This is a genomic window from Glycomyces luteolus (assembly GCF_027622875.1).
Lineage (GTDB): Bacteria > Actinomycetota > Actinomycetes > Mycobacteriales > Micromonosporaceae > Glycomyces > Glycomyces luteolus.
Genome location: NZ_JAPZVP010000018.1, coordinates 55,164 through 112,834, shown reverse-complemented (window position 1 = coordinate 112,834; position 57,671 = coordinate 55,164). Strand labels below are relative to the sequence as shown.

At 69.1% G+C, this 57,671-nt stretch carries 43 protein-coding genes, 2 tRNA genes, 1 other RNA gene, 1 pseudogene and 1 riboswitch (2 of these 48 cut by a window edge); of the genes and pseudogenes, 28 read left to right on the top strand and 19 right to left on the bottom strand.

The window, feature by feature from the left end:
* Nucleotides 1–1,538 carry the 3' portion of a pectate lyase family protein gene (locus O1R50_RS20555; RefSeq protein ID WP_270112057.1) on the top strand. Its footprint begins 19 nt before the window's first position, so the window shows 1,538 of its 1,557 coding nt (coding positions 20–1,557); the start codon falls outside the window, past its left edge; its stop codon occupies nt 1,536–1,538.
* A 146-nt stretch (nt 1,539–1,684) separates the two neighbouring features.
* On the top strand, nt 1,685–2,926 hold the full coding sequence (locus O1R50_RS20550) for a DUF2786 domain-containing protein (protein ID WP_270112056.1): 1,242 nt from the start codon (nt 1,685–1,687) through the stop codon (nt 2,924–2,926).
* A gap of 151 nt (nt 2,927–3,077) precedes the next feature.
* Here O1R50_RS20550 and O1R50_RS20545 read toward each other — a convergent pair whose 3' ends face one another.
* From O1R50_RS20545 to O1R50_RS20525, 5 genes are all read right to left on the bottom strand, one after another.
* Entirely contained in the window at nt 3,078–3,452 is a 375-nt protein-coding gene (locus O1R50_RS20545) for an Rv3235 family protein (protein ID WP_270112055.1), read from the bottom strand.
* Between the two features lie 319 nt (nt 3,453–3,771).
* Nucleotides 3,772–4,665, bottom strand: coding sequence for a carbohydrate ABC transporter permease (locus O1R50_RS20540; RefSeq protein WP_270112054.1), 894 nt, complete (start codon nt 4,663–4,665; stop codon nt 3,772–3,774).
* Nucleotides 4,665–5,648 carry an ABC transporter permease gene (locus O1R50_RS20535; RefSeq protein ID WP_270112053.1) on the bottom strand — a complete coding sequence of 328 codons (984 nt, stop codon included), beginning with the start codon at nt 5,646–5,648 and terminating at the stop codon, nt 4,665–4,667. Before O1R50_RS20535 ends, O1R50_RS20540 begins: the two co-directional genes overlap by 1 nt.
* On the bottom strand, nt 5,645–7,312 hold the full coding sequence (locus O1R50_RS20530; RefSeq protein WP_270112052.1) for an extracellular solute-binding protein: 1,668 nt from the start codon (nt 7,310–7,312) through the stop codon (nt 5,645–5,647). The genes O1R50_RS20535 and O1R50_RS20530 overlap by 4 nt, the downstream gene beginning before the upstream one ends.
* 305 nt (nt 7,313–7,617) lie before the next feature.
* Nucleotides 7,618–8,595, bottom strand: coding sequence for a hydroxyacid dehydrogenase (locus O1R50_RS20525; protein WP_408612766.1), 978 nt, complete (start codon nt 8,593–8,595; stop codon nt 7,618–7,620).
* A gap of 334 nt (nt 8,596–8,929) precedes the next feature.
* Between O1R50_RS20525 and O1R50_RS20520 the strand changes: the two genes are divergently transcribed.
* The 3 genes from O1R50_RS20520 to O1R50_RS20510 all read left to right on the top strand — a co-directional run bounded on the left by O1R50_RS20520 (nt 8,930) and on the right by O1R50_RS20510 (nt 15,437).
* A complete protein-coding gene (locus O1R50_RS20520; RefSeq protein WP_270112050.1) occupies nt 8,930–13,198 on the top strand; it encodes a putative Ig domain-containing protein in 4,269 nt (1,422 codons plus the stop codon).
* Nucleotides 13,199–14,034: 836 nt separating this feature from the next.
* Nucleotides 14,035–14,286 carry a hypothetical protein gene (locus O1R50_RS20515; RefSeq protein WP_270112049.1) on the top strand — a complete coding sequence of 84 codons (252 nt, stop codon included), beginning with the start codon at nt 14,035–14,037 and terminating at the stop codon, nt 14,284–14,286.
* Entirely contained in the window at nt 14,283–15,437 is a 1,155-nt protein-coding gene (locus tag O1R50_RS20510) for a low temperature requirement protein A (RefSeq protein WP_270112048.1), read from the top strand. Before O1R50_RS20515 ends, O1R50_RS20510 begins: the two co-directional genes overlap by 4 nt.
* On the opposite strand, the gene O1R50_RS20505 is transcribed toward O1R50_RS20510, so the two are convergent.
* Both O1R50_RS20505 and O1R50_RS20500 read right to left on the bottom strand, forming a co-directional pair.
* Nucleotides 15,438–15,629, bottom strand: a complete 192-nt coding sequence (locus O1R50_RS20505; protein WP_270112046.1) for a GNAT family N-acetyltransferase — start codon at nt 15,627–15,629, stop codon at nt 15,438–15,440.
* 9 nt (nt 15,630–15,638) lie between these two features.
* A complete protein-coding gene (locus O1R50_RS20500) occupies nt 15,639–15,920 on the bottom strand; it encodes a hypothetical protein (RefSeq protein ID WP_270112045.1) in 282 nt (93 codons plus the stop codon).
* An 86-nt stretch (nt 15,921–16,006) separates the two neighbouring features.
* Between O1R50_RS20500 and O1R50_RS20495 the strand changes: the two genes are divergently transcribed.
* Nucleotides 16,007–17,773, top strand: a complete 1,767-nt coding sequence (locus O1R50_RS20495; RefSeq protein ID WP_270112044.1) for a metallophosphoesterase — start codon at nt 16,007–16,009, stop codon at nt 17,771–17,773.
* Here O1R50_RS20495 and O1R50_RS20490 read toward each other — a convergent pair.
* Nucleotides 17,770–19,338 (bottom strand): peptide MFS transporter, encoded by a 1,569-nt coding sequence (locus O1R50_RS20490; RefSeq protein ID WP_270112043.1) that lies wholly within the window; start codon nt 19,336–19,338, stop codon nt 17,770–17,772. The two genes, O1R50_RS20495 and O1R50_RS20490, sit on opposite strands and share 4 nt — an antisense overlap.
* Nucleotides 19,339–19,505: 167 nt before the next feature.
* Here O1R50_RS20490 and O1R50_RS20485 point away from each other — a divergent pair, with 167 nt between their 5' ends.
* The 6 genes from O1R50_RS20485 to O1R50_RS20460 all read left to right on the top strand — a co-directional run bounded on the left by O1R50_RS20485 (nt 19,506) and on the right by O1R50_RS20460 (nt 28,541).
* Entirely contained in the window at nt 19,506–20,480 is a 975-nt protein-coding gene (locus O1R50_RS20485) for a hypothetical protein (RefSeq protein WP_270112042.1), read from the top strand.
* Nucleotides 20,481–20,734: 254 nt separating this feature from the next.
* Complete coding sequence (gene groL, locus O1R50_RS20480; protein ID WP_205326103.1) at nt 20,735–22,360, top strand: chaperonin GroEL; 1,626 nt, start codon at nt 20,735–20,737, stop codon at nt 22,358–22,360.
* A 270-nt stretch (nt 22,361–22,630) separates the two neighbouring features.
* Entirely contained in the window at nt 22,631–24,520 is a 1,890-nt protein-coding gene (locus O1R50_RS20475) for a right-handed parallel beta-helix repeat-containing protein (RefSeq protein ID WP_270112041.1), read from the top strand.
* Between the two features lie 65 nt (nt 24,521–24,585).
* Complete coding sequence (locus O1R50_RS20470; RefSeq protein ID WP_270112040.1) at nt 24,586–24,786, top strand: hypothetical protein; 201 nt, start codon at nt 24,586–24,588, stop codon at nt 24,784–24,786.
* A gap of 102 nt (nt 24,787–24,888) precedes the next feature.
* A complete protein-coding gene (locus tag O1R50_RS20465; protein WP_270112039.1) occupies nt 24,889–27,183 on the top strand; it encodes an AAA family ATPase in 2,295 nt (764 codons plus the stop codon).
* A 194-nt stretch (nt 27,184–27,377) separates the two neighbouring features.
* Nucleotides 27,378–28,541 (top strand): glycosyltransferase, encoded by a 1,164-nt coding sequence (locus tag O1R50_RS20460; protein ID WP_270112038.1) that lies wholly within the window; start codon nt 27,378–27,380, stop codon nt 28,539–28,541.
* Here O1R50_RS20460 and O1R50_RS20455 read toward each other — a convergent pair.
* The 7 genes from O1R50_RS20455 to O1R50_RS20425 all read right to left on the bottom strand — a co-directional run bounded on the left by O1R50_RS20455 (nt 28,531) and on the right by O1R50_RS20425 (nt 36,902).
* A complete protein-coding gene (locus O1R50_RS20455; RefSeq protein WP_270112037.1) occupies nt 28,531–29,559 on the bottom strand; it encodes a GNAT family N-acetyltransferase in 1,029 nt (342 codons plus the stop codon). The genes O1R50_RS20460 and O1R50_RS20455 overlap by 11 nt on opposite strands.
* Nucleotides 29,560–29,947: 388 nt before the next feature.
* Nucleotides 29,948–31,234: a threonine synthase gene (thrC, locus tag O1R50_RS20450; protein WP_270112036.1), complete on the bottom strand. Its 1,287-nt coding sequence runs from the start codon at nt 31,232–31,234 to the stop codon at nt 29,948–29,950.
* A 14-nt stretch (nt 31,235–31,248) separates the two neighbouring features.
* Nucleotides 31,249–31,350: riboswitch (SAM riboswitch) on the bottom strand.
* Nucleotides 31,351–31,511: 161 nt separating this feature from the next.
* Nucleotides 31,512–32,309: a dihydropteroate synthase gene (folP, locus tag O1R50_RS20445; protein ID WP_408612765.1), complete on the bottom strand. Its 798-nt coding sequence runs from the start codon at nt 32,307–32,309 to the stop codon at nt 31,512–31,514.
* A gap of 98 nt (nt 32,310–32,407) precedes the next feature.
* Entirely contained in the window at nt 32,408–33,502 is a 1,095-nt protein-coding gene (locus O1R50_RS20440) for a hypothetical protein (protein WP_270112034.1), read from the bottom strand.
* Between the two features lie 38 nt (nt 33,503–33,540).
* Nucleotides 33,541–34,431, bottom strand: a complete 891-nt coding sequence (locus O1R50_RS20435) for an HAD family hydrolase (RefSeq protein WP_270112033.1) — start codon at nt 34,429–34,431, stop codon at nt 33,541–33,543.
* A gap of 190 nt (nt 34,432–34,621) precedes the next feature.
* On the bottom strand, nt 34,622–35,794 hold the full coding sequence (locus tag O1R50_RS20430) for a DUF5667 domain-containing protein (protein ID WP_270112032.1): 1,173 nt from the start codon (nt 35,792–35,794) through the stop codon (nt 34,622–34,624).
* 313 nt (nt 35,795–36,107) lie between these two features.
* Complete coding sequence (locus O1R50_RS20425; RefSeq protein WP_270112031.1) at nt 36,108–36,902, bottom strand: ECF subfamily RNA polymerase sigma factor, BldN family; 795 nt, start codon at nt 36,900–36,902, stop codon at nt 36,108–36,110.
* 394 nt (nt 36,903–37,296) lie between these two features.
* On the opposite strand from O1R50_RS20425, the gene O1R50_RS20420 reads away from it, so the two are divergent.
* The 6 genes from O1R50_RS20420 (at nt 37,297) to hemB (ending at nt 43,646) form a co-directional block, all read left to right on the top strand.
* The gene (locus O1R50_RS20420) at nt 37,297–37,563 is read left to right on the top strand and encodes a glutaredoxin family protein (RefSeq protein ID WP_408612764.1); all 267 of its coding nucleotides are present in this window, start codon (nt 37,297–37,299) and stop codon (nt 37,561–37,563) included.
* Between the two features lie 298 nt (nt 37,564–37,861).
* A complete protein-coding gene (locus O1R50_RS20415) occupies nt 37,862–38,572 on the top strand; it encodes a redox-sensing transcriptional repressor Rex (protein ID WP_270112029.1) in 711 nt (236 codons plus the stop codon).
* Between the two features lie 82 nt (nt 38,573–38,654).
* Nucleotides 38,655–40,058 carry a glutamyl-tRNA reductase gene (locus O1R50_RS20410; protein ID WP_270112028.1) on the top strand — a complete coding sequence of 468 codons (1,404 nt, stop codon included), beginning with the start codon at nt 38,655–38,657 and terminating at the stop codon, nt 40,056–40,058.
* Between the two features lie 15 nt (nt 40,059–40,073).
* A complete protein-coding gene (gene hemC / locus O1R50_RS20405) occupies nt 40,074–41,054 on the top strand; it encodes a hydroxymethylbilane synthase (RefSeq protein ID WP_270112027.1) in 981 nt (326 codons plus the stop codon).
* Entirely contained in the window at nt 41,051–42,631 is a 1,581-nt protein-coding gene (locus O1R50_RS20400) for a bifunctional uroporphyrinogen-III C-methyltransferase/uroporphyrinogen-III synthase (protein ID WP_270112026.1), read from the top strand. Before hemC ends, O1R50_RS20400 begins: the two co-directional genes overlap by 4 nt.
* Nucleotides 42,632–42,659: 28 nt before the next feature.
* The gene (gene hemB, locus O1R50_RS20395; RefSeq protein WP_270112025.1) at nt 42,660–43,646 is read left to right on the top strand and encodes a porphobilinogen synthase; all 987 of its coding nucleotides are present in this window, start codon (nt 42,660–42,662) and stop codon (nt 43,644–43,646) included.
* A gap of 270 nt (nt 43,647–43,916) precedes the next feature.
* Here hemB and O1R50_RS20390 read toward each other — a convergent pair whose 3' ends face one another.
* A complete protein-coding gene (locus O1R50_RS20390) occupies nt 43,917–44,978 on the bottom strand; it encodes a UDP-N-acetylmuramate dehydrogenase (RefSeq protein WP_270112024.1) in 1,062 nt (353 codons plus the stop codon).
* A 47-nt stretch (nt 44,979–45,025) separates the two neighbouring features.
* Here O1R50_RS20390 and O1R50_RS20385 point away from each other — a divergent pair, with 47 nt between their 5' ends.
* From O1R50_RS20385 to O1R50_RS20355, 7 genes and pseudogenes are all read left to right on the top strand, one after another.
* On the top strand, nt 45,026–45,772 hold the full coding sequence (locus tag O1R50_RS20385) for a hypothetical protein (protein ID WP_270112023.1): 747 nt from the start codon (nt 45,026–45,028) through the stop codon (nt 45,770–45,772).
* A gap of 231 nt (nt 45,773–46,003) precedes the next feature.
* On the top strand, nt 46,004–47,098 hold the full coding sequence (locus tag O1R50_RS20380) for an ABC transporter ATP-binding protein (protein ID WP_270112022.1): 1,095 nt from the start codon (nt 46,004–46,006) through the stop codon (nt 47,096–47,098).
* Between the two features lie 140 nt (nt 47,099–47,238).
* Nucleotides 47,239–48,423, top strand: coding sequence for an AmmeMemoRadiSam system radical SAM enzyme (gene amrS, locus O1R50_RS20375; protein ID WP_270112021.1), 1,185 nt, complete (start codon nt 47,239–47,241; stop codon nt 48,421–48,423).
* Between the two features lie 23 nt (nt 48,424–48,446).
* Nucleotides 48,447–49,253 (top strand): AmmeMemoRadiSam system protein B, encoded by an 807-nt coding sequence (amrB, locus tag O1R50_RS20370; protein ID WP_270112020.1) that lies wholly within the window; start codon nt 48,447–48,449, stop codon nt 49,251–49,253.
* 278 nt (nt 49,254–49,531) lie between these two features.
* Nucleotides 49,532–50,986 (top strand): lysine--tRNA ligase, encoded by a 1,455-nt coding sequence (gene lysS / locus O1R50_RS20365; RefSeq protein ID WP_408612763.1) that lies wholly within the window; start codon nt 49,532–49,534, stop codon nt 50,984–50,986.
* Between the two features lie 248 nt (nt 50,987–51,234).
* Nucleotides 51,235–51,591, top strand: coding sequence for a histone-like nucleoid-structuring protein Lsr2 (locus O1R50_RS20360; RefSeq protein ID WP_208498769.1), 357 nt, complete (start codon nt 51,235–51,237; stop codon nt 51,589–51,591).
* A 356-nt stretch (nt 51,592–51,947) separates the two neighbouring features.
* A pseudogene (locus O1R50_RS20355) lies at nt 51,948–54,458 on the top strand (ATP-dependent Clp protease ATP-binding subunit); the annotation flags it as partial.
* 281 nt (nt 54,459–54,739) lie between these two features.
* Here O1R50_RS20355 and O1R50_RS20350 read toward each other — a convergent pair.
* A tRNA-Ser gene (locus O1R50_RS20350) sits at nt 54,740–54,827 on the bottom strand.
* 248 nt (nt 54,828–55,075) lie between these two features.
* Here O1R50_RS20350 and ffs point away from each other — a divergent pair.
* Nucleotides 55,076–55,169: signal recognition particle sRNA small type (gene ffs, locus O1R50_RS20345), an RNA gene on the top strand.
* Nucleotides 55,167–55,242 (top strand) — tRNA-Thr (locus tag O1R50_RS20340). The genes ffs and O1R50_RS20340 overlap by 3 nt, the downstream gene beginning before the upstream one ends.
* A 43-nt stretch (nt 55,243–55,285) precedes the next feature.
* On the opposite strand, the gene O1R50_RS20335 is transcribed toward O1R50_RS20340, so the two are convergent.
* Together O1R50_RS20335 and O1R50_RS20330 are read right to left on the bottom strand one after the other, a co-directional pair.
* Nucleotides 55,286–56,458, bottom strand: coding sequence for a sensor histidine kinase (locus O1R50_RS20335; RefSeq protein WP_270112018.1), 1,173 nt, complete (start codon nt 56,456–56,458; stop codon nt 55,286–55,288).
* A complete protein-coding gene (locus O1R50_RS20330) occupies nt 56,455–57,111 on the bottom strand; it encodes a response regulator transcription factor (RefSeq protein ID WP_270112017.1) in 657 nt (218 codons plus the stop codon). Before O1R50_RS20330 ends, O1R50_RS20335 begins: the two co-directional genes overlap by 4 nt.
* Before the next feature lie 331 nt (nt 57,112–57,442).
* Here O1R50_RS20330 and O1R50_RS20325 point away from each other — a divergent pair, with 331 nt between their 5' ends.
* On the top strand, nt 57,443–57,671 hold the beginning of the coding sequence (locus O1R50_RS20325; protein WP_270112016.1) for a hypothetical protein. 335 nt of this gene lie beyond the right edge of the window; the window shows 229 of its 564 coding nt (coding positions 1–229); its start codon is at nt 57,443–57,445; the stop codon falls past the right edge of the window.

Here is a 57,671-nt window from a genome sequence, read left to right as displayed (position 1 = left end):
GAAGACTCGCCGCAGTGCTGGCCACCACGGCCGTCGTCGCCGCCGGGGTCGCCATGTCGATCACCAACGCGTCCGCGGCAACCGGCGGCGTGACCGGATACGCCACCCAGAACGGCGGCACCACCGGCGGCGCGGGCGGCGCCACCGTCAGGGCCACCACCGGCACGCAGATCAACCAAGCCCTGTGCAACCGCGCCAGCGACAGCACCCCGATCATCATCCAGGTCGAGGGCACCATCAACCACGGCAACACCACCGACGTCTCCGGCTCCAGCTGCGACGTCGGCTCCACCCTGATCGACCTCAAGGGCGTCAGCAACGTGACGATCGTCGGCGTCGGCGCAGGCGCGACCTTCGACCAGATCGGCATCCACATCCGCGAGTCCAGCAACATCATCCTGCAGAACCTCACCGTCAAGAACGTCAAGAAGTCCGGCTCGCCCCTCTCCAACGGCGGCGACGCCATCGGCATGGAATCCGGCGTGCGCAACGTCTGGGCCGACCACCTCACCCTCGAAGCCTCGGGCGGCGAAGCCGAAGGCTACGACGGACTCTTCGACATGAAGAACGACACCAAGTACGTCACCCTCTCGTACAGCATCATGCGCAACTCCGAGCGCGGCGGCCTGGTCGGCTCCAGCGAGACCGACCTGACCAACAGCTTCATCACCTACCACCACAACCTGTACCAGAACCTCAACTCGCGGGTTCCGCTGCTGCGCGGCGGCACCGCCCACGTCTACAACAACCACTACGTCGGCATCGTCGAATCGGGCATCAACTCCCGCGCCGGCGCCAAGGCCAAAGTGGACAACAACTACTTCGAAGACTCGAAGGACGTGCTCGGCACCTTCTACACCGACGAGCGCGGCACCTGGCAGACCAGCGGCAACATCCTCGACAACGTGACCTGGTCCGCCCAGGGCAGCGAGAACTACCCCGCCGGACCCAGCATGCCGTCCACCACCACCGTGAGCATCCCCTACAGCTACGCCCTCGACAACGCCTCCTGCGTGCCGAGCATCGTGGCCAAGACGGCCGGCGCCAACAAGGGCAACCAGGTCTCCGACGGCAGCTGCAACGCGCAGTCCCCGTCCCAGAGCCCGAGCAACCCCACCACCAGCCCGACCACCGGCCCGACTGACCCCGGCACCAGCCCGACCAACCCGCCCGGCGGCACCAACCTCAGCCTCGGCGCGGGCGCCGACGGCTCCAGCAAGGCCGACGGGACCAGCTACGGCAACGTCATCGACGGCAACATGAGCACCTACTGGTCGCCCAGCGGCACCACCGGCACGGTCTCCGTCAAATGGAGCTCGGCGAAGACGATCGACACCGTCAACATCCGCGAAGCCTCCGGCACCGCGGGCAACATCGACAACTGGCAGCTCGTGAACCACGCCACGGGCGCCGTCCTCGCCTCCGGCACCGGCGCGGGGGTGATCTCCTTCACCGCCGTCTCCACGACCAAGGTCAGCTTCGTGATCACGAGCGCGAGCGGCACGCCCCGAGTCGCCGAATTCGAGGTCTACGCCTGACCGGACGGCACCCCGCGTGCCCTCGCCGCGCGGGGTGTCTCCACTCACCCCCGACCCGAACTCCAGCGCTGGCCCCGTGACCTGCGAGATTGATACAGTCGCAGGAGTGACCGCAGGGCTTTCGCGTTCGCGGAATCGGGGGAACGGTGCAACAGGACGAGCTGAACGGGCTGCCGCTCGAAGGGCGCGCCCGCTACGCGGTGCTCGGCGTCCTCCAGCGGGCCCAGAGCGCACGCCTCGACTGGGTCGACGCCGCCTCCGACCTCGAAGGCTCCTCCGCCGAAGCGGGCTGGCCCGCCGCACTCGCCGGCGTCTTCGACGAACTCGGCGGCGACGCGGCCCTCCGTGCCTGGGAATGGGGCTGGATGCCCCGGGAAGCCTTGAGCGCCTTGCGCAAGTCCCTCAGCCCCGAGGCGGTCCGCGCCGGAGCGGTCGTGATGCGCGGCCAGCTCGCGCGCTACAGCGACATGCAGCTCAGCGACAGGTGGACCGTGCAGCGCGAGGAGCTCGCGACCGCGGTCCCGTTCGCGGGCGTGGCCAAAGCGAGCGCGGGCCTCGGCCGCTGGGACCGGATCGTCCTGTGGGCCGCGGTGCTCGAGGCGCTCGACTTCCTCAGTGGACTTCCGAAGATCCCGAAGGTCGAGCCGCTCCCCGGCGACGTCCTCATCACGCACGGCCTCGGCGTCGCCGAATCCTCCCGCGTCTACGAGAAGATCCGGGCCCTGCTCGCCAAGGCCGAATCGACCGACTCCGACGCGGAGGCCGAGGCCTTCACCGCCAAGGCGCAGCAGCTGATCGCCCGCCACAGCATCAACGAGGCGCTCCTTGCCGAAGCGGGACAAGGCAAGCGAGAACCCGAAGCGCTGCGCGTCATCATCGAGCGCCCCTACGAGCAGCCGAAGTCCGAGCTCCTCGCCCAGATCGCCGACGCGAACCACTGCCGCTCCGTCTACTGGCCCGACGGCGGCTTCACCACGCTGATCGGCGACCGGGCCGACCTACGCTCGGTCGAGCTCCTCTTCAATTCCCTTCTGGTGCAGGCTACTTCGGCGATGACCCGGGTCGGTTCGGTCAACGCGAAACGCGGCAAGTCCCAGACCCGCTCGTTCCGCCAGTCGTTCCTCGCCTCCTTTGCCATGCGCATCGGGGAACGCCTCCGCGAATCCGCCGAGGACACCGCCCGCGACTTCACCGAGGAGACCGGCACCGACCTCGTCCCGGTCATGCGCCAACGCGACCAGCGCGTCGACGCCCGCACCACCGAGCTCTTCCCCCGCCTCAAATTCGGCCGCTCCACCCGCATCACCAACTACGAGGGCCACATCGCCGGCCTCGCCGCCGCGGACGCCGCCCGCCTCACCGCCCCCGAATCCATCACTCGCCGCTGACCCACCGGTCCGCATCAAACATCGAAGGTCTCGATTCTCTTAGCGGGCTTTTCGCCTCGGCAGCGGCCGCCGCCGTCGGTGCGCCGAATGCCGCGCACGCCCCCTGACTTACCGACGAAGCGGCCCCCGGCGCCGGGGGCCGCTTCGTCGGCTAGCGCCGGTGCATCGGCCTGCGCCGCTGGTTGGCGTGGATGAGGTCGCAGTGGTCGAGCCGCCAGCCGTGCTGTGTCGCACGGAAGGTGAACGTCATCGCCTGGTGGGCGGTGCCGTTCTCGACCATCGCGACGACCTCGGTGGCATCCGGCGTCGGGCATTTCGCGTCGACGACCCGGACCTGCCGGAACCGCGTCGGCACCCGCCGCTGCACTCTCGTGAAGGCCCTCCACCCGGCGTCGGTGGCGAGCAACCGGGCCTCCGCGGCGGATTTGCGGCCGGTCAGGACGTTCAGGAAGAAGGTCGAGTAGGAAACGGCCTGTCGGCGCGAAGGCTGAATGGGGGCGGATTCGAAGTCATTGCGGCACTTCATGGTTCCTCCAAGAAAACGATGGTGGTCGTCGGATTCGAAGGAGAATCTATGCGTCACTTTAGGTCAAGTCAACAACACGATCCGTGACTCGCGGGTTCAGCGGTCCTGTCGCTTGTAGAACACGCACGACGGCGTCCCGCGAAGCGCCGCCGCGTAAACGACAAGCCAGCGTCGGTTAAAGGCGCGCCATTGACGAACCCTACAAAAACAAGAATCTTTGACCGGTGAGCATGGTGTCCGATCGGTGCACCGAAACCGGGCCGGTCGCCGCTTTCGCGGTGACCGGCCCGGTTGTATTCAGTTGTCTTGACCCTCGGAATCAGCCTTTGATGGCGCCGGTGAGGACGCCGGAGGTGAAGAAGCGCTGGAGGAACGGGTAGACGACGAGGATCGGGATCGTCGCGAGGACGATGACCGCCATCTGGAGGGTCACGCCGGGCGGCGGGGGCTGGCCTTCAGTGACGACGGCTCCCGGGATCGCGACGCCGGCGAGGACGTACTGCTGGAGGACGACCTGGATGGGCCACTTCGTGCTGTCGTTGATGTAGAGCAGCGCGTTGAAGTAGGTGTTCCAGTAGGCCACGGCGTAGAACAGGCCCATCACGGCGAGCACGGGCTTGGAGAGCGGCAGGACGATCTGCAGGAAGATCCGCCATTCGCCCGCGCCGTCGATGCGCGCCGCTTCGATGAGTTCCTCTGGGAGGCCCTGGAAGAAGTTCCGGATCACGATCATGTTGAAGGCCGAGATGAGGCCCGGGATGATCAGCGACCAGGTGGAGTCCAGGAGTCCGAGGTACTTGATGAGCATGAAGTTCGGGATGATGCCCGCGCTGAAGAACATCGTGGCGAGGATCCCGACGAGCACGATCTTGGCACCCGGGACCTGGCGAGTGCGCACCAGGCCCCAGGCGAGCATCGAGGTCGCGGCGAGGGAGAGGAGCGTGCCGACGACGGTGATGAACAGCGAGTTGCGGAGGCCGTCGACGACGGTGCCGCCGTTGAGGATCGCGCGGTAGGCGTCGAGCGAGAACTTGGTCGGGAAGATGACGCCCGCCCGGGCCTGCTCGGGGGCGGCGAAGCTCATCGCGATGACATAGACCAGCGGGTAGATCATCGTGATGACGATGCAGACGATGACGATCGCCTTGATCGCCCTGACCCACACCGAGGGCGGGTTCATCCATGGCGGACGGCTCACGGTTGCGGTGGCCATTAGAAGATCCCCTCTCCGCCCATCTTCTTGGCGAGCTTGTTGGCCGACAGGACCAGGATGGTGCCGATGATGCCCTTGAGCAGGCCCGCGGCGGTGGCGATGCCCCATTGGCCGCCGAGGACGCCTCTGAAGTAGACGAACGTGTCGAGCACTTGCGCGGCGTCGGCGCCGACCATCGGCTGCTGGAGCAGGAGCTGCTCGAAGCCGACGGTGAGGATCGAGCCGATGTTCAGGATGAGCAGGAGCGTCGCGACGGGGACGAGCGCCGGGAGCGTGATGTGCCAGGTGCGCTGCCAGCCGGAAGCGCCGTCGATCGCCGCCGCTTCGTAACGCTCGGAAGGGATCCCGGCGATCGCGGCGAAGAAGATGATGGTGCCCCAGCCGGCGTCCTTCCAGATGTTCTGGGCGACGACGAGGAACTTGAAGTTGTCGGCGTCGCTCATCAGGTTGAAGCCGGTCACGCCGAAGTTGTCGAGGAGTCCCGCGACGAGCCCGCCGCCGCCCACGACCTGCTGCCACACCGAGATGACGATGACCCAGGAGAGGAAGTTCGGCAGGTAGACGATGGTCTGGATGAGCCGCTTCACCTTGGTCGACAGCAGCGAGTGCAGCAGGAGCGCGAGGGCGATCGGTGCCGGGAACGCGAAGGCCAGCTGGAGGAACGCGATGATGAGCGTGTTCCGCAGCGCGGTGATGATCTCGGGGTCGGTCCAGATCGCGTTGAAGTTCGCCAGGCCCACCCACGGCGAGCCTTCGATCCCGCGGAACGGCGAGTAGTCCTGGAACGCGACCACGTTGCCGGCCATGGGCACGTACATGAAGACCAGGAAGAACGCGGCGCCGGGGATGATGAAGGTGTAGGACCAGCGCTCCCGCCAGACCCGTGGGCGCAGCGTGTGTGTGGGTGGTGGGGGGCGCGCGGACGGCCCCGGGGCCCGCTCAGTGCGGGTCCCGGGGCCGGCGTCCGTGGTGCTTACGCTCACTTGCCCGCGTCCTTCAGCGCCTGGGTGTACTCGTCGCGGACCTGGGTGCCTCCCTGCGACATGTAGTTGTCCGAGAAGGACTGCAGGTCGTCGATGCTCTCGCGGCCGGTGATCACGCCGGTCTCGAAGTCGGTCCACAGCTGCTTGAGCTGCGCGCCCTTGGTGACGAAGGTCTGCGAGGCGGACTCGAGCCCTTCGAGGGGGCGTGCGATCGAGTTCTGCGCCATGGACTCCATGACGGTGACGAACGAGTCGGCCCACGGTGCCGCGTTCGGGTGGATGCGGTACGAGTTGTCACCGGAGGTGACGCCGACGTACTGGACGGACAGGTCGATCATGCTGTCGGGGTTGACGATCGGGATGCCGTGCGCGTCGACCGTGTGGTGGACGCCCTCGGTGCCGTTGGCGATGAAGTACTGCTCCTCGGAGCCGAACGGCGCCGAGAGGTAGTCGAGGACGTTGAGGATCTCGGTGAGGCGGTCCTCGTCCTCGGCCGCTGCCGCCGAGACGCAGGTCGACCGGCCGTAGGGCACGTTGCGGACGACGAGCTGCTCGGAGCCGTCGAAGCCCGGCATGTCGAAGAAGTCGAACGTCGCGCCCGGCAGGTCGGCCTCCCACTGGGACAGGCCGGCCCCGCCGATGGCCGCGCCGACCGCGTCGTAGCGCAGGGCCGCGCCGGAGACGATGTCGGTAGCCGTGGGGGACATGGAGACCGGGTCGAAGATCCCCTCGGCCCAGGCGCGGGCGAGCCATTCGAGCATCGCCTTGTAGTTCTCGGTCTGGGTGATGTGGACCAGGTCGCCGTCGCCGTTGAGCTGCCATTCGGCGCCGGTCTTGAACAGGCGCTGGAACATCGAGGCGGTTCCGGGGTGGGCGTCGTACTTGTTGAGCCCGTAGACCTTCTGGCCGCCGGGGCCCGTGCCGAGGGCCGAGACCTCCTTGAGCATGGTGAACAGCTCGTCGGCGTCCTTGGGGGCGCGCCCGATCGAGGTCTGGTCGACCAGGTCGGTGCGCATCACCGGCAGGTTGGTGAGGGCCCAGACGATCGAGGGGATCTGGTAGATGCGGCCGTCCTTGAGGCTGGCCTGCCAGATCTCCTCTTTGCGAGCGGCGAGGTTGGGCCACTTGAGGATGTTGTCGCCCGAGAGGGTCTCGGAGAGATCGGCGAACGCGCCGTCGCGGATGCCCTGGAGGTTCCCCGCGGACTGGTCGTTGACGAAGACCAGGTCCGGGACGTCGCCGGAGGCGAGCATGGTCGCGAACTTCTGGTCGAACACCGGCTGCGGCACGAACTGCGGCTCGAAGCTCACCCCGAGGCGCTCGTTGAGCTCCTGCCAGTAGGTGTTCTCCTCGAGCGGGGTCGCGGGGTCGCCCCAGGTGAGCTGGAAGGTCGTGACCTTGCCGCCGGAGCCGGGCTCGCGCTCGACCGACTTGAAGAAGGTCTTCGGGTATTCGGTGTAGACGCTTTCCATGCCGGGCGTCTCGGACGAGTAGAACGGCTGGACGTCCAGTTCCGGAGCGGGCTGGAACGTCGGCATGTCGTAGTCGCCGCCGCCCGAGGTACCGCCGGTGCCGCCGGAGCAGGCGGCGGTGGTGCCGAGCGTGGCGGCGGTGGCGGCGACGCCGGCCGCGCCGAGGAGTTTGCGACGTGAGACTTGAGCCATGAGGGGCCTCCTTAGATCAACGTTGATACAGGGGTGAGGGATGAGGTTGTTGTGAAGGTTATGGCGACGACCGTGGTGGTTGCCTGCCGGGTGCCGGGCCAGGTCGCCGGGGAGATAACGGTATCACTAGGCATGGAAATCAGTCAATGATTCGTGTTTCGAAATCTCGGATCTCGGCGAGTTGTGTTCGGTTGTACTGCAATGAATCTGCAGCTTGTTACAAAACCGATGCGAATTTCTGTGGCTGCTGATGCCACTCACATTGGCCGCGCAACGGACGGATAACGGTTTCTATACTGATCGATTCAGGCCTGCCTCCCGAGTGTCTCGGGGTCCACGCGGTGCAGCAGCGGTTCGCCCGCCACGTACCGCTCGGCCTCCTCGACCATGAACAGCCCCATCCGGGACAGCTCGTTGCCGTGGGAGCCGGCCACGTGCGGGGTGAGGAAGACGTTCGGGAGGTCGTAGAGCGGCGAGTGCGCCGGGAGGGGCTCGGGGTGGGTCACGTCGATGACCGCCGAGAGCCGCCCGTTGAGCAGTTCATCGGTGAGCGCGTCGGTGTCGACCAGGCGGCCGCGCGACGTGTTGACCACGACGGTGCCGTTCCGCATGAGCGCCAGGCGCTCGGCATTGATGAGGTGCTCGGTCTCGGGCAGATCCGGGGCGTGGACGCTGACCACGTCGGCCCGCGCCACGAGCTCGTCGATCCCCACCAGTTCGGCGCCGAGCGCGGCGGCCTCGGCCTCGTCCACGTACGGGTCGTGCAGCAGCACCGTGAAATCGAAGGGCCGCAGCAGCTCCAGCACGCGCCGCCCGATCTTCGAGGCGCTCACAATACCGATCGTGCGACCGAAATTGCCGACCTCGGGGTGGATGTAGCCGAGCGTGAAGGTCCGCTCCTTGCGGAAGTCCTCCCGCAGCTGGAAGATCCCCTTGCCCGCCAAGAGGATCGAGGCGAGCGTGTACTCGGCCACCGGCAGCGCGTTCGCGCCCGACGAGCTCGAGACGACCAGGCCGCGCTCCCAGCCGGCCTTGCCGATCATCCACTTGACGGTGCCCGCGGCGTGCAGCACCGCCTTGAGCTTCGGCGCCCCGGCCAGTGCCTCGTCGGTCAGCATCGGCACGCCCCAGCTGGAGATGACGACCTCGGCCTCGTTCAGCGCCGCCTTCGCGGCGGGGTCGGAGAAGTCCCGGGCGATGAACTCGGGGTCGAAGTCGAGCGCGGCGGCGAGTCGCTGCATGAGGGGCTCGGGGAAGAGCTGCGGGAGGAACTCGGGGCTCATGGCCAAGAGCGCTCGGGGTCGTTCTGACACTCGGGGGTCCTTCGGGGTCGCCGGGTAGATATCGGTTTCTAAGTTAGATCTCGATTCCAATCTTGTCGAGACCTCTGGATCGACCAATGTCCACCGGTCGATGCCAGCCTGGTGACGGATTGACATGATCATGCAGCTAGACAAGGTGATCGAGCGAACATAACGATTCGGTAACCGGGAGGTACGGCGCCGGGCGGGCTGCCGAAACTAGCAGAGAACGTTATCTATCTGAGCCTTGCTTCTCGACTTGGCAGGCGTTATCGTCCGCATAGATGGATTCCGATTCCTTGAAAGGACGCCTGCAATGACGCATGTCGGGCATCGAAAGCGGTCGCGCCTCACGGCGCTCGCCGCTGCGCTCGCCGCAGGGATCACGGCAGTCGCCGCGGTTCCGCCTGCGGCACAGGCCGAAACGTCCTACGACAACCTCCTCACCGCGAACGTCGTCCAGATCAACGAGACCGTGAGCGACGCCGGATTCGTCCACCCCGGCGTGGGCCTCTCAGCCGACGACCTCCGCAACGCGCAGGAGATGGTCCGCACCGGCCAGGAGCCCTGGGCCTCCTACTTCGAAGCGATGACCAAGACCGGCGCCGCCTCCAAGACCTACCGGGCGTCCAACTCCAAGTCCGCCGCCCAGCCTGATGTCGCCCTCGACCCGAACTTCAACCACGGGGGCCTGCGCGGCCGCGAGACCAACGACTCCTTCGGCGCGCTGACCCAGTCCCTCATGTGGGTCATGACCGGCAACGAGGTCTACCGCAAGAACGCGATCCAGGCCCTGCGCACGTGGGGGGCCATGAACCCCGACGGCTTCGTGTACTTCCCCGACGCGCACATCCACACCGGCAAGCCGCTGTCGCAGTTCCTCATGGCCGCCGAGATCATCCGCGCCACCGAGCCGACCGCCGACGACACCCCCGGCACCCAAGACGGCTACGACGTGGTGTGGAGCGCCGAAGACGACGAGAAGCTGCTCGGCAACTTCGCGAACCCCATTGTCGAGAAGTTCCTCTACTCGCCCGAGCGGTGGATGAACCAGCACAACTTCGGGCTTTACGGCCGCATCGCGACCGCGATCTACTCCGACGACGCCGAGGCCTACGCCAAGGGCGTCGAGTGGTTCACCGTGAACTCCGAGTTCGTGAACTACACCAGCGGCGGACTCGCGCAGCAGATCCCGCTCATCGAAGCCGACGACCCCGCCAACCCCTACGGCGAGGACTTCGTGCAGCTCCGCGAAATGGGCCGCGACCAGGCCCACGCCGAATGCAACATCGACAACTTCGCCGCGATGGCCCGCTTCCTCCACGTGCAGGGAACCAAGGTCGACCCCGAGGACGGCACCGTCTCCACCGCCGACGACGCGGTTACCGCCTACGGCTTCCTCGGCAACCGCCTGCTCAAGGGCGCCGACGCCTTCGACGGCTACATGATGGGCCAGCCCACCAAGTACATCGACGACCGCGGCACCGGCGGGGTCATCTCCCCGGCCTACCGCGGCCGGATGTTCAACGCGCTCAACGAGCTGTACTACCAGTACAAGTACGTCGAAGGCGTGGACGTGGAGGCCGAGGCCCCGAACGTCGCCCTGCTCAACGAGCGCATGGACGGCCCCCTCTACAACTACGGGACCGGCGTCAACAACTTCTGGGCCGCCGGCGACAAGAGCATCGAGTACTGGGTGGCGTTCCCGCCCGAGATCGCCGGAACCGAGCCGAGGCCGGTGGAGGACACCGCCCTCACCTTCGGCAACTACGGCATCCCGCTCGATGAAGGCACCGAGATCGCCACCGAAGGCGACCGCACCTTCGCCCGCGCCACCGCGGACGCGGACGGCACCGTCAGCGTCGTCAGCCGCGTGATGTACCCCGGCAACAGCAAGCTGGGCGTCCTCGTGCGCACTGACGGGCCCGCCGTCATGGAAGTGCTCGACAAGGAGGAGCGCGACCCCCGCAACGGGGCCGAGCCCGAACCGGGCGTCCTGGCGAGGATCGAACTGCCTGACACGCAAGGCGAATGGCGGTACATCACCTACCCGGCGACCGGCCTCAACACCCAGTTCTACCGGATCACGGGCGACGGCGCCACTGTGGACATGGATGCGTTGATGTTCAACGCCCAGACCCAGCTCACCCCGCCCGCCTTCGCACAGGCCCGGGGCAAGTACTACCTGTGGCCCGACGCTACCTCGACCTTCGAACTCGGCGCGACCGACGCGGGCGGGGCTCCGACCCACACCGCCTCCGGCCTGCCGGAAGGCGCGGAGCTCGACGCCGAGACCGGCGCCGTCACGTGGAAGCCGACCGACCATGACCCGGGCAGCCACAAGGTGCAGATCATCGCCGACGACGGCGACGCCGTCACCGCGCGGACCTTCGAACTCCTCGTGGCCAAGAACCGGCCCAAGATGATCGACACCGCCGTCGCCGACGGCACCGATGAAGGCGCGGTCTACACCACCGCCTCCAACGAGCCGTACCAGGCCGCGCTCGCCGCCGCGCGGGACGCGTCCGAGAACGGCACCGACGAGGAGTTCCGCGCCGCCTTCGAAGCACTGCTCGACGCGATCGAAGCGCTCGAACTGCTCAACCCGCGCATCGCGGACGGATCGCTCGACTACCGCAACGCCGTCACGCCCGGCAACATGACCGCGGACCAGGCCCGCGCCCTCGCCGACGGCGGCAACCACAGCCACTTCGGCGACCTGCGCGTCGGGTTCGTGACGCTCGACTTCGGCACCCAGTACCGCGTCGCGGCCGAGTCGTTCGGCCTCCAGGCCCGCTTCTCGTTCCCGATGCGCTCGCAGGGCACCAACGTCTACGGCTCCAACGACGGCATCACCTGGGACCTCCTCACCGAGCGGCCGACCGGCGACACCAACGACATGGAGAACATCCCCGTCGTCGCCGAGCACCGCGGCAAGGAGTACCGCTACCTGAAGCTCCAGATCGACGATCCGGCCCCGCCGATCGACCCCGCCTACCCGGGCATCTGGTCGATCGCCGAGTTCCACGTCTTCGGCGACCGCTCGGAAGTCCCCGGGGACATCACCGCCGTGTCCGTCTCCTCGCCGGATGCGCTGGCGAGCAGGGTGAACGCGGGGGACGACGTCAAGGTGACCTTCACCAGCGCGAAGCCGATCAGCGACGCGACGGTGAGCATCGGCGGCCAGGAGCTCGCCGCGACCAGCGAGGACTCGCTGTCGTGGACGGCCACCGGCACGCTCGGCGACCTCACCGGCGGCGGCCGCCTCGACCTCGCCGTCGATCACACCACTGAGGACGGTGAGACGGCGGCGACGATCCACGGCGCAACCGACAACACCGCCCTCTACGGGTCGGACGAACGAAACCTGATCGACCTCGCCGACGCCACAGTGGTCAAGGCCGATGGCACGGCCGACGAGGCGAAGGCCACCCACTCGGCGAAGATGCTCGACGGCAACCACACGACCTTCAGCGACGTGCCGGCCGTCGACGGCAAGTACTACCTGATCTGGGACTTCGGCGCGGGCACACAGGTCAGCGCGGATCGCTTCGACTACCTCGCACGCCAGGACAACGAGGGCGTGCGCCGCATGGACGACCAGGTCCTCCAGGGCTCGAACGACCTCAGCAACTGGACGACCGTCGCCGACGCGTCGTACAAGACGCTGTCGTGGCAGAACCTCGACGCGACCGACGAAGGCAGCTACCGCTACCTGCGGGTCGTGAACAGCGCGCCGATCTACATCGCGGAGCTGCGGCTCTTCGGCGAGCCGGTGTACGACGTCGAACCGCTCCTCGAGCGCGCCGACGCCGTGGACCTGAGCACCTACACCCGCGGGTCGCAGCTCCTGTTCCCCCGTGAGGTCGCGGCGGTCCGCGAGGCACTGGCCGAACCGGACGCCGACGAGCAGGCGCTCGCGCAGCGCCTCGTCAACGCCTGGGACCTGTTGGACCCGGCGGCGACCGAGGCACCCGCCGCCTTCGATCAGTCCTGGGTCGCGGCCAGCACGGGTTCCTGGGACGGCACGAAGGACGCGTCCGCCAACGGATGGGCCATGTTCGACGGCAACACCGGGACCTGGACCGACACGACCACCAAGTCCTGCACCAACACCGTGCTCCCCGCTGACGGCACCGCGTTCACCGTCGTCGGCGTGAAGTACTTCCCCAGGGACAGCGCGTATCTGCGGGCGACCGGCCTGGAAATCCAGGGATCGAACGACGGCGGCGCGACCTGGACCAAGTTCGCGAGCACCGGCACCCCGGTCCGCGGCTGGAACACCGTCGCCCTCACCGAACCCGTCCACTACGGGGCCCTGCGCCTCAGCGGCGGCAACGGCTACTGCAACGTCGCCGAACTCCAGTTCCTCATCCAAGTCATCGACAAGTCCGGCCTCGCCGTGCACCTCGACGACGCGGCCGAACTGACCGAGGCCGGCTGGACCGCCGACTCCTGGGCGGCCTTCACCGCCGCCCGCGACGCGGCCACCACCGTCAACGGCGACAAGGGCGCCACCCAGGAGGAGGTGGACACCGCCTCCGACGCCCTCGCCTCGGCCATCGACGGCTTGACCAAGGCCTAACTGCTCGACACATTGGGCCCCAAGTGCGAAAGCGCTTGGGGCCCTCGGCGTTCCCGTCAGCATTCCCGCGACGGCCAGCCACCGACAGGGTGTCCGCTAGACTGCCCTGAAAGGAAGCTCGCGAGAGGGGCCACGGTGGAGAGATTCCTCAAGACCACTGCTGCCGCTGTCGATTGGCCGCACCGGATCGGCCGGTACGAGACCTCCCCGGTGTGGAACCGGTTGGGGCCAAAGGCACCCAGCGCTCGCCTCCCGGAATCTCCGTTCCTCCTGGCGTTCACGGGGCATGAGCTAAGAGATGAACTCCAGCGTGTGGTGCAACGTGCGCCTCTGATCCGGCAACCCCTCGGCCCCACCATGATCGGATCGCATTCCGGGTCGGGGAAGACTCACATGCTTGCGCAGCTCAGGCGGATATTCAGTTTCCCGGCAGTCATGCCGGTCAGAGACGGATTCACCGCTCGCTTGCTGGTTGGAAGAGCCCTCCGAGACTTGAACGAAGCCGTGAACTTGACCGTGCTCTTCGCGGCGGCGAGACGACTGCTGGATGCCCTGGCGGAGACGGTAGCCAGCGCGGTAGTAAGCCCGCTGCGGTTTCTTGTCGAACGCCTGATTCTGTTGCTTTCCCAGCTGCTGGAGCAGCGAACTGCCGGGAGCGACATACCTGTCTGGGCGCCCGAGCCGATCGATGCACTCCCGCAGGTCGCCCCTCGGGGGCCGAACCCTGCCCTTCCCGTGTACTCAAACCGGGGCGGGCGCCAACGTAGCGCGCTGGGGAGCGCCGTACTAGCTGCTTGAGTGGCCCGCCGACTCTTTGAGGTCGGAAGGCTTGTTTTATGTTCATGCCGGATTCGGCGCCGTGGGGTGCTGTTCTGGTCGCCGTGGGCATGTTCTGGATCGTGCGGTTCGTTCGTGCGGTGTGGCCGCAGAGCTCAGGAGACCGCAAGGAGCTGCTGCAGGACTTCTTCGGTCGAAGGGGTCGCGATCATCGATCGATCGAGCAGCCGGACGAGACGCCGGACGAGCACTCGGACGAACCACCCAACGAGACGCCTCCCGGCGCCCAGGGCGATAGCATCGGGCAGTGAGCGTGTTGCGGGGGCGTGGGGCCACTGGGGTCGGTCCGGTCGAGCTTTTCTTCGACCTGGTGTACGTCTTCGCGATCACGCAGTTGTCGCATTTCCTGCTGCACCACCTCGATATCGGGGGCGCGTTCGAGTTCGCGGTGCTGTTCGCCGCCGTGTGGTGGGGCTGGAACTACACCGCGTGGGCCGCCAACTGGCTCAACCCGAACGACCGCGCCGTGCAGGCCTGGTTCGCCGTGTGGATGTTCGCCTCGCTCGGCATGGCCGTCGCCGTCCCGGACGCGTACGGCGACCGCGCCTGGCTGTTCGTCGTCTCGTACCTGGTACTGCAGCTGAGCAGGGCAGGGTTCATGGTGTGGGCCTGGCGCGGGCAGGTCATGGCCCGCAACTACGCGCAGCTGCTGGCGTGGAGCGCGATCGCCGGCGTCGTCTGGGGCGCCGGGGTGTTCGTGCCCGATGCGGCCCGCGTGTGGGTGTGGCTCGGCGCAGTCGTCCTCGACTACCTCGGGCCGCGCGTGAGCTTCTGGCTGCCGGGCCTCGGCGCGACGCCGATGTCGACGTGGCCGCTCAGCGAAGACCACCTGGCCGAACGCAACCGGCTCGTGTTCATTGTGGCCCTTGGCGAGTCGATCGTGATCCTCGGCGGCACGCTCACCGGCATGGCCCTCACCGCCTCCACGGTCGCCGCCGCCGTCCTCGGTTTCGCGACCATCGTCGTCCTCTGGCGGCTCTACTTCGACGCGAGGCTCGGGAACGCCGAGCACGAGCGCGTCGCCGTCGAGGCCGCCACCGAGGTCTCGCGCAGCGCCTACGCCTATGCGCACGCCCTCATGGTCGCCGGCGCGGTCGTCGTCGCCGTCGGCGTCGAACTCGTCCTCGCCCACCCCTGGGACACCGCCGACGCGGCCACCATCGCGACCGTCCTCGGCGGCCCCGCCATCTACCTGGTCGGCAACCTCGTGTTCAACCGCGCCATCAGCGGCCGCATCGCCGCCTCGCGGCTGGTCGCCCTGGCCTGCTCGGCCTTCCTCGCGCTCATCGCATTCGTACTGCCCGTGCTCGTACTCGCCGCCCTCGCGCTCGCCGTGCTCCTGCTGCTCGCGCTCGGCGCCTCCGGCTGGTTCCGGCTGCCGTCCATGAACGTCGTCGAATGATCAGCGGAGCCGGTTGAACCGCATCGCCGGTTCAGGGGAGACCGTGAACCCCAGCTCCTTGTACAGGCCCTCGCCCTGCTCCGAGGCGAGCAGTTCGAGGACGTGCACGTTCTGGTCCGCGAACCAGTCGAGGAGCGCCTGCGTGCAGGACCGGCTGTACCCGCGCTTCCTCCACTGGGGATCGGTGACCACGTTGAAGACTCACCCGTACCGGGCCGTCGGGTTGTGCGGCCCCGGCAGCCGCTCGCTGATGGTGCCGACGGCACACGCGGCGAGAGCGCCGGAGCCGTCCGGGGCGTCGATCACGGTGATGCCGATCGTCGGCTTGTCCTCGCTCATGCGGCGCAGCAGGATCTCCGCTGCCGAGGCCTTCCAGGCGTCGTCGCCGGTACTGCTGAGCCCGGCGAAGCTGGAGAACATGACCTCGCGGAGGCGGACGAGCTCTTCGATGTCGCCGAGTTCGGCGTGGCGTGCGTTGGTCATGCCGGGAGCATACGGGCGCAAAGCCCCGTTCGCCTAGGCCGTTTCGCGGGTTCCCCTGACGCGCAGAACGTGCCATGATGTGGTCTATGTCCCACCGCCCCAAGGACCTCAGTCCCGAGCAGCTCCGCTTCCGGCCACAGGGGCCGGTGCGCTGGCTGTCGCCGCGCACGCTCCTCGACACGAGCATGCGGTTCGGCCTCGCCCGGGTCTTCGGCGGGTATGTCGACAAGCGCGAGATCATCGGCGGCCGTCCGCAAGGGGTGTACAACCACGCCGACACGGACGAGCTGTGGATCGACTACGTGGCGGACGTGGGCGACGGCTTCAACGCCACCTATTCGGTCGCGTACCTCATGGCGCAGGACCATATCGAGGTCGGCGGTGAGAGGCTCCCGCGCGGCTCGGTGCTCGTCATGGGCGGCGACGAGGTGTACCCGGCGGGGGACTGGCTCGAGTACGAGCAGCGCATGAAGGGCCCGTACGAGGCGGCGAACCCGGGGCACCCGGTGTCGCTCTATGCGATCCCGGGCAACCACGACTGGTTCGACGGGCTGACCGCGTTCGCACGGCAGTTCACCGAGGGCCGCTCGGTGGGCGGGTACCGGACGGTGCAGAAGCGGTCGTACTTCGCGCTCGAACTGCCGCACCGCTGGTGGCTGTTCGCGGTGGACGCCCAGTTCGACACGCACCTGGACCAGACGCAGATCGAGTACTTCCGCCACGCGGCCGAACGGATGCGCGAAGGCGACCAGGTGATCCTGTGCGTACCGCAGCCGTCGTGGCTGTGGACCGAGGACGATCCGCGCTCGTTCGACCGGATCGACCACTTCATCCGGGACGTGGTGGCTGCTCGCGGCGCCCGCGTCCCGCTCGTCATCACCGGCGACCGCCACCATTACGCCCACTACGAAGAGGTCGACGGCTCCCGCCACCTGGTCACGGCCGGGGGCGGCGGCGCGTACCTATCGCCCACGCACACGCTGCCGGAGATGCTGACGGCGCCGCGCAAATCGGTGCCGGAACCGGATGCGCGCGAACGGGATTACGTGCTCGCCAAGGAGTACCCGTCGAAGGCGAAGTCGATGGGGTACGCGTTCGGGATCTTCGCGCGGCTGCCTTGGCTGAACAAGGGCTTCGTGGCGCTCATGGCCGTCGTCGGCCTCATCGCCACGGTGTCCATTCTGGAGGGCACGGGCACGTTCGTGGCCGTCACCGCGGTGCTCCTCGGCGCCGGCGTCGGCTTCGCGCACCCGGGGCAGGGGAGCCGCACCTCACGGCACTACATGCTCGGCGGCCTTCACGGCCTGGCGCAGGTCGCCCTCTCCTGGGGCGGGGCGCAGCTCATCAAGATGTTCGACGACGTGAGCCTCTGGACCTACCTCGCGTACCTGCCGGTGGCCGGGCTCGTCGGCACCTGGCTCGTGGGCCTCTATCTGGTGGTGGCGAACCGCTTGGGCGTCAACGCGAACGAGCTGTTCGCGGGCATGTCCGTGATCGACCAGAAGTGCTTCCTTCGGATCAAAGTCGCCGCGGACGGGGTCACCGTGTACCCGATCGGGCTCGACCGAGTGGCCCGCAGATGGGTCGCCGATCCCGAAGGTCGGATCAAAGTCGCCGCGGACGGGGTCACCGTGTACCCGATCGGGCTCGACCGAGTGGCCCGCAGATGGGTCGCCGATCCCGAAGGGGCGCCCACGGACTCGTTCATCAAACCAGTCGATCCGCTCAAGCCCCGCCTGATCGAACCGGGGTTCGCCGCCCTCCATCCGGGGCCGCGCAGCAGCGACGTGCCCCCGCAGCATCCGGTCCGCCGCCTGGTCGCCCAGGCCGGCGAATGGTTCAAGCCCGGCTAGTTCCCGCGGCCGCCGCTGAACCCCGACTGGGGCCGCGGTTCGGGCGGCGTCTCCAGGATCGCCGCGTCCGGGCCGTGCCCGCCGCGGCCCATGAGCCGGTGCAGCGCAGGGCTGAACACGGCGAGGACGACTGCGGTGAGGATCGCGATCCCGGCGAGGATGAAGAAGAACGCGGCCTCGCCCACCCTCGGCACCAGGAACGCGAACGCCTGCCCGCCAAGGGGTGTGCCCACGGCCGGTCCGAGGAACCACACGCCCATCATCTGGCCCTTGAGGTTCGGCGGCGCGAGCTGCGTCGTCACGCTCAGGCCCACCGGCGAGACGCACAGCTCGCCGAACGTCAGCAGCAGGTACACCCAGGCCATCCATGCGAGAGCGACGAGCACCCCGTCGTCGGCGCGGGCCTGCAGCCAACCGAGGAACACGTACGCGAAGCCCACGAGGAACACGCCGATCGCGAACTTGTACGCCGTCCCGAACCGCGTCCCGGCCTTGAGCCAGATGACGCCGAAGATCGGCGAGAAGATCAGGATGAAGATCGAGTTGAAGTTCTGCACCCCGCCCGCGGGCAGGTGGAAGCCCCACGAGTCGAGGTCAACCGAGTTGCCCGCGAACACGGTGAGCACCGAGCCCATCTGGAGGTACAGCATCCAGAACACCACTGAGGCGATGAACAGGCCCACATAGGCGCGCAGGCCCGCCTTCTCAGCGGGCGTGATGTCCTTGGCCTCGCCGAAGATGTAGACGAAATACCAGACGGCCGCTGCGATCGCCAGGCCCGTCACCACTGTGGGCACCGTGGCGAGCGTGAGCGTCCCCGTCCAGCCCCAGATCGCGATCGCGACGGCCGCGATGGCGAGCGAGACGACCACGATCTTCGTCGTCTGCCGCTTCTCCGCTTCAGTGAGCGGCCGCGCCGGGCCGATCCCCGCGTGCGTCAGCCGCGGCCAGCCGCGCACGTACCAGAGCAGGCCGAGGCCCATGCCGACGGCGGCGGCGCCGAAGCCGAGGTGCCACTGGTCGTCACCGGCGAGGAACGGGGTGATGAGGATGCCGAGGAACGCGCCGAGGTTGATGCCCATGTAGAACACGGAGAACCCGGAGTCGCGGCGCGCGTCCGAGTCGTCGTCGTAGAGCTTGCCGACCATCACCGAGATGTTCGGCTTCAGCAGACCCGAACCGGCGACGACCAGGAACAGCCCGAAGAACACCGTCGCCGGGTTCTCGACCGGGATGGCCATCGAGATGTGGCCGCACATGATGATGATGCCGCCGATGAGGACCGCGCGACGCGGCCCGAAGATCCGGTCGGCCAGCCACCCGCCCGGCAGCGCCGTCAGGTACACCAGCCCCGAGTAGAGCGAGGCGATCGGGACGGCCACCGTGTCGGAGAGCCCGAGCCCGTTCTGCGCCACGTCCGCGACGAGGAACGTGAGCAGGATGCCCTGCAGGCCATAGAAGCTGAACCGCTCCCACATCTCGGTGCCGAACAGGACGGCGAGGCCGCGGGGGTGCCCGAAGAAGGTCTTGTCGCGGACGACGGGGTGCATCTCGCGGTGGGACATCGGCGCTCCCAAAGTGCTCGTCTCCCGGCGCGACGTGCGCCGATACCTGCGTACGGTAGTAGCTCGGCCGCGGCCGGGCAGGGGAATGCGCGAACGTGTCATCCCCGAACGGATGCGTCGCAGCCGTTTGTCTGATATGCGCGTTTGGTTCGATTACGATCCGGCATATGAGCGACGATCCTTACTGGAACACCGGGCAGTCGGACGAGCCCTCGGGCCGCTTCTCCGGCGGCGACCCCCTCGTGACCGACACCTACGAAGGCTGGTGGCACGCGTCCATGGATGTCGTGCAGCGCTCCTGGCGCACCGTCGGCCTCATCCTGCTCATCGGCGTGGTCCTCCCGCGCTGGATCCTCAACGCCTTCAACAACACCGTGCGCACCCGCGACATCGAGGTCTCCGGCACCGACTGGGGCACGATCGTCCGCGAGGTCAACCCGGGCGTCGCCGCCGGGATCATCGGCGCCGTCCTCACCCTCGCCGCCCTCTACGTCTCCGGCTCGGCCGCGCTCGCCGCCGTGCGCACCGCCGCCGCCGAAGCCGCGGGCGGCTTCCTCGCCCTCGGCGAGGCCTTCTCCTTCGGCTTCAAGCGCGGCGGCAAGTTCTTCCTGTGGCTCCTGCTCGCCTGGCTCACCATCGCCGCCGGCCTCGTTCTCTGCATCCTGCCCGGACTGTGGGCGATATTCGCGCTCAGCCTCATGGCCCCCGCCGCGGTCTTCGAAGCCCGCCGCAGCCCCTACGCCCGCTCGATCCAACTCACGCACTCCGCGTTCTGGCCCGCCCTCGGCCGCATCGTCATCGTCGTGCTCGTCGCCGTCGCAGCGAACCTCATCATCGGCCTCGTCGGCCTGCTCCTGGCCGGAGTCTGGCACGCGGTCTTCGCGTCCTGGCTCGCGAACGTCCTCATCATCCTCACCGAGGCCGTCATGGCGCTGCTCCTGCTGGTGCCCATGATCTGGATCTTCGCCGCGTCCCTGTGCACCTACGCCTGGCTGCGCGGCCGCACCGAATCCGTCTCGGCCACATCGCTCTCGGCCGAGGCCGCGGGCGTCGCCATCCCCACCGCCGAACCCGGCGAACCGGGCCACCCGGGACGGCCCGACTGGCCCGAACCGCCCGAGCAGTCGAGCTTCACCACCTGACGCACACCGCGCACCGCACAGGGCGCCCGGGCCGCGCGGCCCGGGCGCCCCGAGCTTTTCACCACGTGTTCCGCGCCCCGGATTGGCACTCTCAAGGCGAGAGTGCTATACCTGGATCTGGCACTCGCAGCTGGCGAGTGCTAACAGCGATGAGGTGGTCGGGCCACCGCGTCTTTCAACGACGCCGGCCCACCGTCGCGGGGATGCCGCCTCACCGTCGACCACGAACGTTATCCGAAAGGAAGCCATCGACCATGGCGAAGATGATCGCATTCGACGAGGAGGCTCGCCGCGGGCTCGAGCGAGGCATGAACACCCTCGCTGAAGCCGTCAAGGTGACCCTCGGCCCGAAGGGCCGCAACGTGGTGCTCGACAAGAAGTGGGGCGCCCCGACGATCACCAACGACGGTGTCTCCGTCGCCAAGGAGATCGAGCTCGAAGACCCGTACGAGCGCATCGGCGCCGAACTGGTCAAGGAAGTCGCCAAGAAGACCGACGACGTCGCGGGTGACGGCACCACCACCGCCACCGTGCTCGCCCAGGCCCTCGTCAAGGAAGGCCTCCGCGCGGTCGCCGCCGGCGCCAACCCGATCGCCATCAAGAAGGGCATCGAGAAGGCCGTCGCCGCCGTCGTCGAGCACCTCCAGTCCACCTCCACCGAGGTCGAGACCGAGGAGCAGATCGCCTCCACCGCTTCGATCTCCGCCGGCGACGTCACCGTCGGCGCCATCATCGCCGAGGCGATGGAGAAGGTCGGCAAGGAAGGCGTCATCACCGTCGAGGAGTCGAACACCTTCGGCCTCGACCTCGAGCTCACCGAGGGCATGCGCTTCGACAAGGGCTACCTGTCCGGTTACTTCGTGACCGACCAGGACCGCATGGAGGCCGTGCTCGAGGACCCGTACATCCTCGTCGCCAACCAGAAGATCTCCGCGGTCAAGGACCTGCTCCCGACCCTGGAGAAGGTCACCCAGACCGGCAAGCCGCTCCTGATCATCGCCGAGGACGTGGACGGCGAAGCCCTCCCGACCCTCGTCGTGAACAAGATCCGCGGCATCTTCAAGTCGGCCGCCGTCAAGGCCCCCGGCTTCGGCGACCGCCGCAAGGCCATGCTCGGCGACATCGCCATCCTCACCGGCGGCCAGGTCATCTCCGAGGAGATCGGCCTCAAGCTCGAGAACACCGACCTGTCCCTGCTGGGTCAGGCCCGCAAGGTCGTCATCACCAAGGACGACACCATCATCGTCGACGGCGGCGGCGAGGAAGAGGCGATCCAGGGCCGGATCAACCAGATCCGCGCCGAGATCGACAACTCCGACTCCGACTACGACCGCGAGAAGCTGCAGGAGCGCCTGGCGCGCCTCGCCGGCGGCGTCGCCGTCATCAAGGTCGGCGCGGCCACCGAGGTCGAGCTCAAGGAGCGCAAGCACCGCGTCGAAGACGCCGTGCGCAACGCCAAGGCCGCCGTCGAAGAGGGCATCCTCGCCGGTGGCGGCACCGCGCTGGCCCAGGCCGGCGCGATCGCCTTCGACAAGATCGAGGCCGAGGGCGACGAGGCGACCGGTGTCGAGATCGTGCGCCGCTCGCTCGGTGCGCCGCTGCGCGCCATCGCCGAGAACGCCGGCCTCGAGGGCGGCGTCGTGGTGGAGAAGGTCCGCGACCTGCCCACCGGCCACGGCCTGAACGCCGCGACCGGCGAGTACGTGGACATGCTCGCCGCGGGCATCCCCGACCCGACCAAGGTCACCCGCTCGGCGCTGCAGAACGCCGCGTCGATCGCCGCGCTGTTCCTCACCACCGAGGCCGTCGTCGCCGACGCCCCGGAGAAGGAATCCGCCGGCGGCGCGCCCGACATGGGCGGCATGGGCGGCATGATGTAAGCAGCCCTTCGGGTCTGCTTGCCCAGGTCGACTGAGCCGGTTCAAGGCCGGCAAGAGGGCGCCTTGGGTGTACTGCGAGGGAGGACCGCTCACTGTATTGTGAGTGGTTCTCCCTTTCTCTGTACTGGCTACCAGTGCAGACGGCGTAGTCCGCTGCGCAAGCGCGGCATACCGCCCCTTCCAAGGACGGTATGCCGCGTCTTCGCATCTCCATGCGCGCCAGCGTTTTCGGCTCTTCACATCACGTGCCGCCCGCGTTACCCTGAGCCCGTGCCCCCCGTGCCGCGCCCCCAGTACCGCCTCGCCACGGTCGTCTTCACCGTGATCGCGTTCGCGGCGATCGCTTTGAGCTGCTTCGTCGGCGGGCTCGCCGCCGAGTACCGCACCGTCGACCTGCTCGACTCCGGGGGCTTCGACGGCGTCGAGCCACCCGCCCACCGCGAGGACGGCGCCGCGCTTCTCGTCTGCAGCGACGACGCCGAGGACTTCGCCGAACGCAACGACGATGTGGATCTGCGCCGCATCGAGAACGAGCGCCTCTACGAGGACTGCCTGGCGAACGGCCACCGGGACCTCGCCTCCGCCGTCGCCGCAGCCGCGCCCGGCTCCCGCATCCTCGTCCTCCCCGGCCGCTACGACGTCGCGGAGACGATCCTCCTCGACGGCGCCGCCGACCTCCAGATCGAAGGCCTCGGCGACGGGCCCGAAGCGGTGCTCTTCACTGCCGGTTTCGCGCTCGACCATGTCCTCGCCGCCCGGAACGCGACCGGGCTCTACCTGAAGGGCTTCACCGTCGGGCAGGCCCGCGAATCCGGACTCCGGCTCGACGAGGTCTCCAGCGCCGCAGTCGAATCCGTCGCCGTGGTCGAGAGCGGTGGGCACGGCTTCCACGTCACCGACTCCACCGGGATCGCGCTGACCGGGTGCCGAGCCGCGGCCGCCGATGACGCCGGGATCGCCATTGAGGCCTCGAACGCCATCGTCCAGGACTGCGAAGCCGAAGGCAACGTGACCGGGCTCCTCACCACCGGCGGCGGCAGGATCGACATCGACGGGAACCGGCTGCACGGCAACACCACCGGTCTCGCCGTCACCGAGACGGGGACGACCGCCTCGGTCACCGCGACCGGCAACCTCGTCTACGCCAACAACACCGGCCACTACGACCGCCTCGGCACCGGTGCGTGCACCGATCCCGCCGACCGCGACTGGTCGGAGGGGCTCCTCTGCCCCGAACGCACCGTCCCGCGCGGTGTCGGCATCCTCCTCGCCGACGCGGGCCAGGCCAGTGTCACCGGCAACCGCATCTGGAACCAGGACACCGCCGCCATCGCCGCTTGGGGCACCCCCGGCGCCTACGGCGGCGCCGGGGATGTGAACACCTTCGCCGACAACACCTTCGGTGTCCGTGACGACGGCCAGCGCGAGCGCAACCGCCTCGACCTGTGGTGGGACGGGACCGGTTCGGGCAACTGCTTCGACGAGCCGAACGCGTTCCGCACGCTCCCGGCCGCCCTTCCCGACTGCGAGGACGGGGCGGGGGCGTCGCGGATCGCGGGGGATCCGTTGCGGGCCTTGAAGGTCCGGCAGTGCGGTCTGGGGGACGCCGCGGCCGGTGTGCCCGGGGGCTGCGACTGGTTCGGGGCGCGGTTCACGGACCGGCTCGAGTTCCAGGCGGCCGTGGTCTTCGCGGCGGCGCTGCTGTTCCTCACCGGTGCGGGTTGGCTCGCTGCGGCGCGCACGGAGAATCCGCCTCGTGCGGGCCGGATGACGTTCTCCGCCATGGCGACGGGTGCGGGCGGGCTGCTGCTCGTGCTCGCGGTGTGGTCGGGCCGGGCGGATTACGAGGCCCTCGCCATCGGTTTGTGGGGTGTCGGCTGGCTGCTCGGGGGTCGTTCATGGCGGCAGTGCGGGATGCCGTTCTTCGGTTTGTTCACGGGCCTGATCGGTGCGGTGGCGGTGGTGGATGCGGTGGACCGGGCGGTGTGGACGCTGCCGTTCGTCCCGGTGTCGCCAGGGTGGATCTGGGTGGTGCTGCTGCCGTTGTGGACGCTGGCGGCGTTGAGTCTCGCGTTCGGTCCGCGCCGCCGGGAGGAGGAGCGGCCGGAGGTGGAGCGGACGCCGGTGACGGCGCCGTCGAACGATCGCTGGGACTGGTGACTTGTGCGGGTGCCGAGGGTCCGGCTCGGCAGTCGCGACAGGGGTCGATCACGTACTGTTGTGCCATGACTTGGACGTGGATGCTCGAAGACGCCGACGGCAATGCGATCGACACCCCCGACAGCGACCTGGGCAGCCAGGGCGATGCGGAGTCGTGGCTGGGCGAGCGGTGGCGCGAGTTCGCCGAGCAGGGTGCCGCGGCCGCGATCCTGCTCGAGGACGGCCGCCAGGTCTACCGGATGGAGCTCTCTCCGGCGGAGGAGTAGCCGCCTGCGGGATCCGCGCACTGCGCGCGAGTTGCCGGTGTGGCAAGTCTGGCGCACCGTGAGCGTCGCCGTCCGTCGCCGGGCCGTAATAGGCTGGGCGGCGTGACCGACTCTGGTTCCCTCACTTTGACAGCGACCCGCGCCAAGGCCGGGCTCGACGCGCGGCGCGGTATCGTGCGCCTCCATCCTGAAGCGCTCACCGCGCTCGGCCTGCGTGCCGGTGACGCGGTGGAGCTGACGGGGCGGCGTACGTCGGCCGCGATCGCGCTCGCCGCCGACCGGTACGCGTCTCGGCGGGCGCTGTACGCCGATGACCTGACGTTGGGGAACATCGGTGCGCGCGACGGCGATCCGGTGCGGCTCGCGCCGGTGTCGCTGGCGGCTGCCGACCGGGTGGTGCTTTCGGGGCCGGCTTCGGCGGTGGCCGTGGTCGACCCGGACACGCTGCGCCTGGCGCTGCTGTCGAAGGTCGTGGGCGCGGGCGACGACGTGTCGCTGCTGCCGATCGAGCTGGGGGACGCGCAGCGCGAGATCGTCTCCTCGACCCGCCGCACGTTGAACAACACGCTGGGCATCGGCTGGACCACGATGGTGCTCAACGTGGTCGAGTCGAGTCCGGCGAGCGGCGCCATGATCACCTCGGACACGCGGGTGGAGTGGGAGCACGACGTTCCCGCGTCGATCGAGATCCCGCTGGAGTCGGGCCGGGTCGCGAACCTGGGCCGCGCCCGCACGCCGATGCCCGCTTCGTATACCGGTGGTGAGGCCGCCGCGGTCCGCCCCCGCACTGAGACTGCGGGTCGTGTCGGCACGCAGCCCGAGGCCCAGCCCGGGATCGCGCCGATCCCGTACGAGGAGCTGGCCGGGGCGAAGATCCCCGCCGAGGAGCTGCGGGAACTGCTCGATCTCGGGTTCAACCACCGCGAGGTCCTGAAGGTGGTGGGCACGGACATGGCGCTCGGCGTGCTCGTCTCGGGCCCGTCGGGCGCGGGGAAGGCCACCGTGGCGCGGTCGGTCGCGGCCGCCGTCGGCGCCCGCGTCAGCGAGGTCTCCGGTCAGGACCTGGCCGCGCTCGAGGCGAACGCGGCGGCCGACCGGCTCCGTGCCGCCGTCGCCGCGCTCACCGTCCCGGGCGTGCTGCTCGTCCGCGGGGTCGAGGCGATCGCCCCGGCCGGGAAGCGGACTCCGTTGGGCACCATGTTCACCCGCCTCGTCGACGAGGTCCTGTCCGAGCCGGGCGAGCACGCCGTGGTGTGCACGACCGCGCGCGTCGAGGACGTCGACACGGCGCTGCGGTCGCGCCTCGAGCACGAGGTCGTGGTCCCGATGCCGGACGCGGACGCCCGCCGGGACCTTCTCGTCTACTTCACGCGCGGCATGAAGGTGGCCGAGGACGTGAAGCTCGAGAAGGTGGCGCACCGCGCGCCCGGCTATGTGGCCTCCGACCTGGCCGTCATGGTCCGCGAGGCCGGGGTGCGGGCCGCCATGCGCGCCAAGGGCGGCGGCGCTACCGCGTTGCAGGGCAGCGACTTCGACGGCGCGCTCGAATCGGTGCGGCCCACGAGCATGTCCGGCGACTCGGTCGAGCTCGGCGGGCTCACCCTCGCCGACGTGGGCGGCATGGAGGACCTCAAGCAGACCCTCACCGAGACCGTGCTGTGGCCGCTGACGTACCCGGACGCGTTCACGCGCTTGGGCATCGAGGCCCCGCGCGGCATCCTCCTGTACGGACCGCCCGGTTGCGGCAAGACGTACATCGTGCGCGCCGTCGCGGGCGAGGGGCACGCGAACGTGTTGAGCGTCAAGGGCTCCGAGCTGCTGAACAAGTGGGTCGGCGAGTCGGAGAAGAACGTGCGGGAGCTGTTCCGGCGCGCCCGGCAGGCGAGCCCGACCCTGATGTTCTTCGACGAGCTCGACGCCCTCGCGCCGGTGCGCGGCGGCGGGACCGACGGCGGCACCGCCGACCGCGTGGTCGCCGCGCTGCTGACCGAGCTCGACGGCGCGGAGTCCCTGCGCGACGTCGTCGTGGTCGGCGCGACGAACCGCCCCGACATGATCGACCCGGCGCTGCTGCGGCCCGGGCGCCTCGAACGCCTCGTGTACGTGCCGCCGCCGGACGCGGTCGGGCGCGCCGACATCCTGCGCGCCAACGCGAAGAACGTCCCGTTCGCCGATGACGTGGACCTCGACCAGGTCGCCGACGAGCTCTGGCTCTACTCGGCCGCCGACTGCGCCGCCCTCGTGCGCGAGGCCGCGCTCACCGCCATGCGCGAGTCGCTTGAGGCCAGCATCGTCACCGCCTCGCATGTGGCCCAGGCGATGGAGCGCGTCCGCCCCAGTCTCGACCCCGAGCAGCTCGAGTACCTGGAGAACTACGCGCACAACCGCGAAGGCTGACCCCGCCGCGAGCCCGGGCGCTGTGCACACCGGGCCGCGGCGGCATTACCGGACCGACCGGCACCTTTGAGCCCTAGTGGACGGTCTTGCCCGGAATGTTCAGCCGCCGTTGGCATATCCGTCACCATCGCGCACTAGCCTGCCCGGGGACGCGCAGGCGCGGCCGACGCCGCGCCCTTCCCGGAAGGAACCCCATGCGACTGACGCGACTGCTGCCCGCGAGGCTGCGCCGCAGGCTCCGCGCCGCCGCCAACGCCCGCGCAGCAACCGCGCCGCTCCCGGCGTCCCGCGAACTCCTGCACGTCATCGCCACCCGCCACGGCATCGGGGTCTTCGACGAGCAGTGGTTCGCGTACCGGCAGCTGCTCCTGGAGCACGTCACCCTCGCCTCGCTCGACGCCCAGACCCACCGCGACTTCGTGTGGCTCATCGCGATCGACCGCGAGATGCCGCCCGTCGCGAGGCAGCGCCTCGAGGCGCTCGCCGCCGAACGGCCCTGGATCCACCTCGCGGAGACCGAGCTCAAACGCGACTTCGTCCCCGACCTCGTGGCCTGGACCCGGGAGGAGGCGCGCGCCCGCGGCAAGGGCTGGGCCCTCACCACCCGCCTCGACGACGACGACGCGCTCCACCGCGGCCTGGTCGGGCGCCTCCACGAAGCGGCCGCCGCGTACCTCGGCGAAGGCCGCGCCGCGCCCGCGATCCTCGCTCCCACGTTGGGCTGCAACTGGGTGCCGTCGGAGGCCGCCGGGCACCGCGCCTACCACCACAGCCCCTCGATCGGCCTCAGCCTCCTTGAGCCGGCCGACCGCGCCGCCACGGTCTACCGCCGCAACCACTCGACACTCGCCCAGACCCTCGTCCCCGGCGGCGTCAGCGTCCGCCACCTCGACGGCGAGACCCCTTCATGGCTCTACGCCCACACCGGACTCTCCGACCAGCAGCGCGACGGCTCCGAACGCATGTCCAAAGTGGCCGACCACCAGCACGCGGTCACGTTCGACGCCGACGCGCTCGCCGAGTTCGGCATCACCCCGGAGGGCCTGCGCCTGCTGCGGCGCACGCCCGAACCCGAACCGCACGAGACCCTGCACCTGCTCAACCGGCGCGGCCTCGACGTCGAACAGGAGATCCACGACCTCCGGGAGGCCATGAGCCGCGGCGGCGACGGCGACGCGGCCCTGCGCGGCAAGATCGCGAAACTTCACGCCGAACGCCGCCGCATGCACGAGCACCTGATCCGGTTAGCGGCAAGCGATCCAGGGCATCAGCCCGAGAATCGAGCCTCCATGGCGACGCGGGCGGTCGCGAGCCCGCAATCGCCGGCTGCGTGTATTCGAATATCGGCTATTGGCTGAGCTTCTTCTGGAACACGTTCTCGTGGCAGACCAGCCGATAGCCCACGGACTCGTTGATGGCGATCATGTGGCTGTTGCTCGTCGCGTTGCCGGTCCAGACGTACCGCATCTTCGGCCGCCACTCGCGGACCGCGCGCTGGTTCGCGATCTTGAGGATCGTGCCGAGCCGGTGGCCCCGGAAATCCGGGTCCACGATCGTGTCGCCCTGCACGCAGTGCTCCTCCGACCCCGCATCGACGATGATCTCCGTGAGCCCCGCGACCCTGCCGCTCTCCTTGTGCCGCACCACGGCCTGGAGATGCAGCTCGCCCCGCTGGCGGCGCACCCGCTCGCCGTCGAGGATCCGCTCGCCGTCCACGACCGCTTCCTGGAGGTCCCAGTCGCCCAGCGGCATGTCGGTGTACATGCGGGCGTGCAGGTACGCGATGCCGTCGAGGAGCTCGGCTGGCGACCCGCCCGCGAACGTGATCAGCTCGAAGCCCTCGGCCCGCTCCCACGCGGATTTCCAGAGCCGATCGATGGCGGCCTCGTCGACCGCGTCGAGATCGCAAGCGCGCACGGCGCCTTCGAGCGAGCGCTGGTATCCCTTGTGCACGGCGAAATGCCCGCCGTCAGCGCTGACCGGCGCGCCGCCCTCGACGGGCACCGGCACCCACGAGGAGACCGTGGTCCGGCCCTCGGCGGCCGCGCGTTCCTCCATGTGCCGCAGCAGGGCCGAGCCGACCCCGCGGCGGCGCTCGTCGGGATGGACGCCGAGGTCGAAGTTCAACAGGTGGGTGTTGTCGAGCACCGGCACGGTGAGCGCGAGGTACCCGAGGACCCGGCCGTCGCAGACCGCCGCCCACCGTTCGCGGCGGGCGTCATTGCCGCCGATCACCAGTGGCGCCCAGGTGTGCACGAACGCCAGGGGCCGGGTCCCGGACCGGTCGTGGGCGTCGACGGCTTCGTGGACCGCGAGCCAGGACTGCACCAGCGCATGGTCGTTCGGGTCGACCGGGATGATGTCGAAATGCGTCATGGCCCGAGTCTGGCGGACTATGTCGACGCGATCAAGCCGATTGCCCTGTGCGGCAATCGGCTTCGATGAAAAGGTTTGGGCGCGTGGGCATTTGGGCACGCATGCTTAAGGGGGAGTTGGTCGGGAGACCGCAGATCCTGACACCGGCTGGCGCTGCTCGACACGTTCTAGCCCCAGGACTCGCAGTCAACCGGGTGAGTGGCGACAGGACGTCTGCGGCCTCCCGCAAGAAGAATTCTTGCTTATTCACTGAATAGGGTCAAGACCCGACGACCAATTCATTTCTGTCGGGTACCCGACACAACCATTCACATCGGTCACGCACAGTGATAAATTCGGGAGTTCGGAAAGCGTTTGACTGGTAATGCTTTCCAAACTCCCACTCCACTCAGGACTCCAGAAGTCCCGCTTCCTTAGCAGCCTTCAATGAAGGCTTCACCGTGTGCGTCGGTCCGACCAGCGAGGACACTGCATCGAGGGTTTTCAGTCCTTCACCGGTGTTGTAAATGACCGTCTCGGCCTCCGGGTCCAACTGTCCCGACTCAAGAAGCTTACGGAGCGTAGCGACGACCACGCCGCCGGCCGTTTCAGCGAATACGCCGGTGGTCGCGGCGAGCAGCCGGACGCCCTCGCGGATCTCGTCGTCGGTCACCTTCGCCATGCCGCCGCCCGTGCTGCGGCACGCCTCGATCGCATAAGGCCCGGCCGCCGGGTCGCCGATGTTGAGGCTCTTCGCGATGCCCGTCGGCTTCACCGGCGTGATCACGTCGGTGCCCTCGGCGAAAGCGTCGGCGATCGGGCTGCACCCGGCCGACTGCGCCCCGAAGACCCGCACCTTGCCCGGCTCGGTCAGGCCGATCTCGGCCGACTCCTCGAACGCCTTGTGGATCTTCGTCAGGAGCTCGCCCGAGGCCATCGGCACCACGACCTGCTCCGGCAGCCGCCAGCCGAGCTGCTCGGCGACCTCGTAGCCGAGCGTCTTCGAACCCTCGGCGTAGTACGGGCGGATGTTGACGTTCACGAACGCCGTCGTCTCGAAGTCGTCCGTCTCCGTCAGCTCCGAGCAGAGCCGGTTCACGTCGTCGTACGAGCCCTGCACCGCGACCAGCTTGCCGCCGTAGATCGCCGACTGGACGATCTTGCCCGGCTCCAGGTCGTGCGGGATGAACACGATCGACGGCACGCCCGCGCGGGCCGCGTGCGCGGCCACCGAGTTCGCCAGGTTGCCCGTCGAAGCGCACGCGAAGCGGTCGAAACCGAGCTTGATCGCGGCCGAGACCGCGGTCGACACCACGCGGTCCTTGAACGAGTGGGTGGGGTTCGCCGAGTCGTCCTTCACCCAGAGCTTGCGCATCCCCAGGGCCTTCGCGAGGTTCTTCGCGTCGATGAGCGGGGTCAGGCCCGGGTTCAGGCTCACCCGGTCCTCGGGGTGGACGCCCACGGGCAGCAGCGGCGCGTACCGCCAGATGTTCTGCGGACCGGCCTCGATCTGCTCGCGCGTGACCTTCGCCAGCTCCGCCTGGTCGTAGTCGACTTCGAGCGGGCCGAAACACTGCCAACAGGCGTGCTGGGCGATCAGGTCATACGTGGCGTTGCAGTTCCGGCAGATCAGACCCTTGGCCGGGCTGTCGGCACCGAGTTCTCTGACCGGCGTAGCCGAGTGAGTATTAGACATACGAGAAGGCTCCTCCCTCATCTTCCCCGCGCAGCGGGCCGGAATTGGCACCTGCCGTTGGACGGTGGTTGCCGCAGCTTCGCAGGGCCGGACCCCTCAGCTGCTCTGGATGAAGTACGAGCCGAATGCTACGGGTGAGACAGGCGAAACCGCAACCGCTGTTCCAAGTTCCGAGATGGGTACGCAATCCCACCGATCCGATCGGTGAGCTGTCCCGAGCCTGGTCAGCGCGCTGTCAACGTCAATGTGCCGTCGGGCTGTCAGTGATCTGTCAGCCCTATCGGGCCCGGCGCGTGGCCATCCACACGGCCCGCGCGTCGGCCGTCCCGGCCACGTCGTGGACCCGCACGCCCCACACGCCCGCCTCGAACGCCAGGACAGAAGTCGCGAGCGTCGCCGCCTCCCGCTGGCCGACCGGGCGCGGCTTCCCGCTCTCGTCCTCGAGGAGCTTCCCGAGATACGACTTCCGGGAGGAGCCGAACAGCACCGGATACCCCAGGGCCACGAACTCGTCCAGGTGCGCCGAGAGCCGCCAGTTGTGCTCGGCCGACTTCGCGAAGCCGAGCCCGGGGTCGAGGATCAGCTTCGAGCGGTCCACACCGGAGTCCAGGGCCGCCTCGACCCGGTCCTCCAGCTCGGCCTTCACATCCGCGACCACGTTCTCGTAGTGCTGGAGCCGCTGCATGTCCGCCGAATGGCCGCGCCAGTGCATGAGCACCCACCGCACGCCGGTGTCGGCGACGACCCGCGCCATGTCCGGGTCGGCCAGGCCGCCCGAGACGTCGTTGACGACGCTCGCGCCGGCCTCGATGGCCGCAGCGGCCACCGCCGCCCGGGTCGTGTCGATCGAGACGGCAAGGCCCCGTTCGGACAGCGCCGCCACCACGTCCACCACGCGCCCGATCTCGGTCGCGGGATCCACGCGGTCGGCGCCGGGCCGCGTCGACTCGCCGCCTACGTCGATCAGGTCGGCCCCTTCGGCGCCCATCTGCTCGCCGTGCGCCACCGCGTCGCTGAAATCGAGATAGCGCCCGCCGTCGGAGAACGAGTCGGGGGTGACATTGAGGACACCCATGATCTCGGGCCGTGCCGGGCCCTCCTGCGGTGCGCTCAAGTCTCCAGGTGTGGTCACGGCATCGACGTTACCCGTGCCCGGTGCGTGGACGCCTCGCATTAAGCCAGGTCCGTGAGGTCAAGCACGTGCCACTCGAGCAGTTCGCCCGTCCCGGTCGACCACCACAGGCACTTGGCGTCGGCGCCGGTCTCGCCCGCGCTGGAGGCGACGAGGTACTCGGCGCCCTCCTGGAGGTCGAAGAGCGTCAACGTGGTCCCGTCACCGGTGGCGGCCTTGGACTCCGCGAGCGGCTCGAACCGGTCGATGAGCCCGACGTCGGGCGACACCGCGGACGTGAAGCCCTCGGCGACCGTGGTCCTACTGCTCCCGTCTGGACGGACGAGGTCGACGCGCGAGCCGTCCTCGGCGGTCACGATCAGGCGGCACCAGGTGGCCGAGCACAGCGTCAGCTCATCGGACCCGGAGAACACCTTGACGCCCGCGCCGGTGTCGGTGCGCACGAGCTGCGCCCCGCCCAGCGAGTCGGATCCGGCGCTGGCGAGCCACGGCCATGCGGTGGCCTGCCACGCGCCGCGGTGGCCCACGATCTCGACCTCGCCGCCGTCGACGCTGATCGACCGGTGCTCCGTGACGAGCGCTTCGCTGCGCGCGGTCGAGAGCCAGTGCAGCCCTTCGGCGGCGAACTGGAGGTCGTAGGCGCTGCCGGCGGTGACGACGTCGCCGGTGTCGGCCGTCAGGAGCGCGGCCTCGCCGGGCCTGCCGTCGGCGCCTCGTTCGGCCGTCCACAGTTCGGAGACGACCCTGCCCTGCGTATCGGGCACCGACTGGAGCCACGCGAACCGCTCATCGGTGGCCGCCGCGGCGACGATCCCGGGCACGCCGCCTGGTTCGGCGACGACCTCGATCGAGGCCTCGCCCTCGGCGGTCCGCTCCACATAGAGCAGGTTCCCGGCCTCGTCGGTGCCGAGGAGCGCGTTGACGCCGGGGGCGCTGTCGAGGACGGTGAGCGGGGTCCAGGCGAGGCCGTCGATCTGACCGGGCAGGTCGACAGGTTCGGCGTCCCAGGTCTCCCACACCGTCGGCGCGGTCTCGGGCACGGCGGCGCTCTCGGGCCGGTCGGGGGAGGGCCAGGCGAGCCAGGCGACGGCGAGTATCGCCGTCCCCGCGAGGGTGAGCCGCTGTGCGGTGTCCATTCGCCCTATTCTGCTACCGGCACGGTCGAGGGCTGCGGCTAGTCCCGCTCGCGGGACTTGTAGAGGTACAGCAGGCCCGCGCCCACACCGGCGGCGGCCGCGGTCGGAAGCGCGAGCTTCGCGGCGCGGCGGCCGCGGCGGTAGTCGAGGACGGGCCAGCCGTAGTGGCGGGCCTGGCGGGCGAGTCGCGTGTCCGGGTTGACGGCGATGGCCCGCCCCACTTTGCGCAGCATCGGCAGGTCGTTCGCCGAGTCCGAGTAGGCCGTGCACTGCTCCAGGTTGAGGCCGCGCTCGTCCGCGAGCTGGGCGATGCCGTCGGCCTTCGCGGGGCCGTGCATGAGGTCGCCGACGAGGCGGCCGGTGTAGCAGCCGTCCTCGATCTCGGCGATGGTGCCGAGCGCCCCGGTGAGCCCGAGGCGCGAGGCGAGGACCCCGGCGAGCTCGACCGGGCTGGCCGTCACCAGCCACACCTCCTGGTCGGACTCGAGGTGGCGTTCGGCGAGGCGGCGCACGGGCGCGAGGATGCGCGGCGAGATGTCGCGGTCGACGACCTCTTCGCAGATCTTGCGCATCTCGTCGACGGGGAACCCGGCGACGAGCTCGAGCGCGGAGGACTTGACCGAGGAGATGTGCCCGTGGTTCTCGGCGCCGAACTTGAAGCGGGCCTGCTTCCAGGCGAAGTTGAGGATGTCGCGGCCCGAGAGCACGCCGTGCTTGGCGAGGGCGCGGGCGAGCCAGTAGGTGGAGGCGCCGTGCATGAGGGTGTTGTCGACGTCGAAGAAGGCGGCGGTGGGGAGGTGGGCGAGCTCGTCGTCTCCCGGCGCGGCGGGCTCGACGACGACGGAATGGGTCAGCGCGGTGCCGCCAGCCCGCACGGTTCGTGGAAGGGGCGTGGCGGAGGCGGTGAAGGAAGCCTCGATCTCAGACACTCTAAAAGCCTACAAGCCTCAGGCAGACGGCCTGTAACGCCAGGACGCGACCCCGGTGAATTTCCAGTGTGGGCCCAGTTACGTGCGTTGGGAAGCGGAGAGCGGCGTGGGCGGTTTCGCAGCCGCCGACACGGCGGGCCGGGAGCCCTTCGGCTTCCCGGCCCGCTACTCCGCACCGTGCATGTTCACGTCATTCGAACAGGTCCGAGATGATCCCGGTCAGTTCGCCGAGGACTTCGTCGTCCTCGGTCTCGGCGTTCGGCTCGCCCGTGGTCGCCGGGTCCGTCGGGCCGCCTGTGATCGGATCCGTCTGCGGCGCTTCACTGCCCGGGGCCGGGTCGCCGCCCGTCGCGGGCTCCGGCTCGCCGTCGGCCGCACCGGTGGCCTCGCCGCCGCCGGTCTCCGCCGCACCGTTCTCGTCGCCATCGGTGGCGCCCGGCTCGTCCGGAGCGGCCGCGTCCACGGCGTCCTTCACACACGAGCCCGGGATCGGGCCGAGCGCGTCGGTCTCCCCGCCGGCCTCGGTGCAGTCGAGCGCGCCGCGCAGCTCCACGGACCGGACCGCCGCGGCCTCGAGCACCGCGACCAGTTCCTCGCCCGCGGTCAGCGCTTCGCCGTCGAGCTCGGCCACCAGGTCCTCGAGCACCCAGCGGTGCTCGTTGGTGAACAGGTCGACGTAGTCGAGCGGTGCCGGGTCTCCGCTCTCCACGGCGATCTCGCCCAGCAGCGCGGTGCCGCTGCGCAGCTCTCCGGTGGCGTCGCTCAGCGCGCTCGCGACCGCTGCGTCGTCGCCGACGACCTCGGAGGCCTCCTGGATACGCGTGCGAGCGAACTCCAGATACAGCTGCGCCCGCCCGAGATCGTTGCCCGCCAAGGCGAGCTGCGCCCGCTCGGTGGAGCGCTTGACCCCGTACAGCGTCTCGCCCGGCAGCGCGTCGCCCGAGGCCGCTGAGACCCCGGAGACGGCCACGGTGCCGGTGAGCAGGGCCGCCACGATCGCGAGGCGGCGCCCGCCGCGCGGGCGGCGCGGGAACATGTCGTCGAGCACCGGGGCCCGCGTGGTCTCGGGCACGGCGGCGCTGGCGCGCGCTCTGGCGGTGACGCCGATGCCTTCTTCTGCGGCGACGGCCATGAGACGCCGCCTCGTGGCGTCCTGCCAGTGCTGCGACGGCCGGGTCGCGGCCATGAGCTGCTCGCTGAGACCGCCGAGTCTTTCGGTGACGCCGACGAGTTCGGCGAACGCTTCTGATGACGCGTCCGATGTATCAGCGCTGCCGCGCTGGTGAGGGAGGGAGGGGTCCTCGGAGTCAAGCAGCCGCGCGAATTCCTCCGCACGACGGCGCTCCATAGGGTTCAAAGTCACCGGGCACACCCCCTCTCACTGCATGGATCCTGCTCCTGTACTGAGAACAACGCACGAGTAGCCCCTGAGGTTACGGTTCGCCGAGAACCTTGCGACGCAGACCACTTTGTCCGCCTCGCCGTTCGATTCCACGGCGGCAAAGGGCCGGTAGAAGGCCCTGACCTGGCAGTGTCGGTCCGGCCGGGCATCGCCCGGCGGACCCTTGATGACGAGTTGGCGGGCCGGAGCCCGCGGAGACGGGTTTTTGTCGCTTTTCCGACAGCAGCCTGAGCGGTCGGTGGTGGAGATGGAAAAGGGATCGGAAACGCCTACTTCAGCCTCGGAAGCCGTCCGGCAATAGTCGTGCGAGGGTCCGCACGGCCCGGTACTGGAGCGCCTTGACCGCGCCTTCGTTCTTGCCCATGGTGCGGGCGGTCTCGGCGACGGTGAACCCCTGCAGGAACCGCAGCACGATGCATTCCTGCTGGTCCGGGTTGAGTTTCTTGACCGCGGTGAGGAGGGTGGCGTTGGTGAGCTTCTCCAGCGCGGCGGTCTCGGGGGAGGTGGTCGGGTCGGTCTCGGGGGAGTCGGTCCCCAGGACGTCGGGCTTGACGATCTCGAGCCGGTAGCGGCCGGACTTGAAGTGGTCGACGACCAGGTTCCGCGCGATCGTCACCAGCCAGGCCCCGAAGGCCCGGCCCTGCCAGCTGAAGCTGGAGATGCGGCGCAGCGCCCGCAGGAAGGTCTCGGAGGCGAGGTCCTCCGCCAGCTGGGCGTTGTTCACCCGGAAGTAGATGTAGCGGTAGACCGTCTCGCTGTAGCGGTCGTAGATCTCGCCGAACGCGTTCGGGTCGCCGTCCTGCGCGCGCGCCACCAGATCGGCCACCTCGTCGCCGTCCACCTGGTCGGTGCTCGGGTCGTGCTGCTCGGGGCTGGAGGCCTCGGTCGCGCCGGCGCCCATACTGCTGCCGGGGCGCACGTGGTGCTGCTCGGCGGTGCCGGTGCCGAGGCTCAGGACGGTCCACACGGCCTGCCGGAGCCGTTCGAAGGTCGGGGCGGGCAGCCGCGTCAGGTTCTCGACGATGGCGCTGCCGCCGTACATGTAAGGGACGAGATCTGCAGTGAGCATTGCGGTGTGGTGGTTCGCGTAGGGCACCCTTGGCGAAGCTTTCGAGCCATGAATGAGCACAGACATTGCTGGTGCAATACCGGGCACTAGTGGCCTCCTCGTGTGAGGGGTCGGGTCGAGTCATGCGATCGGGTCCCGCAGGGACTGACCCGCCTGAGTCTAGAAATCAAGAAGGCCGCCGACGCGGATTTACGTTCGGCGTGTCGCGTTCGGTGACGGGTTGGATGCAGGTGATGTCGGTGCTCGCCCGGCGCGCCGACGTACCCTTCTTCACGGGGGCGGAATCCCACCATTACCTCCCCAAATGTTTGGAGGTCCGCGTTCGCGGACCGGTTCTGGCTCAATAGTGATCGAGGAATGACAGAGGGTGTCGCACAGACTGTGCGATCTTCTGATTCCCGGAGGGAGCAGGGTGAACAGGCTGACGCTGTTGACTACAAGGGATTGCCACCTGTGCGGCGCCGCGCGCGCCGATCTGGCCCGGGTGGCGCGCGAAACGGGTGTCGGCTGGACCGAGGTCGACGTCGCCGATGACGCTGTGTTGGCGCGCGAATACGGCGACCGGCTGCCGGTGGTGCTCCTCGACGGCCGCGAGCACAGCTACTGGGACGTGGACGTCCCGCGCCTCGAACGCGATCTCGCCTCCCCCGCGAAGCCGTGACGAACTCCACGAGACTCGACACCGAGCGCGACGCGCCGAAAATAACTGATTTACGGGCATCCCCGGTCTTTTAGGGCAAAATCGATCCAGACGGCGGCTCGCCGGGAATCTACGGTTTCGGTACAGCTGGGATCTATCCCAGTGTTACGGGGGTGTACCGCACCGGTCCCGCGAGCCGCCGAGTCGCGTCCGGCGCTGGTTAGCGCCGCCTGTGCGAGCTCCCCCACGGTCCACCTCCTAAGCTGGGTTGCGCGCCGGTGAACGGCGGCGCGGAACTAGCGGACCTGGAGTTCCACCATTGACGACCACCGGCGAAGGCACCGACCACCGGGCCCCCAGCGGCCCTCCCGCCGCGGCCGCCGACCTGCCGGCCGCGACGGTCAGGCGCCTGCCCGAATACCTGCGGGCGCTCAGCTCGCTCGGAGAGTCGGGCATCGAGACCGTCTCCTCTGAAACCCTCGCGGCCGCCACCGGCGTCAACTCGGCGATGCTCCGCAAGGACCTCTCCCAGCTCGGCGCCTCCGGGATGCGCGGCGTCGGCTACAACGTGGCCGCGCTCGCGGCCTACATCGCAGGTGTGCTCGGACTCACCAAAGACTCCCGCGTGGCCATCATCGGCCTCGGCCACCTGGGCCAAGCCCTGGCCAGATACCCCGGGTTCTCTGAAAGGGGCTTCGACATCGTTGGCCTCTTCGACGCCGACCCGGGCATCATTGGGAAGGACTTGGACGGGATCCGAGTGCGCGACGTGACGCTCCTGGCCGGGGCGGTACGTGACGAAGGCATCAACATAGGGGTCATCGCCACACCCGGAGCGGCCGCCCAACATGTGGCCGACCTTCTCGTAGATGCTGGTGTCACAAGCATTCTCAACTTCGCGCCGTGTGTGCTCGCCGTGCCGCAGGGCGTGGCGGTCCGCAAGGTCGACCTGGCCGTCGAGCTGCAGATCCTCTCCTTCCACGAACACCACAAGACCATCGGCCGGGCGAACGCCATCGAGCGCTCGTAAATGAGCGGTAACGTCGACCGCTTGCGGAGACGTAAATGAGCGGTCACGTAAATGAGCAGGGCCAAGAGACGGGAACGGTGAAGTGAACCTCCTGGTAGTCGGCATCTCGCATCGCAGTGCCGCGGTGGAGACCCTGGAGCGCCTCGCGGTGGGCCCCGAGGCCGCCGCGGACCTCTCGCGCTCGCTCCTGCGCGGCGGCGAGGTCCGTGAGGCCGTGGTGCTCTCCACCTGCAACCGCGTCGAGGTGTACGCCACCTCCGCCACCTTCCACGGAGGCCTCTCCGCGATCGTCGACGAGCTCCACCGCGTCTGGGGTCTCGGCGACTCCGACGCCGAGCTCGACTTCGCGTCCTGCGGGTACGTGCGCCACGGCGCCGACGCCGCCGCCCACGCCTTCCGGGTCGCCGCCGGCCTCGACTCCATGGTCGCGGGCGAGCCCCAGATCCTCGGCCAGCTGCGCGACGCCTACGAGACCGCGCGCGAGGCCGACCAGGTCGGCCGCCACCTCCACGAGCTCTTCCAGCAGGCCCTGCGCGTCGGCAAGCGGATCCACGCCGAGACCGACGTCGACGCCGCCGCGCCCTCCGTCGTCACCGCCGCCCTCGAACTCGCCGAGCGCGAGCTCGCCCGTACCGGTTTCGCGAACGGCCTCACCCAGGCCCGCGCCGCCGTCGTCGGCGCCGGGGCCATGGGCAGTCTCGCCACCGCGACCCTCGCGCGCTCCGGCGTCAAATCCCTCAAGGTCGCCAACCGCGACCGCGAGAAGGCCGAGCGCCTCGCGTCCGTCTGGGACGCCGAGGCCGCCGCCTACGACGACCTGACTTCCCTTGCCGCGCAAGTGGACCTGCTCGTGTGCGCGACCTCCTCGCCCGAGCCGATCCTGCGCGCCGCCCACCTCGCCGGCCGCACCGCGCCGCTCGTCGTCTGCGACCTCGCCCTGCCCAAGGACGTCGCCGAGGACGTGGCGAAGCTCGACGGCGTGCACGTCGTCGACATCGCCGAGATCCAGCGCGCCGACGCCGCCGGTGCCGCCGCCGACACGCTCGCCGAGGTCGAGGCCCTGCTCGCCGAGGAGATCGCGGCCTACAACGAGGGCCTGCGCGCCGACACCGTCACCCCCACCGTCGCCGCCCTGCGATCGGCCGCCGCCGACATCGTCGAGGCCGAGCTCGCCCGCGTCGCCCGCCGCGGCGACTTCACCGACGACCAGCGCGCCGAGCTCGCCCGCACCGTCCACCGCGTGGTCCAGCGGCTCCTCCACGAGCCCACCGTGCGCGTGCGCGAACTCGCCGGGCAGCCCGGGGCGCCCGACTACGCCCGCGCCCTGCGCGACCTGTTCGCGCTCGACGCGGCCGCCGTCGCCGAACCGCAGAGCGGCGACCTGGCGGAAGCCCTCAAAGTCAATCCGGTCCCTGCGACCGATGAACGCAACACCCTCGGCACCGCCCCACAGCAGCCCGGAGCGCCTTCGCCGCGCCGGCCTTAAGAAGGGAACGCACCTGTGATCCGAGTCGGGACCAGGGGATCGAAGCTCGCGCTCGCGCAGAGCGGGATGATCGCGGACGAGATCGCGCGCCTCACGGGGGAGCGGGTCGAGCTCGTCGAGATCAAGACCACAGGAGACGGCACGACGGTGCCAGTCGCTCAGCTCGGCGTGGGGGTCTTCGTCAACCAGCTGCGCGACGCGCTGGAGCGCGAGGAGATCGACATCGCCGTCCACTCCTACAAGGACCTGCCGACGGCCCAGCCCGAGCACCTCGTCGTCAGCGTGCCGCCGCGCGCCGATCCGCGCGACGTGCTCATCGCGTCCGACGGCCGCACCCTCTCCGACCTGGGACCGGGTGCGCGGATCGGGACCGGTTCGCCCCGGCGCATCGCCCAGCTGAACGCCTTGGGGCGCGGGTTCGAGTGCGTGCCGATCCGCGGCAACATCGACACCCGCATCGGCCGCGTCGGCGACGACCTCGATGGGGTGATCCTCGCGGCGGCCGGCATCAAGCGCATCGGACGCCAGGCGGAGATCACGGAATACCTGGACCCGCTAGTGATGCTTCCCGCCCCAGCACAAGGGGCATTGGCGGTCGAATGCCGCAAAGCCGACATGACATCTGCGCGGATCTCAAGTAAGCTCAACGACCGGTACGCACAGGCCGCCGTCGCCGCCGAACGCGCCCTTCTGCAACGACTCGAAGCCGGATGCAGCGCTCCCGTCGCCGCACTCGCCGATGTCGCCGAAGGCGCCTCGCCGGGCGAGGTCGATCTGTATCTGCGAGGGGCCGTCGGTGCCGAGGACGGTTCCGTCATCGAGCGGCTCTCGACCACCGCCGCTCTCCCCGACACGGGCGATGCGGGCGCCGACGAACTGGCCGCCCGTGCCGCCGCCGTGGGGCGAGCGTTGGCCGAGGACCTCCTCGAGGCCGGTGCCGAGCAACTATTGAAGTTAGACCCAAGCTCTAGACGACTGTTGATGGAGAGAACATGACCAGTGCCCGTAAGCCGGTGGGCCGCGTGCGTTTCGTCGGGACCGGCCCAGGCGACCCGGGACTGCTGACCAAGCGCGCCCTCGACGCGATCCGCGAGGCCGACCGGGTCTACTACGACCGGTCGCTCCCGCAGTCGCTCATCGAGACCGCCAAGGAGCTCAACGGGGACGACTCGAAGATCAAGCTCATCGAGTCCTCCCCGAGCGACCAGGGCAAGCTCATGGCCGCCGCCGCGCGCGAAGGCGAGAACATCGCCCGCCTCATCGTCGGCGACGCGTACCCGAACCGGCTGGCCAAGGCCGAGATCAAGGCCGCCAGCGCCGAGCAGGCCCGCTTCGAGGTCATCCCGGGCATGAGTCACGCGCAGGCCGTCGCGGTGTACGCGGGCATGCCGCCCGGGGAGATCCGCACGGTCATCGACATCGACGACATCGCCTCCATCGAGCCGCTCGTGATCGCCGACGCGATCAAGCGGGGCAGCCTCACCGTCACCGCCGACGTCTCCGACCTCTCCTCGCTGCGCGACATCCTGCTCGCGGGCGGCGTCTCGGGCGAGACGGCCGTGGCCGTCACCGGCGACGCGACCGGCGAGACCGAGTACACCACCACATCCTCTGTGGACACCTTTGTGGAGGCCGCCCTCGGCTACGCCGGGCAGGTCGTGCTCACCATCGGCCCCGGCGTCGACGACCGCCACGAACTCGCCTGGTGGGAGGGCCGCCCGCTCTACGGCTGGAAGGTCCTCATCCCGCGCACCAAGGAGCAGGCCGGCATCATGTCCGAGCGCCTGCGCGCCTACGGAGCGATCCCGTGCGAGGTTCCGACCATCGCCGTCGAGCCGCCCCGCACGCCCGCCCAGATGGAGCGGGCCATCAAGGGCCTCGTCGACGGCCGCTACGCCTGGATCGTCTTCACCAGCCAGAACTCGGTGAAGGCCATCTGGGAGAAGTTCAAGGAGCACGGCCTCGACGCGCGCGCCTTCGGCGGCCTGCGCATCGCGTGCATCGGCGAGGCCACCGCGGACGCGGTGCGCGAGTTCGGCATCGAGCCCGAGCTCATCCCCACCGGCCAGCAGTCCTCCGAGGGCCTCCTCGAGGTCTTCCCGCCGCACGACCCGATCCTCGACATGGTCGGCCGGGTCCTGCTGCCGCGCGCCGACATCGCCACCGAGACCCTGGTCTCGGGCCTGTCCGAGCGCGGCTGGGAGGTCGACGACGTGACCGCGTACCGCACGGTGCGCGCCTCGCCGCCGGCCGCGGACATCCGCGACGCCATCAAGTCCGGCGGGTTCGACGCGGTGCTGTTCACCTCGTCCTCCACGGTCCGGAACCTCGTCGGCATCGCGGGCAAGCCGCACCAGCGCACCGTCGTCGCGTGCATCGGCCCGGCGACCGCCGACACGGCGACTGAGTTCGGCCTCCGCGTCGACGCCAAGCCCGACAACGCCTCCGTGCCGGACCTCATCGAGGCGCTCGCCGAGTACGCCATGGAGCTCAAGCAGCGCCTGGCCGAGGGCCCGATCAAGACCCGCCGGGGCCAGAAGATCCAGGGGCCGACGGCCCTGAGGTTCCGTTAGCGAAGACAGACGTAAGGAAGTGGTCGCAGTGCCGAACAGTCCCGAGTTCCCGGTCATCCGTCCTCGGAGGCTGCGACGCACTGCGGCCCTTCGCCGTCTCGTAGCCGAGACGCGCGTCCATCCGTCGGACCTGGTCCTGCCGGTGTTCGTCAAGGAAGGCCTCCACGAGCCGATCGAGATCGCCTCGATGCCCGGCGTGTACCAGCACTCCGTGGACTCGGTCCGCAAGCTCGCGGTCGAGGCCGCACGGGCCGGGATCGGCGGGCTCATGCCCTTCGGCATCCCGGCGGTGCGCGACGCGATCGGTTCGGCCGCAACCGATCCGGACGGCATCCTCAACGTCACGACCCGGGCGATCCGCGAGGAGATCGGCGACGACCTCGTTGTCATCCCCGACCTGTGCCTCGACGAGTTCACCGACCACGGCCACTGCGGCGTGCTCCGCCCCGACGGCACTGTGGACAACGATGCGTCGCTCATGCGCTACGCCGAGATGGGTGTGGCGCTGGCGGAGTCGGGCGCTGACCTGCTCGGCGCTTCGGGGATGATGGACGGCCAGGTCGGCTATGTTCGTGCGGCCCTTGACGAAGCGGGCCACTCCGAGACGGGGGTCCTGGCTTACGCGGCGAAGTACGCCAGCGCCTTCTACGGCCCGTTCCGTGACGCGGTCGAATCGCAGCTGCAGGGCGACCGCCGCACCTACCAGCAGGACAACGCGAACGTCACCGAGGCGCTCCACGAGATCGACCTCGACATCCAGCAGGGCGCCGACATCGTCATGGTCAAGCCCGCCCTCCCGTATCTCGACATCGTGAAGGCGGCTGCGGAACGCAGCCCGGTCCCGGTGGCGGCCTACCACATCAGCGGTGAATACGCCCAGATCGTGGCAGCGGCCGAGCGCGGCTGGATCGACCGCGACGCGGCGATCCTGGAGTCCCTGACCAGCATCAAGCGGGCGGGCGCCGGCATCATCGCGACGTACACGGCCCTGGAAGCGGCCGCCCTTCTCCGCTAAGCGAAGGCATTTCGCATCTAATGCGGCTACGAGGACATTCTCGAATCGCGCGATGCCTATCGCCGATGACCGTCGGCGAAGGACTCGCTGTCGATGCCTCAATTGCGGTCGCCGAGTGGCGGCGGGTGCCGTTGCTGACGACCGATCTCAGGTTGACCCGAAGTAACGGGGCTCGCTGCGCATTCCCCACACCCCCGGCTCGTTAACTCCATCGCCGCTGCCCGGCTGTGCCTTGGCGAAGGCGCGGATTTTCGGTAGCGGGGCGACTGGTCACTTGAGGGCTGCGTTGACCATGACCGGTTCTGGGTGGAGGCGGATGCTGAAATCCTGCTCTACCCTGTCCGCTACTTCGGATGCGAGCGCTAGAAGTTCAGTGGCGCTCGCGCCGCCTCGGTTGGTCAGGGCCAGAGTGTGTTTGGTCGAGAGGCTTACGTTCCCCCTCCGATAACCCTTTTCGAAGCCTGCGGCTCCGATGAGCCAGGCGGCCGAGACCTTGACTTGGTCGCCCACGTTCCAGTGCGGGGGTTCGCCTCCGGCCTTCTCCGCCAGCTCGTGGTAGACGTGCTCGTCGATGATCGGGTTGGTGAAGAACGAACCCGCGCTCCAGGTGTCGTGGTCATTCTCGTCGAGGACCATGCCTTTGCCTCGGCGCAGTCCCAGCACCGTCTTGCGGGCTTCCGCCAGCGGCACCCGCTCGCCGACCTCGACGCCCACTCGCCTTGCCAGCTCCGCGTATGCGACCGGCTGCGAGAGCGGCGAGGACTCCAGGCGGAAATCGACGCTCATCACGAAGTACCGATCCTCGTGCTTGAAGGCGCTCTGGCGGTAAGCGAACCGGCATTCGGCCGGGGTCCAGTCGCGGATCTCGTCCTTCTCGCGGTCCCACACGTTCACCGCCGCGATCGTCTGCGCGACCTCCTGGCCGTACGCGCCGACGTTCTGGATCGGCGTCGCCCCGGCCGAACCGGGGATGCCGCTGAGGCATTCGACGCCTGAGAAGCCGTTCTCAACGGTCCAAGCCACGAACTCGTCCCAGACCTGGCCGGCCTCGACCCGGACGACGCCTCCGGACTCGGCGATCCCGCCGCCTCGCAGCACCACCACGGTGCCGTCGAAGCCCTCGTCTCCGATCACCACGTTGCTGCCGCCCGCGAGCACGAGCGTCGGACCTTCCGCTGCGCGAAGGGCCTCCACTGCCTCCACAGAGGAGTGGGCCTCGATCAGCTCGCGGGCCCGACCTCCTATTCTCAGCGTCGTGTACTCGCTCAGAGATTTGCCCGGAATGGGGCCGTTCGCGGACTGCTCGCTCGACGTTGGGCTGGCGTGTGTCACGCCCGAAAGCCTAAGCTTTACGCAGGCTACGAGGAACGGCGGTCACCATGGCTAAGCTGCGCATCACCGACTACCTCACCGAGTTGAAGACCGAGGCCGCGGGACTGCGCTCGGCGTGCGGCCCCGAGGCGCTCGGCCGCGTCGCCCCCTCACGTCCCGACTCGACCGTCGGCGGCATCCTCCTCGAACTCGCCCGCGAATACCGCTGGGCCGTCGAAGCCCTGTTCACCCGCCCCACCGACGACGAGGACCTGCCACAACCGCCGCCCGTCACCGCCGAGGGCACCGCCGTCCTCGATGTGTACGACCAGGCATTGGCGTCCGTCCTCGACGCGATCGAGGCGCGCGGGGCCGACTCGCCCGCGTGGACGTGGGCGCCGGTGGAGTGGCGGGCCGAGTTCTGGCACCGGCGCGTCGCCGTCGCCACCGGACTGGCCCGCTGGGACGTGCAGATGGCCGTGGGCTCGACCGCACCCGTCCCCGCCGCGCTGGCCGCCGAGGCGATCAGCGAGGTGTTCGAGGCGTTCCTGCCGGTCGGCGCGCGCCGCGGCGCCCATCCCGAGGCCACCGGGCTCGTGCAGTTGTTCGCCCAGGACGCCGACTCCACCTGGTTCGTGCGCCTCCGCGAGGGCCGGGTCGCGCTGCTCGACCAGCCTGATTCGCGCACCGAGCTCCAGGCCCGCGCGGCGGGCTCGGCCTCGGACATCGCCTTGGCGCTGTGGGGCCGACTGCCGTTCGGGATCTGCGATGTGGCGGGCGACGAGGCCCTCCTGCAGGCCCTGCGGGTCGAATAACGTTTCGGTAAACCTTCCGCGGAAACCGGACAAACGTTCGGGGCCGACTTGGCAAAGGCATTCCCTCGCGGCTACGCTCAGCTCACGACCGCACGGTGCTGCGCATCACGCGGTCGTGATCGCAGCGCAGGGTCGCGCCGCCCCCGGCAAAGGTCCCGCTCTGTGATGACACAACCGCCTTTTACCACGGATCGTCTGGCACGTACCTGCCAGTGAAAGGGACCGAACATCATGGCAACAGTGACGTACGCGGGTGCCTCGCGCATCTACCCCGGCACCGAGAAGCCCGCCGTCGACAAGCTCGACATCGAGATCCAGGACGGCGAATTCCTCGTCCTCGTGGGCCCCTCCGGCTGTGGCAAGTCCACCTCCCTCCGGATGCTCGCCGGCCTCGAAGAGGTCGACGAAGGCTCGATCTTCATCAACGACACCGACGTGTCGAACCTCCCCCCGAAGTCCCGCGACATCGCGATGGTCTTCCAGAACTACGCGCTCTACCCGCACATGTCCGTCTTCGACAACATGGCGTTCGCCCTCAAGCTGCGCCGCATGCCGAAGACCGAGATCAAGCAGCGGGTGGAAGACGCCGCCAAGCTCCTCGACCTCACCGACTACCTCGGCCGCAAGCCGAAGGCCCTCTCCGGTGGTCAGCGCCAGCGCGTCGCCATGGGCCGCGCGATCGTGCGCGAGCCGCAGGTGTTCCTCATGGACGAGCCGCTCTCGAACCTCGACGCCAAGCTCCGCGTCCAGACCCGTTCGCAGATCGCCTCGCTCCAGAAGCGCCTGGGCATCACCACCGTCTACGTCACCCACGACCAGGTCGAGGCGCTGACGATGGGCCACCGCATCGCGGTCATGAAGGACGGCCTGCTGCAGCAGTGCGACACTCCTCGCACCCTGTACGACGCGCCGAAGAACACCTTCGTCGCCGGCTTCATCGGCTCCCCGGCCATGAACCTGAAGACCGTCAGCCTGACCGAGGCCGGAGGCCTCTTCGGCGACGTGACCCTCCCGCTCTCGCGCGAGGTCCGCGACGCCGCCACCCAGGACGGCGGGGACCAGAAGGTCACCATCGGCATCCGCCCCGAGCACTGCAAGCTCGGCGCTGAAGGCTCCGGCGGCATCCCGATCGAGGTCGACCTCGTCGAGGAGCTGGGTTCGGAGGCCTACGTGTACGGCCACGCCGCGTACAACGGCGACTCCGAGCGCTTCGTCGTCCGGACCGAGTCGGCCAACGTGCCGCGCCTGGCCGAGACCGTGTACGTGGTGCCGGAACCGGGCCACGAGCACGTCTTCCACGCCGCCACCGGCGAGCGTCTGAACTAGTCCGGGCGGGCCGGTCTCCGGTCCGAGCGGGTCAAGACCGCTAGGGGTCGCGCTGTCGCAGCGCGACCCCTTTCGCGTGCAAGCTCCTCGTGTCCATGCCGAAACGCAACGGCAACCGGACGGGCGCTACGGTAGTGAGTATGGTCACCCTCACTCCCCGTAGGCCGCGGATCGAAGGCGCCGACGCGTTCACCGTCGGCACCGGCTTCCACCGCGCCCTCGAGGACGGGCGCATCGAATGCACCGTCTGCCCCCGGGCCTGCCGCCTGCGCGAAGGCCAGCGCGGCCTGTGCTTCGTGCGGGCCCGCCAGGGCGAGCAGATCGTGCTCACCTCGTACGGGCGCTCCTCCGGGTTCTGCATCGACCCGATCGAGAAGAAGCCCCTCAACCACTTCCTGCCCGGCACACCGGTACTCTCCTTCGGCACGGCCGGATGCAATCTGGCCTGCCGGTTCTGCCAGAACTGGGACATCTCCAAATCCCGCGAGATCGACACGCTCGCTTCGGAGGCCGAGCCCGAGACGCTCGCCACGACCGCGAAGCGACTGGGCTGCAAGTCGATCGCGTTCACCTACAATGACCCTACGGTGTTCCTCGAATACGCGGCCGATTGCGCGGACGCGGCCCGCGAGGCCGGACTCAAGGCCGTGGCGGTCTCGGCGGGGTACATCAGACCTGAAGCGCGACAAGAGCTCTACGCGCACATGGACGCCGCGAACATCGATCTCAAGGCGTTCACCGAGGAGTTCTACCGCAAGATCGCTTTCGCTTCACTGAGGACAGTCCTCGATACACTCGAATACCTGGTGCACGAGACCGACGTGTGGACCGAGATCACCACGCTGCTCATTCCCGGGCACAACGACTCGGACGACGAGATCGCGGCCGAGTGCGCATGGATCGGCGAGCATCTCGGTCCTGATGTGCCGCTGCACTTCACGGCGTTCCACCCGGACTTCAAGATGCGCGACGTGCCGCCGACCCCGGCCGCGACACTCCAGCGGGCCAGGAGGATCGCCCTCGACGCGGGACTCCGGTACGTCTACACCGGCAACGCGCACGACCCCGAAGGCCAGACCACCACTTGCGTGAACTGTGGCGAAGCCCTCATCGCACGGGATTGGTACCGAATTGCCCGTTATGCGGTGTCGGATAGTGGACAGTGCGACGGTTGCGGCGCGGACGTTCCCGGAGTTTTCGACGGACCGGCGGGAGACTGGGGTCCCAAACGGCAACCGATCCGCGTCGCCCCGCCGTCAACCACACGAGCACCGGCGCACGACCACATTCCGACTCACCGACCAGAGCCTTCACACCGACCATAGGAACCACCACCGGAAGACCTGCGATGCCTTCGATCAAATCAGACACCGTACGGGCCGCTGCCGTGGCCGGACGCTTCTACCCGGCCGACCCCGGGCAGCTCCGCGCCGACATCGAGCGGCTCATCGACGCCGCCGGACCGGTGAGCGAACCGCTCGCCGCCGCCTACATCGCGCCGCACGCCGGCTACCGGTACTCGGGGCCCGTCGCCGCCGAGGTCTACGCCCGACTCGCCGCCCACCGCGGCCGCGTCAAGCGCGTGGTCCTCGTCGGCCCCTCCCACCACTACCCGCTCCGCGGGGACGCCGCCGCGCCGTACGCGCGCTGGGAGACCCCGCTCGGTGAAGTCGCGGTCGCCGCCACCAGCGTGGTCGGCTCCTCGCGGCTGCCCCACGAAGCCGAGCACTCGCTGGAAGTCCAGCTGCCGTTCCTGCAGGTCGCGCTCGGCCCCGACATCGAGATCACGCCCGTGGCCTTCGGCATGGGCCAGTCCCCGGACGGTGCCCGGCTCATCGCCGCGCTCCGCGAGGAGGCAGGCGAGGACTCGGTGGTCATCTGCTCCACCGACCTCTCCCACTTCCACGACCAGGCCACCGCCGAACGCATCGACGCGGCCACCGCCGAAGCCATCCGCAGCCTCCGCCCGCGCGAGATCGCCCCGCAGCACGCCTGCGGCGTGTTCGCCCTGCGCGCGACCCTCGCATGGGCCGACGCCACCGGACGACGCCCGCGCCAGCTCGCGCTGGCCACGTCGGCCGACACGGTGGGCAGGCCCGACCGGGTCGTCGGATACCCGGCCTTCGCGATCGAACGGCCGATCCTGGCCGAGTAGCACCCGGTGAGCGGACGCGGAGGTCTCTCGCGTCCAGTGGGATGTCGGACCCGTGTGGGAGAGTCGTCTCATTTCTTAGGTTGGTCGGAGGCGGATGCGGGTGGGAAGGGGCATGCCCTCTAGCCGCCCGCGCGATTTCCGCACCCGGTCGCGAGGGCGGTGTGACCCGGCGCGATGAGGGGAAACTCGCATGCTGCGGCGCGGCGGCGACATTTACCCTTGGAGGCGTGACCGAGCACGAGCAGTACACCGACAGCGCCGACGACCTTCCCGAGCAGATGCTGATCCGGCGCGAGAAGCGCGCCGCCCTCCTCGCGGAAGGCAAGGAGCCCTACGCGCTCGGCTACCCGCGCACCCACGCGCTGGCCGAACTGCGCGAGCAGTTCGCGGGCCTCGCCGACGGCGAGTCCTCAGGCGTCACCGTCAGCACCACCGGGCGGGTGATCTTCGTGCGCACGGCCGGGAAGCTCTGCTTCGCGCGCCTGCGCGACGGCGACGGCACCGAGTTCCAGGTGATGCTCTCCCAGGGCAAGGTCGGCGAGGAGCGCCTCGCCGACTGGAAGCGCCTGGCCGACATCGGTGACCACATCGGCGTCACGGGCGAGGTCATCACCTCCAAGCGCGGCGAGCTGTCGGTCATGGCCGACTCCTTCGAGATCACCAGCAAGGCCCTGCGCCCCCTGCCCGTGGCCCACAAGCCGCTCGCGGAGGAGACGCGCGTGCGCCAGCGCTACGTCGACCTCATCGTCCGCCCGGAGGCCCGCGCGAACGCGCGCAACCGCGCGAAGGTCGTGCGCTCTCTGCGCGAGCAGCTCGACGACCGCGACTTCGTCGAGGTCGAGACCCCGATGATGCAGGTGCAGCCGGGCGGGGCGACCGCGCGGCCGTTCGTGACGCACATGAACGCGTACGACATGGACCTGTACATGCGCATCGCCCCCGAGCTCTATCTGAAAAGGTGCGTCGTCGGCGGCATCGACCGCGTATTCGAGATCAACCGGAACTTCCGCAACGAGGGCGCCGACTCGTCGCATTCCCCGGAGTTCGCGATGCTGGAGGCCTATCAGGCCTACGGCGACTACCGCACGATCGCCGGGCTCACCAAGTCGCTCATTCAAGGCGCGGCGCGTTCGGCGTTCGGGACCGAGACCGTGGAACTCGCGGACGGCACCCAGTACGATCTCGGCGGCGAGTGGGCCGAGATCACCCTCTTCGGGTCCCTTTCCGAAGCGCTCGGAGAAACAGTGACCGTCGACACGCCGCTGGAGACGCTGCGCGCTTACGCCGAGAAAGTCGAACTCGGCGTCGACCCCAAGTGGGGTGCCGGGAAACTCGCGGAGGAATTGTTCGAGCTGCTGGTCTCCGACCACATCATCGAACCGACCTTCGTCTTCGACTACCCGGAGGAGACCTCCCCGCTCACCCGCGGTCACCGCACCACTCCCGGCCTCACCGAGAAATGGGACCTGTACGTGCGCGGCTTCGAACTCGCCACCGGCTATTCGGAGCTCATCGACCCGGTGATCCAGCGCGAGCGCCTGGAGGCCCAGGCCAGACTGGCCGCGAAGGGCGACGACGAGGCGATGACCGTCGACGAGGACTTCCTGCGAGCGATGGAGTACGGCCTCCCGCCGCTGTGCGGGATGGGGATGGGAATCGACCGGTTGCTTATGGCGCTCACCGGACTCGGTATCCGAGAGACCATCCTCTTCCCGCTGGTGAAACCCGAATAGGAAAGCCAAAGGAACCGCGCCAGAAGGTCCCCCTATTCATGGGGCTCCCCTCCGGCGCGGTCCCTTTTCGCCCGGACCCGGGAGACATGGACGCATTCAAGTCGCCAGGTGACCTGGACGGTAGCGACGCATTCACAAATAGATGCGCCCACCCTCTTTCCCTTCGCTAATGGACTCGTATATGCTCTGGCACTAGCAAGACGGTTGTCCCGGCAGCGGTAGTCGCTACAGTTCGAGAGGAATTTGCCATGGCGAAGAAGACACAGGTCATCCTGATCGACGATATCGACGGCAGCAAGGCTGAGGAGACCGTCAAATTCGCTATCGACGGACAGGCCTACGAGATCGACCTCTCGGCGGGCCACGCCAAGGAACTGCGCGACGCCTTGGAAAAGTTCCAGGAAGCCGGCACCCGACTCGGGCGTTACAGCCTGGGCGCCCCCCGCGGCCCGGTCCGCGGCGCCGTCGCCCCGCGCCGCCAGACCGTGGACCGCGAGCAGAACAAGGCCATCCGCGAGTGGGCCGAGCGCAGCGGGAAGCGCGTCTCGCCCCGTGGACGCATCCCGCAGGCGATCGTCGAGGAATACAACGCCGCGCACAACTAGTCAGGCAGCCTCGCGACCGACTTCGATGCCCGCTCTCCCCTGGAGGGCGGGTATTTCGCGTCGGCGAACGAAGGCGCCGCTTTGCGCGGACGGCGGGTGCAGTTCGTCCCCCGTTGGGCGCGGAGTCGGCCGAAGTGTCATACCCGTCGGGCACCATTGGATTGCCGCGGCGGGCCGACGGGTATTGCGCTCACAGCGAACCTGTTATCACCGGGAATGGTCTAAGAGGCACGCTTGTTGTCACCCACGTGGCACCCGTCGTCCGCGGACCCGGGAGATAAGGTGTACCCACAGGGTTTTGCAAGCCACGACCAGTAACGACGACAAGTAGCGGCGGACGCGAGGAGCAGAAGCGCATGTTTGAACGGTTTACGGACCGTGCCCGACGCGTGGTCGTCTTGGCTCAAGAAGAAGCCAGGATGCTCAACCACAACTACATCGGCACGGAACACATCCTGCTCGGCCTCATCCACGAGGGCGAGGGCGTGGCGGCGAAGGCCCTGGAGAGCCTGGGCATTTCCTTGGAAGGCGTCCGCCAGCAGGTCGAGGAGATCATCGGCCAGGGCCAGCAGGCCCCGTCCGGGCACATCCCCTTCACCCCGCGGGCGAAGAAGGTGCTCGAGCTGAGCCTGCGCGAAGCGCTGCAGCTGGGCCACAACTACATCGGCACCGAGCACATCCTGCTCGGCCTGATCCGCGAGGGCGAGGGCGTCGCCGCCCAGGTCCTCATCAAGCTCGGCGCGGACCTCAACCGCGTCCGCCAGCAGGTGCTGCAGCTGCTCTCCGGCTACCAGGGCAAGGAGCCCGCCGGCGCGACCGCCGGCGGCACCTCCCAGGAGGCCCAGCAGTCCGGTTCGCTCGTGCTCGACCAGTTCGGCCGCAACCTCACGCAAGCCGCGCGCGACGGCAAGCTGGACCCCGTGATCGGGCGCCAGCGCGAGATCGAACGCGTCATGCAGGTCCTGTCCCGCCGCACCAAGAACAACCCGGTGCTCATCGGCGAGCCCGGCGTCGGCAAGACCGCCGCCGTCGAGGGCCTCGCGCAGGCGATCACCAAGGGCGAGGTCCCCGAGACGCTCAAGGACAAGCAGCTGTACACGCTTGACCTGGGCGCGCTCGTGGCCGGCTCCCGCTACCGCGGCGACTTCGAAGAGCGCCTGAAGAAGGTCCTCAAGGAGATCAAGACCCGCGGCGACATCATCCTGTTCATCGACGAGATCCACACGCTCGTCGGCGCAGGGGCCGCCGAGGGCGCGATCGACGCGGCCTCGATCCTCAAGCCGATGCTGGCCCGCGGCGAGCTGCAGACCATCGGTGCGACCACCCTCGACGAGTACCGCAAGTACCTCGAGAAGGACGCCGCCCTGGAGCGCCGCTTCCAGCCGATCCAGGTGGCCGAGCCGTCCCTGGCGCACACCATCGAGATCCTCAAGGGCCTGCGCGACCGCTACGAGGCCCACCACCGCGTCTCCATCACGGACGGCGCCCTGGTGCAGGCCGCGACGCTCGCGGACCGCTACATCTCGGACCGGTTCCTGCCGGACAAGGCCATCGACCTCATCGACGAGGCGGGCGCGCGCATGCGCATCCGCCGGATGACCGCACCGCCGGACCTCCGCGAGATCGACGAGGAGATCGCCGAGACCCGACGCCAGAAGGAGTCGGCGATCGACGCCCAGGACTTCGAGGCCGCCGCGCGCCTGCGCGACACCGAGAAGCGCCTCCACGAGAAGCGCGCCAAGCGCGAGCAGGAGTGGAAGGCCGGCGACCTGGACCAGGTCACCGAGGTCGACGAGGAGATGATCTCCGAGGTCCTCGCGAACTGGACCGGCATCCCGGTCTACAAGCTGACCGAGGAGGAGACCTCCCGCCTGCTGCGCATGGAGGAGGAGATCCACAAGCGGATCATCGGCCAGGAGGACGCCGTCAAGGCCGTCTCCAAGGCGATCCGCCGCACCCGCGCCGGGCTCAAGGACCCGAAGCGGCCGTCCGGCTCGTTCATCTTCGCCGGCCCGTCCGGTGTGGGTAAGACCGAGCTGGCGAAGGCGCTCGCGGAGTTCCTGTTCGGCTCCGAGGACTCGCTGATCCAGCTGGACATGTCCGAGTTCCACGACCGCTACACGGTCTCGCGCCTCGTCGGTGCGCCTCCCGGCTACGTCGGCTACGACGAGGGCGGGCAGCTCACCGAGAAGGTCCGCAGGAAGCCGTTCAGCGTGGTCCTGTTCGACGAGATCGAGAAGGCCCACCCGGACGTGTTCAACACGCTCCTGCAGATCCTCGAGGACGGTCGTCTGACCGACGGCCAGGGCCGCATCGTCGACTTCAAGAACACGGTGCTGATCCTGACCACCAACCTCGGTACGAAGGACGTCGGCAAGGCCGTGTCGCTGGGCTTCCAGGCCGACGCGTCCGAGGGCGGCGACTACGACCGGATGAAGGAGAAGGTCTCGGAGGAGCTGAAGAACCACTTCCGCCCCGAGTTCCTGAACCGCATCGACGACACCATCGTGTTCCCGAAGCACACGCAGGAGGCGATCGTCGCGATCGTCGACCTGATGGTCAAGCGCATCGAGGACCAGCTCGCCAACCGCGACATGGCCCTGGAGCTCACGGACAACGCGAAGCTGTACCTGGGCCACAAGGGCTACGACCCGGTCATGGGCGCGCGGCCGCTGCGTCGCACGATCCAGCGCGAGATCGAGGACACGCTCTCGGAGAAGATCCTCTTCAACGAGTTCACGCCCGGCCAGATCGTCATCGTGGACGTCGACGGCGACCCGAAGGACGTCGAGAAGACGCACCTGACGTTCAGGGGCGCCGACAAGCCCGCGGGCGTGCCGGACACGCCTCCGGCCGAGCTGGCCGGCGAGCGGGCTCCCAAGAGCCCGGGAGCGGGCACTGGCACGATGCCGCCGAAGAGCCCGGGAGCCGGGCCGCGAGGCGGCCAGGTGGGCCAGGGCGGCGCCGCTTAGCCGCGGAGGCCGACAGAGCGAACAGGGGCGGGACCGCGAGGTCCCGCCCCTTTCACGTGCCCGGTCGAAGGCCGGTCTCCCGCCCCGATTCAGGGCATGAAAAAAGCCGGAGCGCCTGCTCCGGCTTCCTTCTTCTCGCCTGCGGCGGAGGCCCTGCTCAAGACCTCGCCTCTTCGTGGCGGAGGATAGGGGATTCGAACCCCTGAGAGCTTTCACTCAACACGCTTTCCAAGCGTGCGCACTAGGCCACTATGCGAATCCTCCGCGAGAGAGCTTACCGGACGACCGGTGCCGCCTCCAACCGGGTTGAACAGGGTGACCTGCGTTGCATTGCGCACGCTTGGAAAGCGGATGGGCCGGTGCCCCCGGGGCCGGGTGTGCCGCGCGCGGGCGCCCCCGATCCGCCCAGAGCCCCATCCGGGTACGACATCCCCGTTCGGCAGAGTGGTGACTTCGGCTACGGAGATGGCTCGCCCGGTTCGGGGACGGCGGTGGCGTGGGGTAGACTTTCGCCCGTCCCTCATGCGGCGTCATCTTGTGAACCTCCCCAGGGCCGGAAGGCAGCAAGGATAAGCGAGCTCTGTCGGGTGTGTGAGGGACCCCGCCGCCTTAGCTCAGTCGGTAGAGCGTGTTACTCGTAATAACAAGGTCAACGGTTCGATTCCGTTAGGCGGCTCCAGCAGAAAGACCCCGGTCTCCCGGGGTCTTTTTCGTTTCCTGGTTCAGTCGCCCGCCGCCGGGAGACGCACCGTCACGACCAGGCCGCCGTCCGGGCGGGCCGCGGCCGTCGCTTCGCCGCCGTGGGCCTTGGCGACGGCCCTGACGATCGAGAGGCCGAGGCCGGCGCCCTTGGAGGCGGTGGCGAGGCGTTCGGTGCCGAAGCGGCGGAAGGGCTCGAAGAGGCCCTCCACCTCGAAGGCGGGGACCACCGGCCCCGAGTTGGCGACCTCCAGGACCGCGAGGTCGCCGTCGCGGCAAGTCGTGACGGTCACCCAGCCGTGCTCAACGGTGTTGTAGCGGATCGCGTTCTCGACGAGGTTCTGGGCCAGGCGCTCCAAGAGGACCGGCTCGCCCCGGGCCGGGGCCTCCTCGCAGTCGGCCGTCACGGTGACCTCGCCCGAAGGGGTCTGGGCGACCACGTACTCGGCCACATCAGAGAGGTCCACATAGGCGCGCTCGGCGAGTTCGCGGTCCGAGCGCATAAGGAGCAGCAGGCCTTCGATGAGCCGCTCGTGGCGGGAGTTCACCTCCAGGAGGGTCTCGCCCAGCAGCCGCACGTCCGCAGAGGCGTCCTGGCGGTGCACGGCCACTTCGAGGAGCGCCCGGGTCACGGTCAGCGGGGTGCGCAGCTCGTGGGAGGCGTTGGAGATGAACGTGCGCTGGCCGTCGAAGGACTGGTCGAGGCGCTCGAGCATCCGGTTGAAGGTCTCGGAGAGCTCGCGGAGTTCGTCGCGAGGGCCGCTGATCTTGATGCGCCGGTGCAGGCCCTTGTCGGCTGCGGGCGATTCGGCGATCTCGGCGGCGGTGTCGGTGATGCGCTGCAGCGGCCGGAGCATCCGCCCCGCCGCGAACCATCCGATGGCGATCGTGCCGAGGCTGACCAGCAGGAGCGCCTGAGGACCCTCGTTGCTGATGGTGTCGAGCGCTTCCGCCCACACCTCGCCGGTGACGAGGATCTTGAAGTCCTGGGTCGCGCCGAGCGAGTCCCCGGGGACGGGCGGGGCCGCGGACTCGCTGTTGCTCTGCATGCCTTGGACGATCTGCTGCTCGTCGGGGATGCCCCGTTCCACCATGCTGTACGTGAGCATCAGGAGCAGCACGCCACCGGCGATGAACAGCCCGCCGTAGACGAGCGTCAGCCGGGCCCGGAGCGTCAGTCGGAAACGGCGCCTCATGCGATTCGGTACCCCACTCCGGGTTCGGTCAGGACCACCGGCGGGTCGCCGAGTTTGCGCCTGAGCTTGAGGATGGTCATGCGCACGGCCTGCGTGAACGGATCGGTGTGCTCGTCCCAGGCCTTCTCCAGGAGCTGCTCGGCGGAGACGGGAGCGCCGTCGGCGCGCAGCAGCTCGGCGAGGACCGCGAACTCCTTGCGGGACAACGGGACGTACCGTCCGTCGCGAAACACCTGGTGCAGGTGCGTGTCGAGGCTGATCCCGGAGCGTTCGAGCACCGGCGGCGCGGCGGGCCGGGCCCGGCGGCCGAGGGCGGCCACCCGCGCGGCGAGCTCCCGGAACGCGAACGGCTTCGGCAGGTAGTCGTCCGCGCCGAGCGAGAGCCCGGTGACGCGGTCGTCGATGTCCGAGGCGGCCGTGAGCATGAGCACCCGCGTGTCGCCGTGCTCGGCGGCGATGGCGCGGCAGACCCGGTCGCCGTGCACTCCCGGCAGGTCGCGGTCGAGGACGACCACGTCGTAGTCGTTGACGCCGAACCGCTCCAGGGCCGCCGCGCCGTCGAGCGCGATGTCGACCGCGTGCGCCTCGCCGCGCAGCCATTCGGCCACGGCATCGGCGAGCAGCGGCTCGTCCTCCACCACCAGGATTCTCATCTCCCCATCTTCGCCTGCGCGGCGTTGCCGCGGCGTTGCCGATCCGGCCGACAGCGGGGCAACGCCCGGCCCGCTCCACTCGAAGCGCGACCGGGGCGAGCCCGGCCGCCCCGGAGCGGCGCACGACCCATGCCGCGGAGCGCGATCCCCGGCCTCCTCGTACTGCTCGCCCTGGCCGCCGCCAGACGCGCGGGGCCCTGGAGGGCGGGCCCGACCGGGCGGCGGCATTGCCGCGGCCTTGCCGTTTCGGCTTACGGCCGGGCAACGCCGCCGCGACTGTACTGATGCTGCCGCCGGGACCTCCCCGCCGGCGAGGAAAGGACGAACTTCCATGCGGCGACACACGATCGCGCTCCTCTTGGGGCTGCTGGCCCTCTCGGCGACGGCCTGCTCCGACAACGACGACGGCGGCGGCGTCGCCAGCGCCGACGGCACCGCCACCGAGTCCGCCTCCGCGGAGGAGGCGGAGGAGCTGGACGGCTTCGAGCAGGCGCTGGCCTATTCGGAGTGCATGCGGGACAACGGCATCGCGGATTTCCCGGACCCTGAGGAGAACGGCA

Bases quoted from the DNA above. Each gene is read 5' to 3' on its own strand.
- amrB (WP_270112020.1), top strand. From the start codon at position 48,447: ATGCCTTCGATCAAATCAGACACCGTACGGGCCGCTGCCGTGGCCGGA.
- O1R50_RS20440 (WP_270112034.1), bottom strand. From the start codon at position 33,502: ATGGACACCGCACAGCGGCTCACCCTCGCGGGGACGGCGATACTCGCC.
- amrS (WP_270112021.1), top strand. From the start codon at position 47,239: ATGGTCACCCTCACTCCCCGTAGGCCGCGGATCGAAGGCGCCGACGCG.
- O1R50_RS20540 (WP_270112054.1), bottom strand. From the start codon at position 4,665: ATGGCCACCGCAACCGTGAGCCGTCCGCCATGGATGAACCCGCCCTCG.
- O1R50_RS20360 (WP_208498769.1), top strand. From the start codon at position 51,235: ATGGCGAAGAAGACACAGGTCATCCTGATCGACGATATCGACGGCAGC.
- O1R50_RS20400 (WP_270112026.1), top strand. From the start codon at position 41,051: ATGACCAGTGCCCGTAAGCCGGTGGGCCGCGTGCGTTTCGTCGGGACC.
- O1R50_RS20460 (WP_270112038.1), top strand. From the start codon at position 27,378: ATGCGACTGACGCGACTGCTGCCCGCGAGGCTGCGCCGCAGGCTCCGC.
- groL (WP_205326103.1), top strand. From the start codon at position 20,735: ATGGCGAAGATGATCGCATTCGACGAGGAGGCTCGCCGCGGGCTCGAG.
- lysS (WP_408612763.1), top strand. From the start codon at position 49,532: ATGCTGATCCGGCGCGAGAAGCGCGCCGCCCTCCTCGCGGAAGGCAAG.
- O1R50_RS20385 (WP_270112023.1), top strand. From the start codon at position 45,026: ATGGCTAAGCTGCGCATCACCGACTACCTCACCGAGTTGAAGACCGAG.
- O1R50_RS20470 (WP_270112040.1), top strand. From the start codon at position 24,586: ATGACTTGGACGTGGATGCTCGAAGACGCCGACGGCAATGCGATCGAC.
- O1R50_RS20380 (WP_270112022.1), top strand. From the start codon at position 46,004: ATGGCAACAGTGACGTACGCGGGTGCCTCGCGCATCTACCCCGGCACC.
- O1R50_RS20520 (WP_270112050.1), top strand. From the start codon at position 8,930: ATGACGCATGTCGGGCATCGAAAGCGGTCGCGCCTCACGGCGCTCGCC.
- O1R50_RS20485 (WP_270112042.1), top strand. From the start codon at position 19,506: ATGAGCGACGATCCTTACTGGAACACCGGGCAGTCGGACGAGCCCTCG.
- O1R50_RS20515 (WP_270112049.1), top strand. From the start codon at position 14,035: ATGTTCATGCCGGATTCGGCGCCGTGGGGTGCTGTTCTGGTCGCCGTG.
- O1R50_RS20330 (WP_270112017.1), bottom strand. From the start codon at position 57,111: ATGAGAATCCTGGTGGTGGAGGACGAGCCGCTGCTCGCCGATGCCGTG.
- folP (WP_408612765.1), bottom strand. From the start codon at position 32,309: ATGGGTGTCCTCAATGTCACCCCCGACTCGTTCTCCGACGGCGGGCGC.
- O1R50_RS20530 (WP_270112052.1), bottom strand. From the start codon at position 7,312: ATGGCTCAAGTCTCACGTCGCAAACTCCTCGGCGCGGCCGGCGTCGCC.
- thrC (WP_270112036.1), bottom strand. From the start codon at position 31,234: ATGTCTAATACTCACTCGGCTACGCCGGTCAGAGAACTCGGTGCCGAC.
- O1R50_RS20545 (WP_270112055.1), bottom strand. From the start codon at position 3,452: ATGAAGTGCCGCAATGACTTCGAATCCGCCCCCATTCAGCCTTCGCGC.
- O1R50_RS20495 (WP_270112044.1), top strand. From the start codon at position 16,007: ATGTCCCACCGCCCCAAGGACCTCAGTCCCGAGCAGCTCCGCTTCCGG.
- O1R50_RS20525 (WP_408612766.1), bottom strand. From the start codon at position 8,595: ATGAGCCCCGAGTTCCTCCCGCAGCTCTTCCCCGAGCCCCTCATGCAG.
- O1R50_RS20455 (WP_270112037.1), bottom strand. From the start codon at position 29,559: ATGACGCATTTCGACATCATCCCGGTCGACCCGAACGACCATGCGCTG.
- O1R50_RS20500 (WP_270112045.1), bottom strand. From the start codon at position 15,920: ATGACCAACGCACGCCACGCCGAACTCGGCGACATCGAAGAGCTCGTC.
- O1R50_RS20490 (WP_270112043.1), bottom strand. From the start codon at position 19,338: ATGTCCCACCGCGAGATGCACCCCGTCGTCCGCGACAAGACCTTCTTC.
- O1R50_RS20425 (WP_270112031.1), bottom strand. From the start codon at position 36,902: ATGCTCACTGCAGATCTCGTCCCTTACATGTACGGCGGCAGCGCCATC.
- O1R50_RS20335 (WP_270112018.1), bottom strand. From the start codon at position 56,458: ATGAGGCGCCGTTTCCGACTGACGCTCCGGGCCCGGCTGACGCTCGTC.